This is a genomic window from Modestobacter excelsi (genome assembly GCF_005930495.1).
Lineage (GTDB): Bacteria > Actinomycetota > Actinomycetes > Mycobacteriales > Geodermatophilaceae > Modestobacter > Modestobacter excelsi.
This window is the reverse complement of the sequence record NZ_SJEX01000019.1, coordinates 1-56,009: the sequence shown is the minus strand read 5'-3', so window position 1 is coordinate 56,009 and position 56,009 is coordinate 1. Positions and strand designations below refer to the sequence as shown.

At 72.1% G+C, this 56,009-nt stretch carries 57 protein-coding genes, 1 tRNA gene and 1 pseudogene (1 of these 59 running past the window's edge); 14 read left to right on the top strand and 45 right to left on the bottom strand.

The window, feature by feature from the left end; translation table 11 throughout:
• The 10 genes from FHL80_RS09185 to hrcA form a co-directional block, all read right to left on the bottom strand.
• Positions 1 to 856, bottom strand: partial view of a sensor histidine kinase gene (locus FHL80_RS09185; protein ID WP_138733122.1) — the 5' portion only. The gene continues 176 nt to the left of window position 1, outside the view; the window shows 856 of its 1,032 coding nt (coding positions 1-856); the start codon lies at positions 854 to 856; its stop codon lies off the left edge, out of view.
• Positions 857 to 910: 54 nt separating this feature from the next.
• Positions 911 to 1,252, bottom strand: a complete 342-nt coding sequence (locus FHL80_RS09180; RefSeq protein WP_138733121.1) for a cytidine deaminase-like protein — start codon at positions 1,250 to 1,252, stop codon at positions 911 to 913.
• Between the two features lie 6 nt (positions 1,253 to 1,258).
• Positions 1,259 to 2,605 carry a hemolysin family protein gene (locus tag FHL80_RS09175; protein ID WP_138733120.1) on the bottom strand — a complete coding sequence of 449 codons (1,347 nt, stop codon included), beginning with the start codon at positions 2,603 to 2,605 and terminating at the stop codon, positions 1,259 to 1,261.
• The gene (gene ybeY / locus FHL80_RS09170; RefSeq protein ID WP_138733119.1) at positions 2,602 to 3,129 is read right to left on the bottom strand and encodes an rRNA maturation RNase YbeY; all 528 of its coding nucleotides are present in this window, start codon (positions 3,127 to 3,129) and stop codon (positions 2,602 to 2,604) included. The genes FHL80_RS09175 and ybeY overlap by 4 nt, the downstream gene beginning before the upstream one ends.
• Positions 3,130 to 3,134: 5 nt before the next feature.
• Positions 3,135 to 4,268 (bottom strand): PhoH family protein, encoded by a 1,134-nt coding sequence (locus FHL80_RS09165; protein ID WP_216870552.1) that lies wholly within the window; start codon positions 4,266 to 4,268, stop codon positions 3,135 to 3,137.
• A gap of 92 nt (positions 4,269 to 4,360) precedes the next feature.
• A complete protein-coding gene (locus FHL80_RS09160) occupies positions 4,361 to 5,800 on the bottom strand; it encodes a sensor domain-containing diguanylate cyclase (RefSeq protein ID WP_138733118.1) in 1,440 nt (479 codons plus the stop codon).
• 63 nt (positions 5,801 to 5,863) lie between these two features.
• Positions 5,864 to 6,235: a histidine triad nucleotide-binding protein gene (locus tag FHL80_RS09155; protein ID WP_138733117.1), complete on the bottom strand. Its 372-nt coding sequence runs from the start codon at positions 6,233 to 6,235 to the stop codon at positions 5,864 to 5,866.
• Between the two features lie 84 nt (positions 6,236 to 6,319).
• The gene (locus FHL80_RS09150; RefSeq protein ID WP_138733116.1) at positions 6,320 to 7,081 is read right to left on the bottom strand and encodes a 16S rRNA (uracil(1498)-N(3))-methyltransferase; all 762 of its coding nucleotides are present in this window, start codon (positions 7,079 to 7,081) and stop codon (positions 6,320 to 6,322) included.
• Complete coding sequence (gene dnaJ, locus FHL80_RS09145) at positions 7,078 to 8,217, bottom strand: molecular chaperone DnaJ (protein WP_138733115.1); 1,140 nt, start codon at positions 8,215 to 8,217, stop codon at positions 7,078 to 7,080. Before dnaJ ends, FHL80_RS09150 begins: the two co-directional genes overlap by 4 nt.
• Positions 8,218 to 8,232: 15 nt before the next feature.
• Entirely contained in the window at positions 8,233 to 9,255 is a 1,023-nt protein-coding gene (hrcA, locus tag FHL80_RS09140; RefSeq protein ID WP_138733114.1) for a heat-inducible transcriptional repressor HrcA, read from the bottom strand.
• A gap of 48 nt (positions 9,256 to 9,303) precedes the next feature.
• Here hrcA and FHL80_RS27205 point away from each other — a divergent pair, with 48 nt between their 5' ends.
• Positions 9,304 to 9,831, top strand: a complete 528-nt coding sequence (locus FHL80_RS27205; protein ID WP_439331088.1) for a type II toxin-antitoxin system VapB family antitoxin — start codon at positions 9,304 to 9,306, stop codon at positions 9,829 to 9,831.
• Positions 9,832 to 9,891: 60 nt separating this feature from the next.
• Here the strand turns inward: FHL80_RS27205 and FHL80_RS09130 are convergent, their stop codons facing one another.
• From FHL80_RS09130 to FHL80_RS09115, 4 genes are read right to left on the bottom strand one after another with little or no spacing between them, the layout of a single operon-like run.
• Complete coding sequence (locus FHL80_RS09130) at positions 9,892 to 10,500, bottom strand: response regulator transcription factor (RefSeq protein WP_138733112.1); 609 nt, start codon at positions 10,498 to 10,500, stop codon at positions 9,892 to 9,894.
• Positions 10,497 to 11,624: a sensor histidine kinase gene (locus FHL80_RS09125; RefSeq protein ID WP_138733111.1), complete on the bottom strand. Its 1,128-nt coding sequence runs from the start codon at positions 11,622 to 11,624 to the stop codon at positions 10,497 to 10,499. Before FHL80_RS09125 ends, FHL80_RS09130 begins: the two co-directional genes overlap by 4 nt.
• Before the next feature lie 36 nt (positions 11,625 to 11,660).
• The gene (locus tag FHL80_RS09120) at positions 11,661 to 12,407 is read right to left on the bottom strand and encodes an ABC transporter permease (RefSeq protein ID WP_138733110.1); all 747 of its coding nucleotides are present in this window, start codon (positions 12,405 to 12,407) and stop codon (positions 11,661 to 11,663) included.
• Positions 12,404 to 13,312 carry an ATP-binding cassette domain-containing protein gene (locus FHL80_RS09115; protein ID WP_138733109.1) on the bottom strand — a complete coding sequence of 303 codons (909 nt, stop codon included), beginning with the start codon at positions 13,310 to 13,312 and terminating at the stop codon, positions 12,404 to 12,406. The genes FHL80_RS09120 and FHL80_RS09115 overlap by 4 nt, the downstream gene beginning before the upstream one ends.
• 105 nt (positions 13,313 to 13,417) lie before the next feature.
• Between FHL80_RS09115 and recQ the strand changes: the two genes are divergently transcribed.
• Entirely contained in the window at positions 13,418 to 15,283 is a 1,866-nt protein-coding gene (recQ, locus tag FHL80_RS09110; protein WP_216870551.1) for a DNA helicase RecQ, read from the top strand.
• 57 nt (positions 15,284 to 15,340) lie between these two features.
• Here recQ and hemW read toward each other — a convergent pair whose 3' ends face one another.
• Positions 15,341 to 16,585: a radical SAM family heme chaperone HemW gene (gene hemW / locus FHL80_RS09105; RefSeq protein ID WP_138733108.1), complete on the bottom strand. Its 1,245-nt coding sequence runs from the start codon at positions 16,583 to 16,585 to the stop codon at positions 15,341 to 15,343.
• A gap of 50 nt (positions 16,586 to 16,635) precedes the next feature.
• Between hemW and FHL80_RS09100 the strand changes: the two genes are divergently transcribed.
• Together FHL80_RS09100 and FHL80_RS25350 are read left to right on the top strand one after the other, a co-directional pair.
• Positions 16,636 to 17,418 (top strand): enoyl-CoA hydratase-related protein, encoded by a 783-nt coding sequence (locus FHL80_RS09100; RefSeq protein ID WP_138733107.1) that lies wholly within the window; start codon positions 16,636 to 16,638, stop codon positions 17,416 to 17,418.
• 218 nt (positions 17,419 to 17,636) lie between these two features.
• The gene (locus tag FHL80_RS25350; RefSeq protein WP_216870550.1) at positions 17,637 to 17,801 is read left to right on the top strand and encodes a hypothetical protein; all 165 of its coding nucleotides are present in this window, start codon (positions 17,637 to 17,639) and stop codon (positions 17,799 to 17,801) included.
• A gap of 3 nt (positions 17,802 to 17,804) precedes the next feature.
• Here FHL80_RS25350 and selB read toward each other — a convergent pair whose 3' ends face one another.
• The 3 genes from selB to FHL80_RS25345 form a co-directional block, all read right to left on the bottom strand.
• Positions 17,805 to 19,550, bottom strand: a complete 1,746-nt coding sequence (selB, locus tag FHL80_RS09090) for a selenocysteine-specific translation elongation factor (protein WP_138733106.1) — start codon at positions 19,548 to 19,550, stop codon at positions 17,805 to 17,807.
• A gap of 20 nt (positions 19,551 to 19,570) precedes the next feature.
• A complete protein-coding gene (gene selA, locus FHL80_RS09085; protein WP_138733105.1) occupies positions 19,571 to 20,887 on the bottom strand; it encodes an L-seryl-tRNA(Sec) selenium transferase in 1,317 nt (438 codons plus the stop codon).
• Positions 20,888 to 20,948: 61 nt separating this feature from the next.
• A tRNA-OTHER gene (locus FHL80_RS25345) sits at positions 20,949 to 21,044 on the bottom strand.
• A gap of 55 nt (positions 21,045 to 21,099) precedes the next feature.
• On the opposite strand from FHL80_RS25345, the gene selD reads away from it, so the two are divergent.
• The 3 genes from selD to FHL80_RS09070 all read left to right on the top strand — a co-directional run bounded on the left by selD (position 21,100) and on the right by FHL80_RS09070 (position 23,062).
• Entirely contained in the window at positions 21,100 to 22,107 is a 1,008-nt protein-coding gene (gene selD / locus FHL80_RS09080) for a selenide, water dikinase SelD (protein WP_138733104.1), read from the top strand.
• 164 nt (positions 22,108 to 22,271) lie between these two features.
• A complete protein-coding gene (locus FHL80_RS09075; RefSeq protein ID WP_246078569.1) occupies positions 22,272 to 22,736 on the top strand; it encodes a zinc-binding dehydrogenase in 465 nt (154 codons plus the stop codon).
• A gap of 11 nt (positions 22,737 to 22,747) precedes the next feature.
• Complete coding sequence (locus FHL80_RS09070; RefSeq protein ID WP_138733103.1) at positions 22,748 to 23,062, top strand: hypothetical protein; 315 nt, start codon at positions 22,748 to 22,750, stop codon at positions 23,060 to 23,062.
• Positions 23,063 to 23,066: 4 nt separating this feature from the next.
• Here FHL80_RS09070 and FHL80_RS09065 read toward each other — a convergent pair whose 3' ends face one another.
• From FHL80_RS09065 to lepA, 3 genes are all read right to left on the bottom strand, one after another.
• Positions 23,067 to 23,375, bottom strand: coding sequence for a hypothetical protein (locus FHL80_RS09065; protein ID WP_138733102.1), 309 nt, complete (start codon positions 23,373 to 23,375; stop codon positions 23,067 to 23,069).
• Positions 23,376 to 23,475: 100 nt separating this feature from the next.
• The gene (locus FHL80_RS09060; protein WP_138733101.1) at positions 23,476 to 24,129 is read right to left on the bottom strand and encodes an MOSC domain-containing protein; all 654 of its coding nucleotides are present in this window, start codon (positions 24,127 to 24,129) and stop codon (positions 23,476 to 23,478) included.
• Positions 24,126 to 25,970, bottom strand: coding sequence for a translation elongation factor 4 (lepA, locus tag FHL80_RS09055; protein WP_138733100.1), 1,845 nt, complete (start codon positions 25,968 to 25,970; stop codon positions 24,126 to 24,128). Before lepA ends, FHL80_RS09060 begins: the two co-directional genes overlap by 4 nt.
• A 193-nt stretch (positions 25,971 to 26,163) precedes the next feature.
• On the opposite strand from lepA, the gene rpsT reads away from it, so the two are divergent.
• A complete protein-coding gene (gene rpsT, locus FHL80_RS09050; RefSeq protein ID WP_014739780.1) occupies positions 26,164 to 26,424 on the top strand; it encodes a 30S ribosomal protein S20 in 261 nt (86 codons plus the stop codon).
• A gap of 129 nt (positions 26,425 to 26,553) precedes the next feature.
• Here rpsT and holA read toward each other — a convergent pair whose 3' ends face one another.
• The 4 genes from holA to FHL80_RS09035 all read right to left on the bottom strand — a co-directional run bounded on the left by holA (position 26,554) and on the right by FHL80_RS09035 (position 30,882).
• The gene (gene holA / locus FHL80_RS26195) at positions 26,554 to 27,465 is read right to left on the bottom strand and encodes a DNA polymerase III subunit delta (protein WP_246078570.1); all 912 of its coding nucleotides are present in this window, start codon (positions 27,463 to 27,465) and stop codon (positions 26,554 to 26,556) included.
• On the bottom strand, positions 27,401 to 29,251 hold the full coding sequence (locus FHL80_RS09045) for a ComEC/Rec2 family competence protein (RefSeq protein WP_281283450.1): 1,851 nt from the start codon (positions 29,249 to 29,251) through the stop codon (positions 27,401 to 27,403). The genes holA and FHL80_RS09045 overlap by 65 nt, the downstream gene beginning before the upstream one ends.
• A gap of 64 nt (positions 29,252 to 29,315) precedes the next feature.
• A complete protein-coding gene (locus FHL80_RS09040; RefSeq protein ID WP_138733099.1) occupies positions 29,316 to 29,624 on the bottom strand; it encodes a hypothetical protein in 309 nt (102 codons plus the stop codon).
• 883 nt (positions 29,625 to 30,507) lie between these two features.
• A complete protein-coding gene (locus FHL80_RS09035) occupies positions 30,508 to 30,882 on the bottom strand; it encodes a hypothetical protein (protein WP_138733098.1) in 375 nt (124 codons plus the stop codon).
• Positions 30,883 to 31,600: 718 nt separating this feature from the next.
• On the opposite strand from FHL80_RS09035, the gene FHL80_RS09030 reads away from it, so the two are divergent.
• Positions 31,601 to 31,996, top strand: coding sequence for a type II secretion system F family protein (locus tag FHL80_RS09030; RefSeq protein WP_246078567.1), 396 nt, complete (start codon positions 31,601 to 31,603; stop codon positions 31,994 to 31,996).
• 298 nt (positions 31,997 to 32,294) lie between these two features.
• A complete protein-coding gene (locus FHL80_RS09025; protein ID WP_138733097.1) occupies positions 32,295 to 32,816 on the top strand; it encodes a hypothetical protein in 522 nt (173 codons plus the stop codon).
• A gap of 308 nt (positions 32,817 to 33,124) precedes the next feature.
• Here the strand turns inward: FHL80_RS09025 and FHL80_RS09020 are convergent, their stop codons facing one another.
• Both FHL80_RS09020 and FHL80_RS09015 read right to left on the bottom strand, forming a co-directional pair.
• Positions 33,125 to 33,646, bottom strand: coding sequence for a DUF4760 domain-containing protein (locus tag FHL80_RS09020; RefSeq protein ID WP_138733096.1), 522 nt, complete (start codon positions 33,644 to 33,646; stop codon positions 33,125 to 33,127).
• 64 nt (positions 33,647 to 33,710) lie between these two features.
• Positions 33,711 to 34,877: pseudogene (locus tag FHL80_RS09015) on the bottom strand (IS3 family transposase).
• A 492-nt stretch (positions 34,878 to 35,369) separates the two neighbouring features.
• Here FHL80_RS09015 and FHL80_RS09010 point away from each other — a divergent pair.
• Positions 35,370 to 35,921, top strand: coding sequence for a hypothetical protein (locus tag FHL80_RS09010; protein WP_138733095.1), 552 nt, complete (start codon positions 35,370 to 35,372; stop codon positions 35,919 to 35,921).
• Between the two features lie 64 nt (positions 35,922 to 35,985).
• On the opposite strand, the gene FHL80_RS09005 is transcribed toward FHL80_RS09010, so the two are convergent.
• Both FHL80_RS09005 and FHL80_RS09000 read right to left on the bottom strand, forming a co-directional pair.
• The gene (locus FHL80_RS09005) at positions 35,986 to 37,029 is read right to left on the bottom strand and encodes a hypothetical protein (RefSeq protein WP_138733094.1); all 1,044 of its coding nucleotides are present in this window, start codon (positions 37,027 to 37,029) and stop codon (positions 35,986 to 35,988) included.
• Complete coding sequence (locus FHL80_RS09000) at positions 37,013 to 37,564, bottom strand: DUF6932 family protein (RefSeq protein ID WP_439331087.1); 552 nt, start codon at positions 37,562 to 37,564, stop codon at positions 37,013 to 37,015. The genes FHL80_RS09005 and FHL80_RS09000 overlap by 17 nt, the downstream gene beginning before the upstream one ends.
• Before the next feature lie 938 nt (positions 37,565 to 38,502).
• Here FHL80_RS09000 and FHL80_RS08995 point away from each other — a divergent pair.
• Positions 38,503 to 39,153, top strand: coding sequence for a hypothetical protein (locus tag FHL80_RS08995; RefSeq protein ID WP_138733092.1), 651 nt, complete (start codon positions 38,503 to 38,505; stop codon positions 39,151 to 39,153).
• 455 nt (positions 39,154 to 39,608) lie between these two features.
• The gene (locus FHL80_RS08990) at positions 39,609 to 40,394 is read left to right on the top strand and encodes a PASTA domain-containing protein (RefSeq protein ID WP_138733091.1); all 786 of its coding nucleotides are present in this window, start codon (positions 39,609 to 39,611) and stop codon (positions 40,392 to 40,394) included.
• Between the two features lie 187 nt (positions 40,395 to 40,581).
• Here FHL80_RS08990 and FHL80_RS08985 read toward each other — a convergent pair whose 3' ends face one another.
• The 3 genes from FHL80_RS08985 to FHL80_RS08975 all read right to left on the bottom strand — a co-directional run bounded on the left by FHL80_RS08985 (position 40,582) and on the right by FHL80_RS08975 (position 43,531).
• Positions 40,582 to 41,469: an SRA domain-containing endonuclease gene (locus FHL80_RS08985; RefSeq protein ID WP_138733090.1), complete on the bottom strand. Its 888-nt coding sequence runs from the start codon at positions 41,467 to 41,469 to the stop codon at positions 40,582 to 40,584.
• 87 nt (positions 41,470 to 41,556) lie between these two features.
• Complete coding sequence (locus tag FHL80_RS08980) at positions 41,557 to 42,609, bottom strand: protein NO VEIN domain-containing protein (RefSeq protein WP_138733089.1); 1,053 nt, start codon at positions 42,607 to 42,609, stop codon at positions 41,557 to 41,559.
• Between the two features lie 670 nt (positions 42,610 to 43,279).
• Positions 43,280 to 43,531: a helix-turn-helix domain-containing protein gene (locus FHL80_RS08975; protein WP_138733088.1), complete on the bottom strand. Its 252-nt coding sequence runs from the start codon at positions 43,529 to 43,531 to the stop codon at positions 43,280 to 43,282.
• A 473-nt stretch (positions 43,532 to 44,004) separates the two neighbouring features.
• Here FHL80_RS08975 and FHL80_RS08970 point away from each other — a divergent pair, with 473 nt between their 5' ends.
• Positions 44,005 to 44,430: a DUF4190 domain-containing protein gene (locus FHL80_RS08970; RefSeq protein WP_138733087.1), complete on the top strand. Its 426-nt coding sequence runs from the start codon at positions 44,005 to 44,007 to the stop codon at positions 44,428 to 44,430.
• A 429-nt stretch (positions 44,431 to 44,859) separates the two neighbouring features.
• Here the strand turns inward: FHL80_RS08970 and FHL80_RS08965 are convergent, their stop codons facing one another.
• The 13 genes from FHL80_RS08965 to rsfS form a co-directional block, all read right to left on the bottom strand.
• The gene (locus tag FHL80_RS08965; RefSeq protein WP_138733086.1) at positions 44,860 to 45,138 is read right to left on the bottom strand and encodes a hypothetical protein; all 279 of its coding nucleotides are present in this window, start codon (positions 45,136 to 45,138) and stop codon (positions 44,860 to 44,862) included.
• A gap of 429 nt (positions 45,139 to 45,567) precedes the next feature.
• Positions 45,568 to 45,993, bottom strand: coding sequence for a hypothetical protein (locus FHL80_RS08960; RefSeq protein WP_138733085.1), 426 nt, complete (start codon positions 45,991 to 45,993; stop codon positions 45,568 to 45,570).
• A gap of 116 nt (positions 45,994 to 46,109) precedes the next feature.
• A complete protein-coding gene (locus tag FHL80_RS08955; protein ID WP_138733084.1) occupies positions 46,110 to 46,652 on the bottom strand; it encodes a phage terminase small subunit in 543 nt (180 codons plus the stop codon).
• A gap of 123 nt (positions 46,653 to 46,775) precedes the next feature.
• Positions 46,776 to 47,141, bottom strand: a complete 366-nt coding sequence (locus FHL80_RS08950) for a hypothetical protein (RefSeq protein WP_138733083.1) — start codon at positions 47,139 to 47,141, stop codon at positions 46,776 to 46,778.
• 315 nt (positions 47,142 to 47,456) lie between these two features.
• Complete coding sequence (locus tag FHL80_RS08945) at positions 47,457 to 49,259, bottom strand: hypothetical protein (protein WP_138733082.1); 1,803 nt, start codon at positions 49,257 to 49,259, stop codon at positions 47,457 to 47,459.
• A complete protein-coding gene (locus FHL80_RS08940) occupies positions 49,232 to 49,912 on the bottom strand; it encodes a hypothetical protein (RefSeq protein ID WP_138733081.1) in 681 nt (226 codons plus the stop codon). Before FHL80_RS08940 ends, FHL80_RS08945 begins: the two co-directional genes overlap by 28 nt.
• A gap of 124 nt (positions 49,913 to 50,036) precedes the next feature.
• Positions 50,037 to 50,201: a hypothetical protein gene (locus FHL80_RS25340; RefSeq protein WP_216870549.1), complete on the bottom strand. Its 165-nt coding sequence runs from the start codon at positions 50,199 to 50,201 to the stop codon at positions 50,037 to 50,039.
• A 249-nt stretch (positions 50,202 to 50,450) separates the two neighbouring features.
• Entirely contained in the window at positions 50,451 to 51,878 is a 1,428-nt protein-coding gene (locus FHL80_RS08935) for a recombinase family protein (protein WP_216870548.1), read from the bottom strand.
• A gap of 20 nt (positions 51,879 to 51,898) precedes the next feature.
• Positions 51,899 to 52,705: a ComEC/Rec2 family competence protein gene (locus FHL80_RS08930; protein ID WP_246078566.1), complete on the bottom strand. Its 807-nt coding sequence runs from the start codon at positions 52,703 to 52,705 to the stop codon at positions 51,899 to 51,901.
• Between the two features lies 1 nt (position 52,706).
• Positions 52,707 to 53,588, bottom strand: coding sequence for a ComEA family DNA-binding protein (locus FHL80_RS08925; protein WP_138733080.1), 882 nt, complete (start codon positions 53,586 to 53,588; stop codon positions 52,707 to 52,709).
• 137 nt (positions 53,589 to 53,725) lie between these two features.
• Complete coding sequence (locus FHL80_RS08920) at positions 53,726 to 54,682, bottom strand: DegV family protein (protein ID WP_138733079.1); 957 nt, start codon at positions 54,680 to 54,682, stop codon at positions 53,726 to 53,728.
• The gene (locus tag FHL80_RS08915; protein ID WP_138733078.1) at positions 54,669 to 55,448 is read right to left on the bottom strand and encodes a histidine phosphatase family protein; all 780 of its coding nucleotides are present in this window, start codon (positions 55,446 to 55,448) and stop codon (positions 54,669 to 54,671) included. The genes FHL80_RS08920 and FHL80_RS08915 overlap by 14 nt, the downstream gene beginning before the upstream one ends.
• The gene (gene rsfS / locus FHL80_RS26700) at positions 55,445 to 55,954 is read right to left on the bottom strand and encodes a ribosome silencing factor (protein WP_138733077.1); all 510 of its coding nucleotides are present in this window, start codon (positions 55,952 to 55,954) and stop codon (positions 55,445 to 55,447) included. The genes FHL80_RS08915 and rsfS overlap by 4 nt, the downstream gene beginning before the upstream one ends.
• Between the last annotated feature and the right edge of the window lie 55 nt (positions 55,955 to 56,009).

Genomic DNA, 56,009 nt, shown 5'->3' with positions numbered 1-56,009 from the left:
CCCGCAGCCGTCCCTCGGCCACCTCGACGTCCACCTCCAGCCGGGTGGCGCCGGCGGCGTGCAGCAGCGAGTTGCGGACCGCCTCCCGGATGATCAGGTAGCTCTCCTCCTTCACGTGGGCGGGCAGCGGGTGCGCGTGCTCGCCGGCGTCGGTGAACGAGACCTCGCGGCCGGCCGGGACGGCGAAGTCCAGGTACTCCTGCAGCGCCTGGCCCAGGCTGCGCGGCCCGACGACGTCGCGCAGCCGGGTGGCCATGCTGCGCACCTCGTTGAGCGTGTCCAGCAGCACCTGGCGGGTGGTGCGCAGCCGGTCGACGTCCGGGGTCCTGCCGCTGGCGAGCAGGTGCAGGGCCAGGTCGACGCCCTGCATCGCGGCGCCGATGCCGTGGCTGGTGGAGTCGTGCAGGTCGCGGGCGACCCGCCGGCGCTCGTCCCGGTTGGCGTCGCTGAGCCGGGCCAGCAGGACGTCGACGTAGGACACCGCAGCCGGCAGCACCAGGGTGTCGATGACCTCGTGCAGGACGACGGCGACCCGCTCGGCGGGCAGCTCCGGGTGGGCGGCGGCCAGCGGCGGCAGCGCCTCGCGGAACAGCAGGCCGGCCGCGCGCAGCGACTCGGCGGGGTGCACCCCGGTCCGGGCCCGGGCCCCGCCGACGTCCGGGCCGGCCGGGGTCGCCGGCATCGGCATCCCGCGCAGCCGGGCGTGCACGACCCGGAGGACGGCGGCCGCCCGCCCGCCGAGCTCGGCCCGGACGGCGTCGTCGCCGGCGAGCCGGGGGGCGACCTCGGCCACCCGGGCGACGAAGGCCGCGACCACGGCGGCGTCGACCTCCGCGTCCCGGTCGTCTGGGGTCATGCGCGCACGATAAGGGGGACGACCCCGTCCCGTTGCCTGGACGTGTCGGGTGGATCACACGGCGGTGGTGCGGACCGCCCCGTCCGGGCCGGCGAGCAGGACCGGCGCGGACGGGGTCAGGTCGTGCACGGCGGCCAGCCCGGCCGGCTCCACCGACTCGGCGCTGCTCACCACGGCGGCGGCCTCCAGGCCCTGCACCCCGCTGGACACCGCGGCCGCGACCGCGGCCTGCAGGGCCGACAGCTGCAGCGACGCGAGGGAGACCGTCGCCGCCAGGTAGGTGCGGCCGTCGGTGTCCCGCACCGCAGCACCCTCCGCGGCGCCGGTCCGGCCGCGGGCCGAGCGGGCCAGGGTGATCAGCTTGGCGTCCTCGGGGTCCAGCTCTGCGGCGGTCACGAGGCGTCAGCCTTCCACGGCGGCGTGCTCACGCTCCCGGGCGGGATGGTCGGGGGCGGCCTCGTCGTCGGTTCCTGCCTCGGGCACGCGGCAGACCAGGATCGTGTCGATCTGGTTGCGCCGACCGCCGGTGCTCTCGGCGACCAGCCGGAGCCCGCCGACCACCGCCTCGGACCCCTCGATCGGCACCAGGCCCAGCTCGCGGGCGAGCAGCCCGCCGACGGTCTCGACGCCGTCGTCCTCGGGCAGCTCGACCTTGAACAGGTCGGCGAGGTCCTCGACCGGCAGCCGCGCGGTGATCCGCACCGACCCGTCGGGCAGCTCCTCGACCGGGGGCCGCTGCACGGCGTCGTGCTCGTCGTCGATCTCGCCGACGATCTCCTCGAGGATGTCCTCGATCGTCACCAGGCCGGCGAAGCCGCCGTACTCGTCGACGACGACGGCCATGTGGGTGCGCGAGGCCTGCATCTCGCGGAGCAGCTCGTCGACCGGCTTGGACTCCGGCACGAAGGTGGCCGGGCGCATCAGGTCCTCGACCCGCGGCTCGCTGGCCCGGGAGTCCGAGGAGCCCTGCGAGCGCCGCACCAGGTCCTTCATGAACACCACGCCGGTGATGTCGTCGACGTTCTCGCCGATCACCGGCAGCCGGCTGAACCCGCTGCGCAGGCACAGCGCCAGCGCCTGGCGCAGCGTCTTGCCGCGCTCGATCCAGACCACGTCGGGCCGGGGCACCATGACCTCGCGGGCGATGGTGTCACCGAGCTCGAAGACCCCGTGGATCATGTTGCGCTCGCCGGCCTCGACGACGCCGCGCTCCTCGGCCATGTCGACCAGCTCGCGCAGCTCCACCTCGCTGCTGAACGGGCCGTCGCGGTAACCGCGCCCCGGGGTGATCGCGTTGCCGACCAGGATCAGCAGCGTCGCGATCGGCCCGAGCACGCGTCCCAGCAGCCGGATCAGCGGCGCCGCCGCCATCGCGACCGCGTAGGCGTGCTGCCGCCCGACGGTGCGGGGGCCGACGCCGATGAGCACGTAGCTGACCACGGTCATCACCGCGATCGCGGTGAGCGAGGCGACGGCCAACCCGTCGACGAGCCGGTAGACGACCAGCGCGACGAGCACGGTCGCCGCGGTCTCGCAGGCGATCCGGAGCAGGAGCAGCAGCGCGACGTGCCGCGCGCGCTCCTGCATCACCACGGACAGCGCCCCGGCGCGCTTGGCCCCGTCGCGGCGGAGCTCGTCGACGCGCGCCTTGCTCAGTCGTTGCAGCGCGGCGTCGAGCGCGGCGAAGACGCCGGCGACCAGCACCAGGGCGACGGCGATCACCAGCAGGACGATCGCGGTCGCGCTCATCGCGTCCCCGGCTCCACCGGTTCGGCGGCGAGCGGCGCGCTGGTCACCGGCTCGCCGGTGACCGCCTCCCGCGGGGTGGAGCGGAAGCCCTCGAGCAGCGAGGACTGCAGGCCGAACATCTCCTTCTCCTCGTCGGGCTCCATGTGGTCGTACCCGAGGAGGTGGAGCACGCCGTGGGTGGCGAGCAGGAGCAGCTCGTCGGCCATCGAGTGGCCGGCGGCGCGGGCCTGGCGGACCGCGACGGCCGGGCAGAGCACCACGTCACCGAGCAGCGCCGGACCGGGGTCCGGGTCGTCGGGGCGGGCGGTGTCCAGCTCGTCCATCGGGAAGGCCAGCACGTCGGTCGGGCCCTTCTCGCCCATCCACCGCTCGTGCAGGCTGGCCATGTAGTCGACGTCGACGCACAGCACCGACAGCTCGGCGAGCGGGCTGACGTCCAGGGAGTCGAGCACGTACCGGCAGACACCGGCCAGCGCCTGCTCGTCGACGGCGATCTCGGACTCGTTGGCGACCTCGACGGGCACGCCGCTCAGCTCCCCTGCTGCCGGGTGGGCCGGGCCGGCCGGGTGGCGCGGGCCGGGCCGGTGGCGGAGGGCTGCCGGGTGGCGTCGAAGCGCTCGTAGGCGTCGACGATGTCCCCGACCAGCCGGTGCCGGACGACGTCGGTGCTGGTCAACGTGCTGAAGTGCACGTCGTCGATGCCGTCGAGGATCTCCCGCACGATCCGCAGCCCGCTCTGCGCGCCACCGGGCAGGTCGACCTGGGTGACGTCGCCGGTGACGACCATCTTCGAGCCGAAGCCGAGCCGGGTGAGGAACATCTTCATCTGCTCGGCGGTGGTGTTCTGCGCCTCGTCGAGGATGACGAACGCGTCGTTGAGCGTGCGGCCGCGCATGTAGGCCAGCGGGGCGACCTCGATGGTGCCCGCCGCCATCAGCCGCGGGATCGACTCGGGGTCGACCATGTCGTGCAGCGCGTCGTACAGCGGCCGCAGGTACGGGTCGATCTTGTCCGACAGCGAGCCGGGCAGGAAGCCCAGCCGCTCGCCGGCCTCGACCGCCGGCCGGGTGAGGATGATCCGGTTGACCTGCTTGGTCTGCAGCGCCTGCACGGCCTTGGCCATCGCCAGGTAGGTCTTGCCGGTACCGGCCGGGCCGATGCCGAACACGACGCTGTTGTGGTCGATCGCGTCGACGTAGCGCTTCTGGTTCAGCGTCTTGGGCCGGATGGTGCGGCCACGCCGGCTGATGATGTCCAGGCTGAGGACGTCGGCCGGGCGCTCGGAGCCGCCGGCCTTGAGCATGCCGACCACCCGGCGCACCGAGTCCGGGCGCAGCGTCTGACCGGTGGCGAGCAGGGCGATGAGCTCGTCGAAGACCCGGACGGCGAAGGCGTTGTCGGCCGGCTGCCCGGTGATCGAGATCTCGTTGCCGCGGACGTGGACGTCGGCGTTGAGCTCGCTCTCGACCAGGCGGAGCAGCTCGTCGGCCTGGCCCAGGAGGGCGACCATGGAGACGCTGTCGGGGACGGTGATGGCGGTGCGGACGGCGGCCTGTGCGGCCTGCGGGTCCGGGACGCCGGCTCCCGCAGCGCGCGCGGAGAGCTCACGTTGGGTGGCCGCGCCGGGGGCGGCGGGGACGGCGTCTGGTGCGGTGTCGGGCAAGTACGCTCGACCCTGCCTTCCTGCGACGGGGCTGTGACCCGGACGAGTCTACTCGCGCCCGGGCCCGCTCGGCCCGCCTCGACCGGACCGGGTCAGCGGACCGCGGCGTGCCGCTCCCGCTTGACCCGGTACATCGCCTCGTCGGCCCGGGCCAGCACCGCGTCGGCGTCGTCGTCCCCGGTGGACAGCGTGACGCCCACGCTCACCCCGACCCGCACCTCGACGGGCCCGTCGGGGCCCTGCCCCACGACCACCGGGGTGCCGACCGCCGCGACGATGCGGGCGGCCAGCGCGGTCACCGCGGCCTCCCCCGGCACCCCCGGGCAGACCGCGACGAACTCGTCCCCGCCCAGCCGTCCGACGGTGTCGCCGGGACGCAGCACGCTCTGCAGCCGGCGGGCGGTCTCCCGCAGCACGAGGTCCCCGGCCAGGTGGCCGTGCTCGTCGTTGACCGCCTTGAACCCGTCGAGGTCGCAGAAGAGCACGGCCAGCGGCAGCCCGGTGCGAGCCGTCGTCACCAGCCCGTGCTCGACCCGGTCGACCAGCAGCCCGCGGTGGGGCAGCCCGGTCAGCGGGTCGTGCAGCGCCTCGGCGCGCAGCCGGTCCTCCAGCTCCCGCTGCCGGGTCACGTCGGCCAGCGCCACGACGGCGCCGAGCAGCCCGCCGTCGGTGTCGTGGATCGCCGCGCCGGTCACCGACAGCCGGCGCGCCGGTCCGGACGGCGGCGCGGCGACGATCTCCAGGTCCTGCACCCGCCCCTCGCCGAGCGCGCGGGCCGAGGGCATGTCCTGCGGTCGCAGCGGTGTCCGGCCGTCCGCGGCGAACAGGCTGCCGAAGACCTGGCCGGCCGGTGCGAGCCGGTCACCGAGCCGGACGGGGCCGTGCCAGTCGCGGCAGACCTGGTTGAACTGCTGCACCCGTCCCTGCTCGTCGACGGCGAGCACCCCGACCGGCAGCGCGTCCAGCAGCGCCCGGTCGAAGGCGTGCGCACGGGCCAGCTCGGCGGCGAGCACCTCGGCCCGCCGGGCCTGCCGGTCGCGCTCGAGGAGCGTGACGACGACGTCGGCGAGGTCGGCCAGCCGCTGCAGGTCCAGCGGGCTGAAGGCGTGCGGCTCCGGGTCGAAGACGCACAGCGTGCCGATGACGACCTGCTCGACCCGCAACGGCGCGCCGACGTAGCCGCGGACCCGGCCGTACCGACCGTCGACCCAGGGGTTGTCCCGGAACCGGTCGTCGACGCGCAGGTCCGCGCTGGCGAAGACGTCCTCGGTGAGCTGTCGGGTCTGCTCGCAGAGCGACTCCCCGCGGGGCGAGGGGCCGCCGACGAAACCGTGCGTGGCCAGCTGGCACTGCTGCGCGTCGTCCAGGACGTTGACCGTCGCGCACGGGGCCCCCAGCAGCGCCGCGGCGAGCCGGACGATCGTGCCGAGCTCGGCCTCCACGGCGAGGTCGGGCAGACCCAGGCCGGCGACGACCGCCGCCTGCCGGGCACGCAGGGACGCGGCGGCAGGGCCAGGACGGGGAGCGGTCACCCCGGGGACATCGGCGGGCGACGTCGTCGGGAGCAGCCCGTCTCCCCCGGGGGAGTGGGGCGCTCAGCCCGGCGGCCAGCCCAGCCCGCGCCCGCCGAGCACGTGCAGGTGCACGTGGTGCACCGTCTGCCCGGCCTGCGGGCCGGTGTTCGCGACCAGCCGGTAGCCCGGCTCCGCGCCCTCGGCGGTGACCAGCCCCTCCTGCACCGCGACGGCGTGCGCGGCGGCGACCAGCTCGGCGGTGAGCCCGGGGTCCGCTGCGGCCAGCGCGCCGAGCGTGGCGTGGTGCTCCCGCGGCACGACCAGCACGTGGGTGGGCGCCTGCGGGTTGATGTCGCGGAAGGCGAGCGTGCGGTCGGTCTCCCGGACGACGTCCGGCCGGATCTCCCCGGTGACCATGCGGCAGAACAGGCAGTCGCTCGGCGGCTCGCTCATGCCGCCGACTCTAGGACGCGCAGGTCGACGGAGGAGGGGTCCGCCGGCGAGGTCACCCGCGGCATCGTCGGGATGCCGGCCCGGTCACCGCCAGCGGGTACGGGCGTTCAGCGCGGCCAGCACCGCTGCGCCGGCGGTCGAGGTGCGGAGCACCTCCGCACCCAGCCGGACCGACTGCGCGCCGGCCGCGCGGAAGGCCACGACCTCGCCGTCGGTGAGCCCGCCCTCGGGCCCGACGATCACCGCGATGGTGCCGGCCGTCGGGACGTCGATCGCGGCGAACGGCTGGCGCGCCTGCTCGTGCAGGACCAGCGCCAGGTCGACGTCGGCGAGCATCCCGCACACCTGGCGGGTGCTCATCGGCTCGGTGACCTCGGGCACCCGCGGACGGCGCGCCTGCTTGCTGGCCGCGCGGGCGGCGGAGCGCCACTTGGCCAGCCCCCTGTCGATCCGGTCCTCGCGCCACCGGGTCACGCAGCGGGCCGCGGTCCACGGGACGACCCGGTCGACGCCGAGCTCGGTGGCCAGGTCGACCGCGAGCGGCCCGCGGTCGCCCTTCGGCAGCGCCTGGACCAGCACGAACGCCGGGGACGGCGCCGGGACGTCGTGCCGGGCCAGCACCTGGACCTGCAGCGTCGCCGACTCCGCGCCGAGCACCGAGCCCTCGACGACGACGCCGCGGCCGTCGGCGACCCGCACCCGCTCACCGACGGCCAGCCGCAGCACGTCCACGGCGTGCCGGCCCTCGGCGCCGCCCACGGTGAGCACGTCACCGGCCGGCAGCTCGTCGAGCAGGAACAGCGGCGCACCGTCGGCCTGCAGGATGCCGGACGGGGTGTCGCTCATCGGCCGTTGAACGCGTCGCGGACCCGGGAGAACAAGCCCCCGGTGTTGGCGCCGGTGCCCTCGGTGAGGTCCTCCCCGCGCAGACCGGCGAGCTCGCGGAGCAGTTCCTGCTGGCGCTCGTCGAGCCGGGTGGGCGTGGTGACGTCGAGGTGGACGAGCAGGTTGCCGCGGCCGGTGCCGCGCAGCCGCGGGGCGCCGTGCGCGCGGAGCGTGAGCACGTTGCCCGACTGGGTGCCCGGCTTGATGGTCAGGTCCTCGTGGCCCTCGAGCGTCTCCAGCTTGAGGGTGGTGCCCAGCGCGGCGGCGGTCATCGGCAGGGTGACCCGGCAGTGCAGGTCCTCGCCGTCCCGGGTGAAGACGTCGTGCGGCCGCTCGTGCACCTCGACGTACAGGTCGCCGGCGGGACCCCCGCCGGGGCCGACCTCGCCGTAGCCGGCCAGCCGGATCCGCATGCCGTCCTCGACCCCGGCCGGGATCTTGACCGGGATGGTGCGGCGGGCGCGCACCCGGCCGTCGCCGGCGCACTGCGGGCACGGGTTGGGGATGACCTGGCCGGTGGCCTGGCAGGTCGGGCAGGGCCGGCTGGCGATCACCTGGCCGAGGAAGGAGCGCTGCACGCTCTGCACCTCGCCGCGGCCGTTGCAGGTCGTGCAGGTGGTCGGGTGGGTGCCGGGCGCGGTGCCGGCCCCGGTGCAGACGTCGCAGAGCACCGCGGTGTCCACGGTGATCTCGGTCGTCGTCCCGAAGACCGTCTCGTCGAGGTCGAGGTCGACCCGGATGAGGGCGTCCTCACCCTCCCGGGTGCGGCTGCGGGGCCCACGGGCACCGGCGGCGCCGCCGAAGAAGGCGTCCATGATGTCGCCGAGACCACCGAAGCCCGCGCCGGCGCCGAAGGGGCTGCCGGCACCGCCGCGACCGGTCTCGTACGGGTCGCCGCCGAGGTCGATGATCCGGCGCTTCTCCGGGTCGGTCAGCGCCTCGTAGGCACGGCTGACCTGCTGGAACTGCTCCTTCGCCCCCTCGTCGGGGTTGACGTCGGGGTGCAGGTCGCGCGCCATCTTGCGATAGGCGCGCTTGATGTCGGCGTCACTGGCTCCGGGCTGGAGGCCCAGCACGCCGTAGTAGTCGGTTGCCATCGAGCGTTCTCGTCCTCAGCTCTCGGCCAGCAACTGGCCGACGTAGCGCGCCACGGCTCGTACCGCGGCGATGTTGCCTGCGTAGTCCATCCGGGTGGGGCCGACGACGCCGAGCCCGCCGAGCGCCTGGTCGCCCGACCCGTACCCGACGGAGACGAAGGAGGCACCGGTGAGCGCCTCGTGCTCGTTCTCCTCGCCGATGCTCACCGTCACGGTGCTCGGTCCCACCTCGGCCATCAACCGCAGGACCACGACCTGTTCTTCCAACGCCTCCAACAACGGCCGGACGGTGTGCGGGAAGTCCAGCGCGCTGCCGCGGGCGAGGTTCGCCGTCCCGCCGATCACCAGCCGGTCCTCCGAGGGCTCGACGAGGGTCTCCAGCAGGGTGGCGCTGACCCCGGCGACCAGCGCGCGCAGCTGCGGCGGTGCGCTGTCGACCAGGTCGCCGACCTTGTCGCTGGCCTCGGCGAGCTTCGCGCCGGCGAAGGCGGCGTTGAGCAGGGAGCGCAGCTCGGCGACGGTCTCGGCGTCGGTCTCGACCGGGACCTCGACGACCCGCTGCTCGACCCGGCCGGTGTCGGTGATCAGCACCATCAGCAGCCGGTGCGCGGCCAGCGGCACCAGTTCCAGGTGCCGGACGGCGCTGCGCGACAACGTCGGGTACTGCACGACGGCGACCTGGCGGGTCAGCTGGGCGAGCAACCGGACGCTGCGGCCCAGCACGTCGTGCAGGTCGACCGCACCGTCGAGGAAGCGCTCGATGGCCTTGCGCTCGGCGACCGAGAGCGGCTTGACCGCCGACAGCCGGTCGACGAAGAAGCGGTAGCCCTTGTCGGTGGGCACCCGGCCGGCGCTGGTGTGCGGCTGGGTGATGTACCCCTCCTCCTCCAGCACCGCCATGTCGTTGCGGATCGTCGCTGGTGAGACGCCCAGGTCGTAGCGCGCGGCCAGGGCCTTGCTGCCCACCGGGTCGTTGGTGGAGACGTAGTCCTGGACGATCGCCCGCAGCACCTGCAGGCGCCGGTCGTCGTGCGCCACGGCTGACACCTCCCGTACCGGTTCGACGAGCCCCTTCCTGGCACTCAGGTGGACCGAGTGCCAGCATACGACCGGCGGCCCGTGCCGTCCTCCGGCTCGCTGGACCGAGGTGGTCGGGTCGGCCCCCGGTGGGATCGACACCGGGCCCGCAGCCGTCGCAGGCCGTCGGGGAATGACACTAGGGTGGTTCGTGTCGACGGACCTCGGGCAGCTTGGTCCGGTGAACCGGGAGGACCAGCCCTGATCTTCAAGGCGGTGCGGGACGGTCGGCCGTACCCCGACCACGGCTTCTCCACCCGCGACTGGGCGATGATCCCGCCCCGGCAGATCCGGTTGGACACCCTCACGACCACCAAGCGCGAGCTGGCCCTGGACGCGCTGCTGGCCGACGACTCGACGTTCTACGGCGACCTCTTCCCGCACGCGGTGCAGTGGCACGGCGAGATGTACCTGGAGGACGGCGTGCACCGCGCGCTGCGCGCGGCCCTGCAGCAGCGCAACGTCATCCACGTGCGGGTCCTCGACCTCGACGCGCTGATGCTCGCCGACCAGGACGTTGCCGCCGACGTGCGCTGACGGCCCCCTTGCAGGGTCCCGCCCCGAGCGGAGCGAGGGGTGGGGGGCAAGGGGGTCCTTTCAGAGCCAGCCCTTGTCCTGGGCCACCCGCGCCGCCTCGACCCGGGTGCGCGCCCCGGTCTTGCCGATCGCCGAGGACAGGTAGTTCCGCACCGTCCCCTCCGAGAGGAACAGCCGGCCGGCGATGTCGGCGACGGTCGCCCCGTCCGCCGCCGCCCGCAGCACGTCGGCCTCCCGCGCCGACAGCGGAGTCGCGCCCAGCGCCAGCGCCGCGGCGGCGAGGTCCCGGTCGATCACCCGCTCCCCCGCCACCACCGCCCGGATGGCCCGGGCCAGCTCGGCGACCGGCGAGTCCTTGACCAGGAAGCCCGCCGCGCCCACCTCCATCGCCCGGCGGAGGAACCCCGGCCGGCCGAAGGTGGTCAGCACGACGGCCCGGACGCCGGGGAGCTCGGCCGCGAGCTCGCGGGCCGCCTCCAGCCCGTCCTTGCCGGGCATCTCGATGTCCAGCAGCGCGACGTCCGGCCGGTGCTCGCGGGCGGCGGCCAGCACCAGGTCGCCGCGGCCCACCTCGGCCACCACCTCGATGTCGCCCTCGAGGTCCAGCAGCGCCCGCAGCGCCCCCCGCACCAGGGTCTGGTCCTCGGCCAGCAGCACCCGGATCGTCACGTCGGCGCCCTCCCCACGGTCAGCCCAGCCGGCAGCAGCGGCACCTCGGCGCGCACCCGGTAGCCGCCGCCGTCGACCGGACCGGCCGCGAGCTCCCCGCCCAGCGCCGCCACCCGCTCCCGCAGCCCGGCGAGCCCGGCCCCGGAGCTGCCCAGCACGGTCAGCCGCTCCCCGGTGCCGGCGCCGTCGTCGGTGACCGTGAGCACCGCCCGGACGCCGTCCTCGGTCAGCTCGACGGTCACCCGCGCCGCGCCGCTGTGCCGCAGCACGTTCGTCGTCGCCTCCCGCACCACCCAGCCCAGCGCGGCGTCCACCCCGCCGGGGAGCACCGGCACCGCGTCCGGCAGCCGGACGGTGACGCCGGCCCCGCTGAGCGCGGCGCGGGCCTCGGCGAGCGCCTGGGCGAAGCTGACCTGGCGGTACCCGCTGACGGCGTCCCGCACCTCGGCCAGCGCCCGGCGGGCCGCCTCCTCGACGTCGGCCATCTCCTGCCGTGCGCGCGGCGGGTCGACCTCGGCCAGCCGGCGGGCCAGCTCGCTCTTCAGGGCGATCAGCGACAGCGAGTGGCCCAGCAGGTCGTGCAGGTCGCGGGCGAAGCGCATCCGCTCCTCGGCGACCGCGCTGCGGGCCAGCTCCTCGCGGGCCTCCTGCAGCTCCCGGTTCAACGAGATGAGGTGACCGGTGCCCTGGACGGCGAAGGCGGTGAGCAGGCAGATGGGCGGGAGGAACAGCAGCCCCGGCGCGTCGTCGACGACGATCACGGCGGCGCAGAAGACGGCCGCGGCGAGCACCGCCGGCCACACCCACCGGCGCGGCAGGGTGGCGGCGGTGGCCGCCGACACGTAGATCATCAGCCCGGCCCAGTCGGCGCCGAAGCCCACCGCCAGCGCGACGGCGAGGGCCACCATCAGGGCGAAGTCCGCTCGCAGCGCCCGGGGCCGGGGCCGGCCGAGCTGGCCCATCACGTTCAGGTAGACGACGGTGAAGGCGAGCAGGCCCGCGGCGGCGACCCAGCGCGCCGCGGCCGGGCGGTCGGTGGTGACGATGTCGGCGATCGGGAAGACCTGGAACAGCAGCCACGGCACCGCCCAGATCGCCTGTCCCCACCGGCTCGCCCTGTCCACCGGTCGGACGCTATCGCTCGGCACGGCGTCCGCGGCTCAGCCGGCGACCGCGTGCAGCGGGCGCCGCCGGGACACCACCAGGGCGGCGGCCGAGAAGACGGCAGCGAAGGCGAGGAGCACCAGCACCGTCGGGACAGAGGGGGCGTGGCCGGCGACGACGTCTCGGCCCAGCTGCGCGTACCAGTAGGAGGGCGTCGCGTGCGCCACCGTGACCAGCGCGCTCGGCAGGATGTCGACCGGCCACCACAGCCCACCGAGGGCCGCGAGGGCCGTGCCGAGGATGCCCGTGGCCGCGCCCGCCGCCTGCGAGTCCAGCGCCGTGCCCAGCGCGATGCCGAGCGCGACGAAGACGACCGAGCCGGCCCACAGCACCGCGACCAGCCCCAGCCAGCTGCCCAGGCCCAGGTCCACGCCGTTGACGAACCGGCCGACCAGCGCGACCACGACCAGGCTGGGCAGCACGAGCAGCGCGCCCACCGCCACGTCGACGGCGAGCGCCGTGCCCGGCGGTACGGGGACCACCCGCAGCTGGCGCAGCCAGCCGGTGGACCGGTCGAAGGCCAGCCGGATGGTCGCGCCCAGGGCCGCGCCGATGGCGCCGTAGGCCATCATCGAGACCACGTACAGCCGACCGTAGTCCTGCTGCCCACCGGCTGTGGTGGCCTGCGCCCCGAACACCTGGGTGAACAGGATGGTGAACAGCGCCGGCAGCACGATGGTGAAGAAGACGTACTGCCGGTTGCGGCCCACCCGGCGGAGCTGGAAGAGCAGCAGGTCGGTCACCGGGCACTCCGCTCGTCGGTGGGCCGGGTGGTCAGGTGCAGGAACGCCTGCTCGAGAGTGGCGCCGCGCACCTCGAGGCCGGGGAGCTCGGCCCGTTCGGCCAGCAGGGCCCGCAGCGTGCCCTCGGCGTCGGAGGTGGCCAGCTCGACCAGCTCACCCACCCCGCCCACCGCCGTCACCCCGGGCAGGGCGGTGAGACCCGCGCGCGGCCCAGGGCAGCGGAACCGGACCGTGCGGCCGGCGACGCGCGACTTGATCCCGGCGGCGGAGCCGTCAGCCACCACCCGCCCGGCGTCGACGACCACGACCCGGTCGGCGACCGCGTCGGCCTCGTCGAGGTGGTGGGTGGCGAAGACGACGGTGTGCCCGCGGGCGGCCAGGCCGCGCATCGTCGTCCAGAACACCTGCCGCCCCTCGACGTCCATCGCCGAGGTGGGCTCGTCCAGGACGAGCAGCGGCGGGGCCCCGGCCAGCGCGAGCGCCAGCAGCACCCGCTGCCGCTGGCCGCCGGACAGGGCGTCGACCTGCCGCCCGAGCAGCCCCTCGATGCCGGCGGTGGTGAGCAGGTCCTCGACCGGCCAGGGGTCGGCGTAGCGCCGGCGGACCAGGGTCAGCACCTCACCGACCCGGGTCTCACCGGGCAGGCCGCCGTGCTGCAGCATCGCGCCCACGCCGCCGGCCCGGATCGCCTCGCCCGGCTCCCGGCCGAGCAGCCGCACCCTCCCTGCCGCCGGCCGGAACAGGCCGAGGGCGGCGTTGAGGGTGGAGGACTTGCCGGCACCGTTGGCGCCGAGCAGGGCGACGGTCTCACCGCGCGGGATGCGCAGGTCGAGCGCGTCGACGGCCACGGTGTCGCCGTAGCGGACGGTCAGCCCCTCGACGTCGAGGGCGGGGGTGTCGGGCATGCGGCCAGCCTGTCGCCGGGCCGGTGACGGCGGGAGTGCCGGACGTCCTCCACAAGGTCTGACGGATGTCAGACGACGACACCCCGGCCCGCCTACGCTCGCGTTGTGGACGTGACCGAGGCCCCGGTGCTGCCGACCACCGCGCCGGCCGACCCCGCGCTCGAGGTGCTGGCGCGGGTGTTCGGCTACGACGCCTTCCGCGGACCGCAGCGCGAGGTGGTGGACCACGTCGTCGCCGGCGGTGACGCGCTGGTGCTCATGCCCACCGGCGGCGGCAAGTCGCTGTGCTACCAGGTGCCGGCGCTGCTGCGCGAGGGCGTGGGCGTGGTCGTCTCCCCGCTGATCGCGCTCATGCAGGACCAGGTCGACGCGCTGCGGGCCCTGGGCGTGCGGGCCGGGTTCCTCAACTCCAGCCAGGAACGCGACGAGCGCCAGGCGGTCGAGCAGGCGTTCCTGGCCGAGGAGCTCGACCTGCTCTACATCGCCCCGGAGTCACTCGGCGCCGGCTCCTCGCCCACCGCCCGGCTGTTGGAGCGCGGCCGGATCGCGCTGTTCGCCATCGACGAGGCGCACTGCGTCGCCCAGTGGGGCCACGACTTCCGGCCCGACTACCTGGCCCTGTCGATGCTGCACGAGCGCTGGCCCGACGTCCCCCGGATCGCCCTGACGGCCACGGCCACCCCGGCCACGCACACCGAGATCAGCACCCGGCTGCAGCTCGACGACGCCCTGCACGTGGTGGCCGGGTTCGACCGGCCGAACATCCAGTACCGGATCGCGCCGAAGGACTCGCCGCACAAGCAGCTGCTGGACCTGCTGCGCACCGAGCACCCCGGCGACGCCGGCATCGTCTACTGCCTGTCCCGGGCATCGGTCGAGAAGACCGCGGAGTTCCTGGTGGGCCAGGGCGTCCCCGCGCTGCCCTACCACGCGGGGCTCGACCAGCAGACCCGCGCGCGGAACCAGTCCCGGTTCCTGCGCGAGGACGGCCTGGTGATGGTGGCGACCATCGCCTTCGGCATGGGCATCGACAAGCCCGACGTCCGCTTCGTGGCCCACCTGGACCTGCCCAAGTCGGTCGAGGGCTACTACCAGGAGACCGGCCGGGCCGGCCGGGACGGCCTGCCCTCCACCGCGTGGCTGGCCTACGGGCTCGCCGACGTCGTCCAGCAGCGCAAGATGATCCAGACCTCCGACGGCGACGCGGCGCACCGCCGGGTGCTGTCCGCCCAGCTCGACGCGATGCTGGCGCTGTGCGAGACCGTCGACTGCCGGCGGGTGCGGCTGCTGGCCCACTTCGGGCAGGAGAGCTCGTCCTGCGGGAACTGCGACACGTGCCTGACCCCGCCGGAGTCCTGGGACGCCACCGTCCCGGCGCAGAAGCTGCTGTCCACGGTGCTGCGCCTGCAGCGGGAGCGAGGCCAGTCGTTCGGGGCCGGCCAGTCGATCGACATCCTGCTGGGCAGGCGCACCGACAAGGTCGTCCAGCACGCCCACGACCAGCTGACCGTCTTCGGCATCGGGACCGACCTGTCCGAGGGCCAGTGGCGCGGCGTCGCGCGGCAGCTGCTGGCCCAGGGCCTGCTGTCGGTGCAGGGCGAGTACGGCACCCTGGCGCTCAGCGAGGCCAGCGGGCCGGTGCTGCGCCGGGAGCGGACCGTGCTGATGCGCCGCGACCCCGACCGCCCGGCCCGCGCCGGCCGGTCCGCGCGGGCTGCGCGGGCCGACCGGGCGGCCGGCCCGGAGCTGCCCGCCTCGGCCGCCGGCGCCTTCGAGCGGCTGCGGGCCTGGCGGGCCGCGACGGCCACGGAGCAGGGCGTGCCCGCCTACGTGGTCTTCCACGACGCGACGCTGCGGCAGATCGCCACCGAGGAACCGGCCACCCTGGCGGCCCTGGGCACCGTCAGCGGCGTCGGCGCGGCCAAGCTGGAGCGCTACGGCGAGTCGCTCCTGGCCGCCCTGCACGCCTAGGCCCCGTCCCGAGGCTCGCCCCGAGCCTGCGAGGGGTGAGGGAGACGGGGTCCTTCCTCAGTCGGTGAGGTCGCGGATCACCGCGTCGGCGAGCAGCCGGCCGCGGTCGGTGAGGACGGCGCGGCCGGCGGCGTGCGGCCCGGCCTCCAGCAGCCCCCGGACGACGGACTCCGCGGCCCGCGCCCGCCCCGCGTCGCTGAGCGCGTCCAGCGGCAGACCGTCGCGCAGCCGCAGCCCGAGCATCACCCGCTCCAGCGCCTGGTCGGCCGGGGTGAGCAGCTCGGTGTCGGCGGCCGGGTGCGCCCCGGCCGCGAGGCGGTCGGCGTAGGCGGCCGGGTGCTTGACGTTCCACCAGCGCAGGCCACCGACGTGCGAGTGCGCGCCCGGCCCGATCCCCCACCAGTTCGCGTTGGCCCAGTACAGCTCGTTGTGCCGGCAGCGGGCGGCCCGGTCCCGCGCCCAGTTCGACACCTCGTACCAGCCGAGCCCGGCCCCGCCGAAGGCCCGGTCGGCCTGCTCGTACCGGTCGGCCAGCACGTCGTCGTCCGGCATCGGCAGCTCGCCGCGGGCGACCCGGCGGGCCAGCCGGGTGCCGTGCTCGACGATCAGCGCGTAGGCGCTGACGTGGTCGACGGGTGCGGCCAGGACCGCCTCGATCGAGGCCTGCCAGTCGGCGTCGGTCTCCCCCGGGGCTCCGTAGATCAGGTCCAGGTTGACGTGCTCGAAGCCGGCGGCGCGGGTTTCGTGCGCGGCCTGGACCGCCCGGCCCGGGGTGTGCCGGCGGTCCAGCACGGCGAGCACGTGCTCAGCGGCGGACTGCATGCCCAGGCTGATCCTGGTGAAGCCGCCGGCCCGCAGCACGGCCAGCGACTCCGGGGTGACCGACTCGGGGTTGGCCTCGGTGGTCACCTCCACGTCGGGCGCGACCGGGAACAGCTCGCGGACGGCGTCCAGCACGGCCACCAGGTCGTGCGCCGGCAGCAGGGTCGGGGTGCCGCCGCCGACGAACACGGTCTGCACCTCGGGCCGGTCGGGTCCGAGCACGTCGGCGGCCAGCCGCAGCTCGGCGATCGCGGTGCCGGCGTACTCGCTGCGGTTGGCGCCGGGGCCCAGCTCGTCGGAGGTGTAGGTGTTGAAGTCGCAGTAGCCGCAGCGGGTGGCGCAGAACGGCACGTGCACGTACAGGCCGAACGGCGTCGTCCGCAGGCCGTCCCGGGCCGACGCCGGCAGCATCGAGGGGCCGGCCGGGAGGGCCGGGGTCTGGCCGAGGAGAGGGAGGGTCTGGGTCGTCGTGGTCGTCATCGCTGCTCCCAGTGTGACCGCCCCCGGCAAGTGACCGGCACCATGTCGGGGTGACCTCTGCGACCACCGGTGACCGCGTCCTGCACGTCGAGGTGTCCTCGGGCGTGGCCCGGCTGACCCTGGACTCCCCGGCGAACCGCAACGCGCTCTCCCGGGCGATGCGGGCGCAGCTCCGGCAGGCGTTGACCGAGGCCTTCGCCGACGACGCCGTCCGGGTCGTGGTGCTCGACCACACCGGCCGGGTCTTCTGCTCCGGCATGGACCTCTCCGAGGCCGCCGGCGGAGGGGCCGCCGACCAGGGGGTCAACGAGCTCCCCGAGCTGCTGCAGCTGGTGTGGTCCGCGCCGAAGCCGGTGCTCGCCGCGGTGCGCGGGCCGGCCCGCGCCGGTGGCGTCGGCCTGGCCGCCGCGTGCGACGTCGTGGTCGCCGGTGCGAGCGCCACGTTCGCCTTCACCGAGGTCCGGATCGGCGTCGTCCCGGCCGTCATCTCGGCGGTGTGCCGGCCACGGATGCTGCCGCACGTCGTGCACCGGCTGATGCTCACCGGGGAGGTCTTCGACGCCGGCACCGCGGCGGCCGGCGGGCTGGTCGACCTGGCCGTCGCCGACGACGAGGTCGACGCCACCGTCGCCGCCCAGGTGACCGCACTCGCGGCCGGTGCGCCGGCCGCCCTCGCCGAGACCAAGCGGCTGCTGCGCTCCGGCACCGACCTGGGCGGTCAGTTCCCCGCGCTGCTCGAGCTGTCGGCCCGGTTCTTCGCCGGCGACGAGGGCCAGGAGGGCATCACGGCGTTCCGCGAGAAGCGCCCGGCCCGCTGGGTGCCGAGCACCTGAGCACAGTTGTGCTCTGCTCACCCTGGTGAGCAGAGCACAACTGTCGCCCCAGTGACCGTCAGAGGACGTAGGTGGCGATCATCTGGCCGAGCTGGCGGATGTCCGCGTTGCCCTTGAACTCCAGACGCACCTTGCCCAGCCCGCTGAACCACCCACCTGCGCGTCGGCACGGTCCGTGCGCTCTTGTCCCCCGGGTCCCGCGGGGTCATCCTCGGCCCATGAGCGAGGCCGAGCGGGACCCGCGCGCCAGGTTCCGGGAGCTGCCGGATCCGGTGCGGCCGGAGGAGCTGGTGGAGACCCGACCCGCCGACCCGCCGCTGCCGGTCGAGACACCCGCGGACGCCGAGCGACGTCAGCTCGCCGCCGGCGGTGGCCCCGTCTGAGGCTCAGCGCAACCGGCGGGTGTTGTCCGGCAGCCGGACGGTGATGCCACGGGCGTCGAGCCACTCGGCGAGCGGGACGGCGACCCGGCGGCTGGTCCCCCACGCCTGCCGCGCCTGGCTGAGCGTGAACGGCTGCGGCACCGTCGCGAGCCGGGCGCGCGCGACCTCGGCCACGCCGGGTGCCAGGTAGACGCCGTCGGTGATCCGCACCAGCTGCTCGGCGCGCACCGCGGCCGCCAGCTCGCGCGTCCCGAGCCCGGCGGCGACGAGGTCGCCCGCCTCCGGGGCAGCGAACGGCGCGTCGGCCAACCGGGCGCGGATCCCGTCCACGGCCCGCTGCACCTCCGCCGGCAGCCCGGGGTCGGCGGCGACCACCCGGCCCTCACGCAGCTCCAGCGGTGCGCGGACGACGGCGGGCACCAGCTCGACGTCGGGCAGCTCGAGCGCCGCGCGCAGCACCGCCACCGGCGGGCCGGGCTCCAGCGGACGCAGCTGCCGGTACCGGGCCACCACCTGCGGCACGCGGGCGGCGAGCTCGTCGGCGAGGCCCGGCGCGATGAGCCAGGGCCCGACGGTCGTGGCCGCGGCCGGCACCGGCCAGCCCATGGCGACGAAGTCGGCGCGCCGGACCCAGCGGCGCCGGGCCAGGTCGGCTGCCGCACCCTCGGCCCCGGGCGGCTGCTCGGCGAGCTCGGCGGCACGCGACCGGGCCGCCCCGCGCCGGCGCAGCTCCGGTGGGTCGACGTCCCGCACGTCCGCGCCCAGCACACGACGCGCCCCGGGGTCACGCAGCAGCAGCCGGTCGCCGACCCGCAGCGGCAGCTCGTGCGCGAGCCGGAGCCGCACCGCCGTCCCGTCCAGCGGCCGCACCCGCGCGGCCACCGTCGCCGACCCGATGTGGACCACGGCCTCGGCCGGGAGCGTCCCCTCGGCCGGCGCCACGAGGGTGACGTCGAGGTCGGCGGTGCGGCGGAACGCCTCGGGGGTGAGCAGCGCGTCGCCGCGGGAGATCTCCTCCACCGCGACGCCGCGCAGGTTCAGCGCCACCCGCGCGGTCGCCACCGCGGTCTCCACCGGCGCCCCCAGCGACTGCAGCCCGCGGACGGTCACGGTCCGGCCGCCCAGGTCCAGCCGGTCCCCCGCCGTCACGGTGCCGGCCGCCAGCGTGCCGGTGACCACCGTCCCGGCGCCGCGGATGGTGAACGCCCGGTCGACCCACAGCCGCACCGGCGCGGCCAGGTCGGGTGCCGGCAGCCCGGCCAGCACCTGTTCCAGCGCCGCGGACAGCTCGGGCAGCCCGGCGCCCGTCCGGGCGCTCACCGCGACGGCGGGGACCTGCCCCAGCGAGGTGCCGGCCAGCCGCTCCCGCGCGTCGGCGAGCACCGGGCCCGCGTCGGCGAGGTCGGCCTTGGTGACCGCGAGCAGCCCGGCCCGGACGCCCAGGGCGTCGAGCACCGCGACGTGCTCGGCGGTCTGCGCCGACCACCCGTCGTCGGCCGCGACGACGACCAGCGCGGCCGGCACCGAGCCGACACCGGCCAGCATGTTGCCGATGAACCGCTCGTGGCCGGGGACGTCGACGACGGCGACCCGCCGGCCGGAGGGCAACGTCGTCCAGGCGAAGCCGAGGTCGATGGTGAGGCCGCGGCGCCGCTCCTCCTCCCACCGGTCGGGCTCCATCCCGGTCAGCGCCCTGACCAGCGTGGACTTGCCGTGGTCGACGTGGCCGGCGGTCGCCAGGACGTCCATGCGTGGCGTCGCTGCTCCGGTCACGTCCACCGGCGGGCCACCTCCTCGACCGCGGCGACCAGCGCCTCGTCGTCGGCCGGGGCCAGGCTGCGCAGGTCGAGCAGCGTCCGGTCCTCCTCGACGTACCCGACCACCGGCCGGGTCCCGAGCCGCAGCGGCTCGGCGAAGCGGACGTCGAGGGCCACCGCGACGCTGGGCAGCTCGAACTCTGGTGCCCCGCCGCCACCGACCCGCGCGGTCGAGTCGACCACCACGGCGGGCACGCCGGCCGCCTGCAGTGCGGCGGCGACCGCAGCGGCGCGGGCACGCAAGCCCGCGGGGTCGGCGTCGAGCATCTGCCGGACCGGGGGCAGCGGCCCGCGCAGCGTCGCCTCGAGCGCGGCCAGGGTCGTCTTGTCCACCCGCAGCGCCCGGTACAGCGGATGCCGGCGGAGCCGCTGGACGAGGTCGGCCCGGCCCAGCACGATGCCTGCCTGCGGTCCGCCGAGCAGCTTGTCCCCGCTGCACAGCGCGAGGTCGGCGCCGGCGGCCAGGGTGCTCTGCAGGTCCGGCTCGTCGGGCAGCAGCGGGTGCGGGCGCAGCAGGCCGCTGCCCACGTCGGCGACCAGCGGCACCCCGGTCCCGGCCAGCGCCGGGGCGAGGTCGACGACCTCGACGGCCCGGGTGAAGCCGCGGACGACGAAGTTCGACGGGTGCACCTTGAGCACCACGCCGGTGTCCGGGCCGAGGGCGGCGGTGTAGTCGGCGGCCGAGACCCGGTTCGTCGTCCCCACCTCGCGCAGCCGCGCACCGGTGCTGGCCAGCAGGTCGGGGATGCGGAACCCGTCGCCGATCTCGACCAGCTCCCCGCGGGCCAGCACCAGCTCGCGGCCCTGCCCGAGCGCGGTGGCGACCAGCGCCAGCGCGGCGGCGCAGTTGTTGACCACCAGGGCAGCCTCGGCCGCCGGCACCGCCGCGAGCAGCGCGGTCAGCGCGCCTTCCCCGCGGGGGCCACGGCGTCCGCTGCCCAGGTCCAGCTCCACGTCGGTGGTGCCGCTGGCGGCGGCCACGGCCTCGACCGCGGCGGCGGAGAGCGGCGCACGGCCGAGGTTGGTGTGCACGAGCACGCCGGTGGCGTTGAGCACCGGCCGCAGGCTGCTCGCCGTGCCGGGCAGGGCGGCCAGCACCGCCGGGACGACGTCGGCGGCGGGCAGCTCTCCGTCCCGGACGCGTTGCTGGGCGGCCTGCACGGCGGTCTTCACCAGGTCCCGGCCCAGCCGGTCGACCGCGGCCGCCACCGGCGGCTCGGCCAGCACGGCGTCGGTGCGCGGAACCGAGCGGCGGGGGTCTCCGGTCATGACCGGGCCAGCGTAGGTCGCCGGTGCGGAGCCGGCCCGGGGGCCGGCCCCGCTCGGGCGGTGGCGGAGGCGGACGGGAATCGAACCCGCCTGACCGAGCTGCTCGGTCACGTCGGCTTTAGAGGCCGCGGGGGCCACCAGACACCCTGACGCCTCCGCCGCCGAGCCTAGGGCCGGACCGGACCGGGTGCCCGGCGGCCTAGATTCACTGCGTGACCGCTCTCGCCCCACCCGTCCGGCTCACCCAGTTCGCCCACGGCGGCGGGTGCGCCTGCAAGATCCCGCCCGGGGAGCTGGAGGCGGTCGTCGCCGGCCTGACGCACACCGGCCCGGTGGACCCGGCGGCCGAGCTCGTCGTCGGGCTCGACGACGGTGACGACGCCGCAGTGGTGCGCATCGCCGGCGGCCAGGGCCTGGTGCTCACCACCGACTTCTTCACCCCCGTCGTCGACGACGCGTTCACCTTCGGCCGGATCGCGGCGGCCAACGCCCTGTCCGACGTCTACGCCATGGGCGGCACCCCGGTGGTGGCGGTGAACCTGCTGGGCTGGCCGCGGGACGTGCTGCCGATGGAGCTGGCCGCCGAGGTGCTGCGCGGCGGGCTCGAGGTGGCCCAGGCCGCCGGCTGCCACGTCGGTGGCGGGCACTCGATCGACTCCCCGGAGCCCACCTACGGGATGGCCGTCACCGGGCTGGTCGACCCCGCGACGCTGATCCGCAACGACGCGGCGACCGCCGGCACCCCGATCTCGCTGACCAAGGCGCTCGGCGTCGGGACGCTGAACAACCGGATGAAGGCCACCGGCGAGGTGTCGGCCGAGGCGGTCGACTCGATGAGCCGGTTGAACGCGGCGGCGTCGGTCGCCGCCGTCGCGGCGGGGGTGCGGGCCGGAACCGACGTCACCGGGTTCGGCCTGCTCGGGCACCTGTACAAGATGGCCCGGGCCAGCGGGGTGACCGCAGTCGTCGAGGCCGCCGCGGTGCCCTACCTCTCCGGCGCCCGGCAGTCCGCCGCCGACGGCTACGTCTCCGGCGGCACCCGCCGGAACCTGGCCTGGGTCACACCGTTCACCGACCTGTCCGCGGTCGACGAGGTGGAGGCGCTGCTGCTGGCCGACGCGCAGACCTCGGGCGGGCTGCTGCTCGGTGGAGAGGTCTCCGGCGCCCCGGTGATCGGTGAGTTCGTCGCCGAGCAGGAGTTCGCCGTCGTCGTCCGGTGAGGTGACCGGCGTCGCACCGCGCCGCCGCCCAAGCCGGCCGAGCTCTTCTTCGCCGAGGTCGCCTGCCTGCCCACCGCGTGGCTGACCGCCTACCGGATGCTCTTCGCCCGGTCCGGGCTGCGACCGGGGTCGACGATCCTGGTGCAGGGCGCCAGCGGGGGGGGGTGGCGACCGCGCTGATCCGGCTGGGCAGCGCCGCCGGCTACCGGGTCTGGGTGACCGGGCGCAGCGAGGACGAGCGCGCCGCGGCCCTCGCGCTCGGCGCCGACCATGCCTTCGAGTCCGGCGCGCGGCTGCCCGAGCGGGTGGACGGCGTCATGGAGACCGTCGGTGAGGCCACCTGGAGCCACAGCATCACGTCGCTGAGGCCCGGCGGGGTCGTCGTCACCTGCGGCGCGACGACCGGCTTCAACCCCGGGGCGGAGCTGAACCGGGTCTTCTTCACCCAGCTGTCGGTGATCGGCTCGACGATGCGCACCCGCGAGGAGCTCGACGACCTGATACAGATGTGCCTGGTCACCGGCGTTCGCCCGCAGATCGACGTCCAGCTCCCGCTGGCGCAGGCCCGGGAGGGCTTCCAGCGGATGCTCGAGGACCGCACCGCCGGGAAGATCGTCTTCACGCTCTGAGAGGAGCTGGCATGCCGCAGGTCGCCCGCACCTGGCGCGGCTGGGTGCGCACACCCGACCGGGACGCCTACCTGGACTACATCGAGCGGACCGGGATGGCGCACTACCGGCAGACCCCGGGGAACCTGAGCGCCAGCATGCTCAGCCGCGACCTCGAGGACGGCCGCACCGAGATCGTGACGATCAGCTTCTGGACCTCGCTCGACGCCGTCCGCGGTTTCGCCGGGGACGACGTCACCGCGGCGGTCTTCTACCCCGAGGACGACCGCTACCTCGTCCAGCGCGAGGAGACGGTCTCGCACTACGAGGTCTATGAGGCGGGCTGAACCGTCAGACCCCGACGCGAGCTGCCGGGACGACCAGGCCCCGCGGCTCGAACTCCTCCACCGGCGGCTGCTGGGTGGGCGCGGCCCCACCGGTCAGCTCCGCGACCGCCGGCCCGACCACCTCGGCGGTGAAGCGGTCGTAGAGCTCCCGGGACTCCCAGACCTCCATGACCTGGAAGCCGTCGGCCGTCGCACGGCCGACGTGCAGCAGCATGCCGTCGACCTCGCCGGCACTGCGACGGAGGATCTCGGCGTGCAGTGCGTCGTAGAACTCGATCGGCGCGGCGACGTCGGACACGATGCCGAAGGTCATGCGGACCTCCTCACCACGGTGGGCCCTGCCGGACGTCGCTCGACGGTAGTCCGGCGGCTGCCCGCCCGGAAGGCGCAGCGGCGCGGGCGCCGCAGACCGGTCAGGCCCGGGCGGCGAGCCGCTCGATCTTCGCGGCCAGCTTCGGCTGGTCCTTGACCGGCAGGAACGGCAGCACCGGGACGAGCTCGGGCAGCCGGGACCGCTCGGTCATGGCGATCCGGAACGCCGTCTCGACGGTGATCCCGTGGTTCGGGCGCGAGAGGACGTCGATGTCGTCGCCGGCACCGACGTCCCCGGTCTCCAGCACCCGCAGGTAGGCGCCGGTGGCGCCGTGCGCGGCGAACCGCTTGACCAGGTCCGGGACGCCCCAGAACCGGGCGAAGTTAGCGCACGGGGTGCGCCAGGCGGTGACCTCGAACAGCGCCGACCCGACCAGCCAGCGCTCGCCGAGGACGGCGGTGCGCAGGTCCAGCCCGCTGGTGCGGAGGTTCTCACCGAACCGGCCCGGGGGCAGCTCCCGGTCCAGCTCGGCGACCCACCAGTCGGCGTCCTCCTGGGCGTAGGCGTAGACCGCCTGGCCCTCGCCGCCGTGGTGTCTCCTGTTGACCTGGACGTCGCCGTCCAGGCCCAGCGGCTCGACGGCGACCCGGCCGGCGACCGGCCGCTTGTCGATGCCCGACCGGTTCGGCCGCTTGCCCGGCAGCGGGAGCAGGGCCGCCCCGGAGACGCAGACCGCTTCGAGCCGGCCCCTCACTTCTTGGCGGCAGTCGACTCGTTGGTGGAGAGGGCGGCGACGAACGCCTCCTGGGGGACCTCGACGCGGCCGACCATCTTCATCCGCTTCTTGCCCTCCTTCTGCTTCTCCAGCAGCTTCCGCTTGCGGGTGATGTCACCGCCGTAGCACTTGGCGAGCACGTCCTTGCGGATGGCGCGGACCGTCTCGCGGGCGATCACCCGGGAGCCGACGGCGGCCTGGATCGGCACCTCGAACTGCTGACGCGGGATGAGCTCGCGGAGCTTGCCGGCCATGAGCACGCCGTAGCTGTAGGCCTTGTCGGTGTGCACGATCGCGGAGAAGGCGTCGACCGCCTCCCCCTGCAGCAGGATGTCGACCTTGACCAGCTTCGACTCCTGCTCACCGGCCTCGGAGTAGTCCAGGCTCGCGTAGCCGCGGGTGCGGGACTTCAGCGCGTCGAAGAAGTCGAAGATGATCTCGCCGAGCGGCAGCGTGTAGCGCAGCTCCACCCGGGTCTCGGACAGGTAGTCCATCCCGGTCAGCGAGCCGCGGCGGCTCTGGCAGAGCTCCATGATGGCGCCGGTGTAGTCGCTCGGCGCGATGATGGTGGCGTTCACGATCGGCTCGAAGACCTTGTCGATCTTACCGGCCGGCCAGTCGCTCGGGTTGGTGACGACGACCTCGGACCGGTCCTCCATCACCACCCGGTAGACGACGTTCGGGGCGGTGGAGATCAGGCTGAGCCCGCTCTCCCGCTCCAGCCGCTCCCGGACGATCTCCAGGTGCAGCAGGCCCAGGAAGCCGACCCGGAAGCCGAAGCCCAGCGCGGCCGAGGTCTCCGGCTCGTAGACCAGCGCCGCGTCGTTGAGCAGCAGCTTGTCCAGCGACTCGCGCAGCAGCTGGTACTCGCTGCCGTCGATCGGGTACAGGCCGGAGTAGACCATCGGCTTGGGGTCGCTGTAGCCGCCGATGGGTTCCCTCGCGGCATGGTGCTGCAGGGTGACGGTGTCGCCGACGCGGGACTGGCGGACGTCCTTGACGCCGGTGATGAAGTAGCCGACCTCGCCGACCCCGAGCCCCTCGACGGGCTTGGGCTCCGGGGAGATGACGCCGATCTCCAGCAGCTCGTGGACCGCACCGGTGGACATCATCTTGATCCGCTCACGGCCGCTGATCCGGCCGTCGACCACGCGGACGTAGGTGATGACGCCGCGGTAGATGTCGTAGACCGAGTCGAAGATCATCGCTCGGGCGGGGGCCTCGGCGTCGCCGACGGGCGCGGGGATCTTCTCGACGATCGCGTCGAGCAGCTCGGCGACGCCCTCGCCGGTCTTGCCGCTGACCCGCAGCACGTCGCCGGGGTCGCAGCCGATGATGTGCGCGATCTCGGCGGCGTACTTCTCCGGTTGCGCGGCCGGCAGGTCGATCTTGTTGAGCACCGGGATGATCGTGAGGTCGTTCTCGATCGCCAGGTACAGGTTGGCCAGCGTCTGGGCCTCGATGCCCTGCGCGGCGTCGACCAGCAGCACCGCACCCTCGCAGGCGGCCAGCGAGCGGCTCACCTCGTAGGTGAAGTCGACGTGACCGGGGGTGTCGATCATGTCCAGGACGTACTCGGTGCTGGTGTCCGCACCCGAGCGCGGGGTCCACGGCAGGCGGACGTTCTGCGCCTTGATGGTGATGCCGCGCTCGCGCTCGATGTCCATCCGGTCGAGGTACTGGGCGCGCATGTTGCGCCCCTCGACGATCCCGGTCACCTCGAGCATCCGGTCGGCCAGCGTCGACTTGCCGTGGTCGATGTGGGCGATGATGCAGAAGTTCCGGATCCGGGCGGGATCGGTGGATGCAGGTGTCGTCACAGTGCCGCCATCGTCCCACGCCGGGGGCCCGCGTCCAGCGATCGGCTGGGACGGGGCGCCCGGGCGGCGGTCCTCCCGGCGCGGGTTGGGCCGTCGGCGGGGTGCTGGTATCTTGTGAGACCGGTCCGCAGGCGCCTCGCTGTGCCGTGGACGCACTGTCAGACATCTTCCTCCGATCACCCGAGGCTCACGCGTGGCGAACATCAAGTCCCAGATCAAGCGGATCAAGACCAACGAGATCGCGCGTCAGCGCAACGTCGCGGTCAAGTCCGCCCTGAAGACGTCGGTCCGGCGTTTCCGCACGGCCGCCGACGCCGGGGACAAGGAGGCGGCGACGACCGCGCTCCAGGTCGCCAGCAAGGCGCTGGACAAGGCCGCCAGCAAGGGCGTCATCCACAAGAACCAGGCTGCGAACCGCAAGTCGGCGCTGGCCAAGAAGGTCGCCGGCCTCTGAGGCTGCGCCTCCGCTCTCCCGCCGAGCCCCTCTCCCGTCCGGGAGGGGGGCTCGTCGCTGTCCCGGCCTCCCGCCGCGGCCCGCTGCCGGGTTCCTCGGCCCCGGCACGCGCCTGACAGGTGCGGCTGGTCAGCGGCCGGGACGCAGCCGTTCCCCGCGACCGGCGACGCCGGCCGCGCGGATCGCCACGATCCGGCGGACGGCCCGCTCCAGCGCGTAGTCCGCACTGGCGGCGGCGCCCTTGACGTCGGCGTTGAGCTCGGCGGCCACCCCGATCGCCTGCTGCAGGGCGTCGATGGTCCAGCCGCGCGCCTGGCTCTGCGCCTTCTTCACCTTCCACGGGGGCAGCTTCAGCTGACGCGCCAGGTCGCCGGTGTTCGTGGTGTTCAGCGAGGCGACCCGGGCCGCGGTGCGGACCCCGTCGGCGAGCGCGTCGGCGATGAGCACGTGGGCCACGCCGCGGTCCAGCGCCCAGCGCAGCATCTCGACGGAGCCGGCCGAGTCCCCGACCAGCACGCGCTCGGCGACGGTGAAGCCGGTGACCTCGGCCTGCCCGCGGTGGAACCGGGCGACCGCGTCGGCGTCGACGACCCCGCCGAAGTCCGACACCAGCTGGCTGGCCGCGGCCGAGAGGTTGCGGAGGTCGTTGCCGACCGCCTCGAGCAGCGCGGTGGCCGCGTCGGGGGTGATCCTGCCTCCGGCGTGCCGGACCTCGTTGCGGAGGAAGGCGATCCGCTCACCCGCCGAGCTGATCCTCGGGCAGTCGTCGACCGCCGCCCCGGCGGCCTTGAACGCCTTGAGCAGCGCCTCGTTCCGCTTGCCGCCGTTGTGCACGACGACCAGCGTGAGCTCCGGGTCGGGGTCCCTGGTGTAGCTGACCAGCTGGTCGGCCAGGGCACCGGCGGCCTCGTGCACCCCGGTGACGACGACCAGCCGGTGACCGCCGAACAGCGAGGGAGCCAGCACCTCCGCCAGGTCACCGATCGGGAGGCCGGCCGCGGCCAGCTCGTGCTCCTCGCTGTCGGAGTGGGCGTCGCGCACCGCCGCGCGGACGGCGGAGACGGCGCGGGCGCGCAGCAGTTCCTCCTCGCCGACCACGATGCGCAGCCGCGATGTCGGTGCGGGCGGTGCTGCTGCGCTGGCTGCCACGAGGCCATGTTGCCACGCGGTGCCGACGGGCCCGGGCCACCGCGGGGTGGGCCGGCGTTCCTGCGGGAACGCCGGGCGCCCCGCCGGCGGTCGCCCGCTGGACGACGTCCGGCCCGCGCACGGCGACACCCCACCGACCGGCCCGGCCCACCACCGCCAGGTCGCCGTCGGAGTCGGTGCGGTAGGTGCGCATGCCGTCCGCGGTCAGCCAGTCCAGCAGCCGGTCGGCGGGGTGGCCGTAGCTGTTGTCCGCACCGACCGAGACCAGTGCGACGGCCGCCCCGCTGGCGGCGAGGAAACCGGGATCGGCGTCGGCGCTGCCGTGGTGCGGCACCTTCAGCACGTCGGCCGACAGGTCGGTGCCGTCGGCGACGAGGCGGGCCTCCGCCTCGGCCCCCAGGTCGCCGGTGAGCAGCACGCGGACGCCACGCACGGTCACCCGCGCGACCATGCTCAGGTCGTTGGGCTCGGCGCCGGCGACCGCGCGGCCCGGGTCCGGCGCCAGCACCTCGATCTCGGCGGCGCCCACGGCCCGCCGCACCCCGGGAGCGAGCACCACGTGCCGGGCACCGGCGGCCGCGACCACCTGCTCGAGCCGGGGCACCCGGTCGTCGGTCGGCGCCAGCGCACCGGTGGCCACCTCGTCCACCCGCCGGCCGGCCAGCGCGCCGGCCAGCCCGGCGACGTGGTCGGCGTCCAGGTGCGACAGCAGCACCAGCGGCAGCCGGTGCACGTCCAGCCGGTCGAGGCAGCCGGCCACGAGGGCGCCGTCGGGGCCGGCGTCGACGAGCACCGCCTCCCCCGGCCCGGTGGGCAGGACCAGCGCGTCCCCCTGCCCCACGTCGCAGGCGACGGCCACGGTGCCCGCGAGCGGCCAGCCCCGGTTCACCTGGCGCAGCGGCCAGCCCAGCACCAGCACGCCGACCAGGGCGGCCAGCGCGAGCAAGCGGAGCCGCGGCCAGTGCAGCAGCGCCCACGCGGCGCCGCCGATCAGCACGGCGAGCAGGACGGCCCCCGGGGCACCGGACGGCCAGCCGGTGGCTCCGTCGGGCACCGCCGCGGCCCGCTCGGCCACCAGCACCAGCCAGCGCACCGGCCAGCCGGCGAGCCAGCTCAGCGCGTCCGCGCCCGCCGGGACGACCGGCGACACCAGCGCCGCCAGCAACCCGAGCACGGTCGCGGGCGCCACCGCCGGGGCGGCCAGCAGGTTGGCCGGCAGCGAGACGACGCTGACCACGCCGGACAGCGCCGCGACCAGCGGTGCGGTGACGAGCCCGGCGGCGGCGCTGACCGCCAGGGCGTCGGCGACCGGCCGGGGGGACCCCTGCGCGCGCAGGGCCCGCGACCAGGACGGCGACACCAGCACGATGCCGGCAGTGGCGGCCACGGACAGCGCGAAACCGGCGTCGGAGGCCAGCTCCGGCGCCCCCAGGAGCAGCAGCACCACCGAGCCGGCCAGCGCCGGCACTGCCGCCCGCGAGCGTCCCGAGGCCAGCGCGAGGACCGCCACCCCGCCCATCACCGCCGCGCGCAGCACGCTGGCACCGGGGCGGGCCAGCACGACGAACCCGACGATGGCGAGCACGGCGACGGCGGCCTGGACCCGCCGATCCGCTCCGCGGGCCCGGAGCGGCCAGAGCACCAGGGCGACGACGATCGCGACGTTGGCACCGGAGATCGTCAGCTAGAGAGGTGACCCTTCGGAACTCGTCGTAGCCGACTGACCGGGCTGGCAGATGTCCTCAGGAGTCCCGCTTACAGCACCGCTCGACGCGCGCGAACATTACTTTCTCGTCGTCGCTTGCGGCCTTCGCCAGGTAGCCAAGGACACCTGTGGTGCCGAGGGAGCCCGCCGAGGCCACCAACGCCAAGAAGCCTCGCGCCTCCTCTTCATCCCTGAAGGCGATGAGCGCGTAGAGCGCCGCGACGACTAGCGCAGTCGCAAAGAAGAAGCTAAGAGCTCGATACGCCAGCTTTCCGCGATGTGCAGAGTTGAGGAGACTCTTCGCCAGCTCGCACAGGTCATTGTCGGACGAGGTGTCCAAAAGCATCGGAGCTATCTCCCTTCACGACACGCCAAGGACAGACAGGACTCTCTCACGGTCATCCGCGCATGTCCCCCCATGTCCGCCTGGCGCGATAGCGACTGCGACTGCCCCCTCACAGTCCCTGACCACGCGCTGCGGAGCAGGCACAGACGCAGACGTTCGGGTCGCCGCCAGTCCGCGAAGCTAACCCGCCACCACCCCCAGCGAGCCCGCTGCCTGGCGAGCGCAGGACCTCTGGTCGCCACTTCGGCAGCCTTGAGGACCCCGGATGGCGGCGACGATGTGTGCCGACTCGAGGCGTCAGCCGACCGTCTCGAACACCTGAGGGCAACGAAGCCGGAGAATGTCCGTGGGGGTGGTGGTATCACCACGAGAGGTCTCGGATTCGATTAGTGAACGGCCCCGCCACGTCTCGACCTCTTCCAGGTGCCAGGGGCGCAGCGGAACCCTGAAGCTCTACGCGGCCGGGCCAGGGCTGCTCGACCAGCCAGATGCGCCGGGCGTCGAGGCCCTGGTAGATGCTGCCGGTGGCCAGCTTTTCGTATGCGTTCATGGCCGCAGACGGTAGGCACAGACGCCTCTGTATGAATAGTTTAGTGTGTATTGCAATTTCTGCTTGTCGGGGGTCCACCCGCGCGCCTTCCGCACGGTGAACAGGGGCTGTCCGGCGCGGCGGACGACACAGCGCGTACCCGGCCGGTTGAACATGAGGGTCCGGCGGGCCTGCTCGCGAACCTCGGCCTCGGTCAGAGACTCGGCGTGCCAGTAAACGTCGGGGACGCCGGGGATGTGCAAGTCGAACACGTAGACGTCGGTGGGCGGCGCGGCGCTGTTTGTAGCGGTCCTGGCACCGGTCTACTCCTTACAGGCCCTCAGGGTGCGCCTATCAAATACCGCAGCGTTGGACGAACATTTGCTGGCTCAGCTCGCGGTCCGCGAGCGCGGCCATCGTTGGGCCGTCGCAACGGTGCCCAGCGCCGTTGACCGTCACGGACAAGGCCACCAGGGATTCCGGCCGCGCATTTGCGAGCGCCTCTGGTCCCCAGAAGACCGGCGCGAGGTCGGTCGCCAGGCCGTAGGCCACCTCGGGGAGCAGCCGCTCGGTGCTGATGGTCGACGCCACAGAGAGGACGACTGTGCGGGTGGGCTCGTCGAAGCGGAACTCCTCCTGTGCTTCGACCAAGCTGTTCGACTTGACCAGCTGCGTCGACAGGGTTTCCTCGTTCTGAGCGAACACGTTGGCCGTCACCGTCGCGACCAACTGCGCCTCCTGCTCCGGTGACAGCGTCGGCGTCGGCGTCGGCGTTGGCGCTGTGCTGGTCGAAGGAGCCGAGGAGGACGGGACAGAGCTGGTAGACCGCGCCGTCGAGGAAGCGGCGGTTGCTTCACTGTCCCCACCGCCACAGCCGGACAGGGCAACGACAGCAAGGCCAGCTACAAGAAGTGAAGTGGTGCGCACGACCAGTGAACCTAGTGCGCGAGCCCTCCAGCACTCGGACCTGAGTGCTGGAGGGCTCGCATGTCCTGGCGTCCGGCGCTGGTGAGCCGACCCCAAAGGGATTAGGGACGGCAGAGCTTCCATCCTTCCGGCGTGCGACCCGCCACGCTCGGTCGGCAGGCCCGGTGACGTTGACGCCACGCCAGGTGGTCGGTCAGCTCACGGCTAGGCGGATGCGGACCAGCGCGGCGGTGTGCGGAAAGCCGAAGCTGACCCGGGAGGTGGCCCGCACGGCGACCCGGTCGCTGGTGAAAAGACCGACCGGGAGGCCTTGACCTCCGCGTCGCGCCGAACGGCGGTGACCACCCGGTCGGCGGGCAGCCCCCAGACCGGGGCTTCTGGGCTGGCTGGTGAGCAGCGGCACCCCGAAACCCACCGCCCGGTCGGCTGGGTCGGCCTCCGGCGAGCTGTCTTCGGTGGGCTCGCTGGTGATGACGCTGAGCCCGGCCACCTTAGCCGGGGAGACGAGCAGCTCTGGCCCGTGAGCCCGACGCCACCATGGGCCGCGCTCGGGCCGGGGGTGCCGCCGATCGAGGCGCTGCAGCAACTGGCCGACCGCACCTCCCCCCTGGACGTGCTGGCCCGCTTCGTCGACGGCCTGGTCGTCGCCATTGAGCGTGGCACCCCGCTGGCCGAGGTGCGGCGCGCCCAGGCCGCCGACGTCCGGGAGGCCGGGAAGCGGCAGCTGCTGGAGGCCGGCGGCCGCAAGGAGATCCAGATGATGGTGCCGGTCGTGTTCCTGGTGCTGCCGATCTCAAACAAGCGTCTTAGTGAGGGCCGTACGGACCTGTCCCGCTGGACGGTCAAGCCGACTCCTGCCGTCCCCGGCAACGTTCGCCCAGACTCGCCGCAGTGCCGTCGGACAAAGGGTAGGTGACGCTCCTTTCCGTGCGACGCAGTCGCTGGCAGACGGCGCAAGTTCCCGCCAGACTGTCGCCGCATGGCCCAGGCCCGCGGGCGGACGTGCCTGGTGTGTCGATGGCTGGGTTGGGCTGGGGGAGGTAATGATGCCTGCGCTGAGTACTACGGTGAGTGTTGCGTTGGTGGTTATCGGCCTACTCTCGATATTTCTATCCATTTTCGTGGATTTGGACCTAACGGTCGGGAATGTCGGGGTCAGATGGGCGCGCAAGCCTGACTCCCTACAGCGAAAAGCCCTGGCCATAGTTGGAGTGGTGACACTGCTCGCTGGGGCATTTTTCGCGCTATACAAGCCGACCTCAAATGTGTCCATTGCCGGGCTCTACAGAGACCCCTCCGGTGACGGCTGTTTCTCCGGGGGCGAGCCGGGGTCCAATTTGGTTCTCGAAGGCAAGATTGTCGCAATTGAAGACTTGGTAATGTGCAACTACACGGATCCCTCCAGGGAGGCAACTCGAACCTACCTGTTCGATATACCTGGCCGATACGCCAACCAGCGGATCGCCGGGCTTTCGGGAATGTTTGGTATTGATGAGGCGGATGACGTTCAGCATCCGGGGGCTCGGGCTGTCTGGACGGTAAACCAAGGCGGGCGTCAAATCTGTGCCGTTGAAGCGTCCTGGAAAGTGCCCGGTAAATGCGTGGTGGATGAGAAACAAGTGCTGCAACCAGATGAACCACTGGAGATTAGAGAAACGCTGGTTAGCCGTGGCGGTGGCTCGGAGGGTAACCTTTACCTCGGCATCGGAAAGCCTCGTCTACGACTACAGCCGTAGTCTCCGCCAGAACTTCTCGTCCCTGTCCCATTGAGCGGGCCACTGTCAAGGCTCGTCTCGCCTGTTACGTCGCCACCCTAGTTGGCTCAGTTAGCTCACCTGATTTGGTTGAGCCGACTGAGCTCCAAGCTAACTGCGCGGGGTCGCGGCAATTCAATCGCCAGCGTTCTGACGATGTCTCGGCCTTGGAGTAGCACTTCTTCGAGCAGCGCCTGCCGTACCCCGTCCTTGCGGTCACCGACTTCGTTGGCGCGAGCCGATCGCCGTTGCGGTTGCGGCTGGCTGCTCGCCAGCCTGAAAGGTCAGGTTCACGCAAGCAGTCGACGCCACCAAGGCCGACCTGTCACCAGTCCTAGTTTCTTGTGTACTTGCTTAGGCGTCCTGGCCATGGCCCGAGCAGCCAAGTGTTGAAAGTAAATGAAGTACTCGGTTTGATTCTTCTCTCGCTGAGCCAATATGAATCGCTCAAGTGGGGTCCAAGCCCATACCACGCTGTGGCCCAGGGCGCCAATTATGAGATCCTCATCGACAATTCCATGGGCGACCAGCTTTCCCAGGTCCTCATAGAAGGCCATGACAAGTTTCGCCTTGTTGCGTAGGCCGTCTGGAAGCCCCTCGATCCCCACGTTGGTGTTGAGGGGATACGGTATGGCCCGCACGGCATTTAGCGCCTCAACGAAGTCGGGCCGACCTCTTTGCCCGAATATGTCCTTGACCACGGACAGCGCCTGAGAAGCGCGAGCAACCTTGACAGACCGCTGATTTGATCGCATCGCGACCAGAAGCGCCAAGACCGATACGGCTAGGGTAGCGACCTCGCTCAACTTCATGACCAGACATCATGCCAAGCCATCGGGACTGCCCCGACTTCAGTTGACTCGTCGGGTGGGGTCGTCAGGCCGCGGTAGCGGCGAGGTTGAGTGTCTCGTATTCGACTGGGGTGAGCCGGCCGAGGCGGCGTTGGCGGCGCCGGCGGTGGTAGGTCCGCTCGATCCAGGTGATGATCGCCAGCCGTAGCTCTTCGCGAGTTGCCCAGCGCTGGCGGTCGAGGACGTTCTTCTGCAGCAGGGCGAAGAACGACTCCATGGCAGCGTTGTCTCCGCAGGCGCCGACTCGGCCCATCGAGCCGACCAGGCCGTTGTTCTTGATCGTGCGGACGAAGGCGTTCGAGCGGAACTGACTGCCGCGGTCGGAGTGGACCACGGTGCCGACCGGATCCCGCCGGATGATGGCGTTGCGCAGGGCGGCGACCGCCAGCGACGCCTTCATCCTCGAGTCGATGGAGTAGCCGACGATCCGGCCGGAGTAGACGTCTTTGATCGCGCAGAGGTAGAGCTTGCCTTCGGCGGTGTTGTGCTCGGTGATGTCGGTCAGCCACACGACATTGGGCGCGGTGGCGGTGAACTTCCGGTCGACCAGGTCGTCGTGCACCGGCGGGCCGGCCTTGCGGTTCAGGCCTCGCTTTTTGGCGAAGATCGACCAGATGCGCTGTTGGGAGCATAACCGGGCGACCCGGTTCTCACCTGCGGCGATGCCCTGCTCGCGGAGTTCGTCGGCGATGAACCGGTAGCCGAAGGCGGGGTCGTCGGCGTGGATGTCATAGGCGGCGTTGATCAGGTGGGCGTCGTCCCAGTCGCGCTGGCTGCCCGGGTTGGCGACCCACTTGTAGAACGCCTCGCTTGGTGAAGCCCAGCACCCGGCAGGTCACCGCGACGGGGATCTTCTCGGCGGCGAGCTCTTGGACCAGCGGGTAGATCATTTTGGGAGGACGTCGCGGGCGAAGTACGCGGTCGCCCGGCGGAGGATCTCGTTCTCCTGTTCCAGCAGCTTGTTGCGTCGGCGCAGCTCCCGCAGCTCGGCGGACTCGTCCTTGCCTCCGCCGCCCCGGTCACTCGAGGCCGGCGGGGCCAGGCCGTCGTCTCGGTCGGCGATCTTCAGCCAGCGCTGCAGACAGGACTCCGAGATCCCGAAGTCCCGGGCGACCTGGGAGATCGACGCCTCGCCCTTGCGGGCCACGGCGATCACGTCACGCCGGAACTCCGGCGGGAACGGCTTGGGCACGGTGCTGATCCTTCCAGCGAGGCCGCAGCCTCACAGGCATGGAGTCAACCGAAGCGGGGGCAGTCCCATCAGCGCACGGCACCATCCGGTGCCGCCTCCGTCACGAGACGTTCTAGCGCCTGCGGGGTCCGTCCACCTGCTGACCAGCATGGGTTCCCCATCTTCCATCTTCCATAGGCGGGATCAAGACACCGGTCGACGTTTAGTGCCGGGCGGGCACCTTGCCTTTGAGAACGGGGCAGCCGTGACTGTGGCGACCTCAGTCGTCTTCGTGGTGCTGCCGGTCACCGTCCTGTTCCCGAAAGGTTCCCACCGGGGGGCTCAGCTCCGCGCAGGGTGCTGATCACACGCAATGTGCCTCGACCGGGGAGAGACCTCGACTCGGAGGACGACCGGAGGCAGCGTCGACCAACGCGGCAGTGACACCGCCTGGCGAACGCTGGGGAACTAGGCAGGTGAGTCGGACGAAGCCCGCCTGGTTCACTTTGCCCTGTGTGCGAGGTTGATTGGGATGCGCTGGGTACGTGGGTCGGCTCCATCGGCACCGTCTTGGCGTTCGTGGTGGCGTTCTGGATCGGCATCCGAGACGGACGGCAACGGGACAAGGCGCAGCGAGACAACGAGGCCGCCCAAGCTCGCACACTGATCGTCGAGGCGACCAAGGGCGCTAAAGAGAGTGTGTGGCACACCGCCACTGTGCAGGTCACCAACTACGGGACAGTGCCGTTCTTGGCCGTCGAAATCGAGCGTCTCGTCGTCCAGTGGTTGGATGGCCAGGGCCCCTGGAAGCAGACCGTCATTGCTGGTCGCCGCGCCGTTCTTCCCGCCGGAGGGTCAATCCGGGCGGGCGTCAAGGTGTATGGGCCAGACGGCGATCAGATCGAGTTGACCGAGAACCATCACGTCTCGGCGGTCGTGAGCTACAGGGACCAGGCGGGTCGCAAGTGGACACGCTGGGGGAACGTCGAGCCCGAGCGGGTTGTAGTGCCGGAAATCCCGCAGCCGCAGCCCCCCGTCCAGGGGCACAAGATCACGCACGTCTAACCCGAGCGGCGACGTGGTGCTTTACCGCAGTCACCCCTACAGGCAACTTAGGGGAATCCCTTTATCAGGCTTCGTCTGACGGTGCCGGACCGATGGCCTTGGGCTCCTCAGTTTTACGGGCACGTGCTTCAAGGAGGCGTGGGGAAGGGGGAGGCGGCAGTTCGTCCAGCGACGTCACCTCGATTGCCGTGTACTCGGGCCTCTCAATGCCGCCGGGTGACACGTGCATCGCTAGCTCCGCATCGACGCGAACGCGCTGGCCGATCCACAGGCTTGAAGTGACAGCGTCGGGGATATCGCCCCGCTTGATGCGCACGGTTTCTTCCGCATCGGTGCGGAGTTCCCACGCGCTGTGATCCGAGATCGTGCGCAACGTACCGACGAGCTGCACTGGCTCGACGTCAAGACTCTGACCAGCGACCAACTCTCCTAGCCATCTGGCAGTGCCCATCGATAGGCGAGCAGTACGGCGATTCTGGTTGGGCACAGCCCACGACCACTCAAGCTCAATGCCCGAATCCAGGACGGCGCTAGCGAGGCCTTTGATACCGGCTGCCACTCGGGCTCCGTAGTCATCGATCTCACGACCGAGGGCAACACTGTCGGCCGCCGGACTTGACGCCTCGCTCAGCACGTCGATCAGTGCGTCCGCACTGCGGTCCACCAAGGGGCGCTGGTCATCGACAAGGGGGACTTCCCCAGTCGGGTACAGCTCCTCAGCCGGTGCCGCTTCGGGAACTACAAACAGCATCACCGAGCCCGGTGCTGTGCCCGCCAGCAGGCGGAGTTGGGTCGCGGAGCGGAAGCGCTCCGCCAACGAGCCCACCTGCGACTTGGACCCTTCCATGGATGCGCCAAGTGCGGTCACCAGCTTCTGAAGCTTAGTGAGCAGTTCCCCTGCACCGTCCATTCGCGCACTGTTCGCATCGACTGCCGGGCCAGTGAGACGGACAACCCCGTGCGAACGCAGAACACGGCCGAGCGTCTGCTCTGCGGCCATGGATTCGACGCCCATGCGGGTCAGGTCGCTGGCTGTAGACCAGTCAGGGGCCTCGACGCCTTCGTAGCGCGCGAAGAAGGCGGCGGCATCCTTATTCAGGGAAGCCATCGAGCACCACCTCTACGTAGCCCCGCCGAGGCAGCGTCTCCGCCCTCGTCCTGGGCGCGCCCTCCGGGCCGTTGCGTACACGCTGCCAGAAGTCATCCCAGTATCCGCGCCACATCGCGTAGTCCTGGTCTCGTGCGTCCTCCATCTCGATGCCTGGCCTGGGCCGCCAGTGCATGATCCGGCAGTCGACCCGCATGTCGTCCCTACGGATAAGACCGTTGGCGAAGAGTGAGATGTACTGACGCGCGTCGGGGTCTTGGCGGACCTCGTCCAGCAGCCCCTCGTCCACGATCCACACACAGTCAATGTCCTTGGGCTCCATCTCTTGCGAGAGGAAGGAACCGCCCACCCAGGCCGCGCAGACCGGCACGACAGCTCTCAACGCGGCGGCGGCCTCATGCCACTGGGCCCAGATGGACTGACGGCTGGCTGAGGCGGACCACTTCGGATCGTTCACCCAGACGGTTGCGATCTGGTCCTGGGTCATGCGGAATCGTCCCGGAGGAAGGCTGCCGCAAGCAAGGTCGAGTAGCACCGCCCTGCCACCCCCTGATCCCGACGCGCCCTTGTGCGCGTACCGCAGGGCTCACCGTAGCGATGGGGTCGGACAGTCACCCAACCGAGACACCACCAACGGGTGGCCCTCCGAGCTGGCGAAATGCGCCCACCGGCAGCACTGAGCCCCCGCCGGACTGCCAACGGGGGGGGGCAGTGCAAGGAGCGCCTTATCGATTGGTGACAGCGGTTCGCGTTCAAGCCCGCGGCGAGGCGGATGCGGACCAACGCGGCGGTAAGCAGCCGAAGCTGATCCGGCAGGTGGCCCGGACGGCGACCCAATCCGAGGCGAGATGACCGACCGGTCGGCCCTCACCTCGGCGTCGCGCCGGACCACGAAGCTGGGAACGCGCCGAGTGGCACTCCAATTACGGGGCACCCCCCGCGGGTCAAATCCGACTGACCGCCCGGCAGCGCGGACTTGATGTAAGTGCCGGCGACACTGGTTTGCTCGTCGTAAGGCGCTTCTGGACGGCCTTGACGGGTCGAGGCACTCCTCCCGCCGCACCTCGCCCACTACCAGCCGGAGGGCCGCGTCCGCAGCGCCTCCTTGACCAGCGGTAGAGCGGAATCTCGCCGGACCACTGGAGGAGGCCGGCGGTTTGCATGGCGGCGACCTCCGGCAGCGGCACGCGCAGCGGGCTGACGCTTGCCGGACGTGTTCCGTGGGCGGGTTGGTTGAACAGCGCCTGCGAGTGCCCACGTGCCCCCGGTCCGCGGTGCCAAGCTGACCAGGGCGTGTGCGCTGAAATCGCGTGGCCCTCAGGCATGTTCATGAGCGTCTCCGGACGGCTGGCCCATACCTTCTAGGCGGGGTAGCCAGACCGCTCGGGTGCTGGCCAAGCGGTCCGATTGAGGGTGATACGTGTGATGTCAGACCCAAGTGCAAATTTGTCTCGCCCACAGCGAGGGAGGCGCGTGTGGGCGCTGTGGGGGGCCGGCGGTCTCCTGGCAGCCAGCGTGCTGTCGCTGTTCTGGACGGTCAACGTCGAACGATCCGGAGCGACCGACAGAACGACGGTCCTGCTGGCATCTGATCTTGTGACAGCAACGGTTGGAGGCTCGAAAATTAACGAGCGAGGAGTCCTCTACTCCCTCGACACCCGAGAGGCGACTATCCGCCAGGATGGCTGCTTCGACCAGGTCGAGTTGGACGACGACGAGTTTCCATTGCGGCACAACGTTCTGGTGTTGGACATCGACCACGTGATCGTGTGCGTGGAAGCAGGAACAATCAAGCGAGTCGATAACCTGCGACTAGCCGCTGGCAACCTGGACGTCCAGCCTAACAATGGTGCAGGCGCGATAGGCATTGTGGATCCACAAGACCCCACCAAGGGTTCGGGTATTGTACGGTTCCGTGAGCTCCAGTACTGGACCGTGCCCAGCGAGTTCGAGATCGGCAAGACGGTCGCGGCTAGCCTCATGGGAGGCTTTGCAGGGGGGTTTTTGACCAATGCAGCATACGGCGCATGGACTGCTCGGCGAAGTCAGGGAGCAATAAAAGACGAAGAGACCTCAGCTGATACATCGACCTCGAAGAGCACCGACACCCGCACGGTTTCCTAGGGCGGTTAACACCGTACGACTTGAGGCTAGGACACAGGCAAGCAGTGCTTGTCGACTCCCAGTCTTAACAGTTCCGGCCCCTTAAGCCGCGACACGGCCCAGGATGAGGAACAGGTCCCCGCCTATCGTCGGGTAGCTAATAGGCGCTGGTCCCCATCAGCAGTCGCGCGCAAGCAAGCGGACCTGCGTACGTGCCCTTGCAACGGCAGCGCGCTCAACTACTCGAGCCGGCTACTCGAAACTACGACCACGGCCATGAGAAGCGCCTGCGTCACGCAAGGTACGCGAGGTACGCGTGTGAGCGGTGGAGCGGTGGAGCGGTGTCGGGGTCGCGGTCATCGGCGTCGCGGGGGGCAGATGCAATCGTGACAGCCGTGACCCTCAAGTCCCGTAACGGCCGGGCGGGCCGGTAGGTGGCCGCGCGGAACCAGGACGGGCCCGGCAACGGCGTCTATGTGCTGCTCGTGGTGACGCTCATGGCTCTACACCACTTTTTCGGCTCGGACGGCCCCTCGTCCGAAGAGCCAGAGCCGGTCGCGGTGATCGTGCCTGACCTTGCCGGTGTGCAGCTGGATCTAGCTGACGCGCAGCTGCGCGAACTGGGCCACCGCAACTACGTCGACGACGGGGAGCCACGGGCACACGACTTGTCCCCGCGGGAGAGGTACCCGTCGCCGGACCCGGAATGGACGGTGGTCACCACCCGGCCAGCGGCCGGACAGTCGTGGGAGGTGGGTAAGCCCATCTACCTGTTTGCGCTGCAGACGACCGAGTACGTGTGGTTCACGGCTCACCCGTCAATGCCGACAATGCCGTCCACCGTTGCCGTCGCCGACCTGACCGCGCAGGGACAGATTCTGTACGAGGTAGAGGAGCTGGTCGACTTCGCTCACGCCCCCGGGCATGAGCCGGAGATCGCGTCCACCCCACTAATGGTCGACCGGCCGATCGCTGGGCTGGCCGACGACCCGTCGTTGGAGCCGCCTGGCGAGCAGGCAGCGCGCGCGAACCTGGCGCGGGCGTCGCAGTACTCCGACGCGCCGTTGATCGGGTCGGTCCCACCGACTGGGACTCCGCTGCGGGCGGGCCAACTGCTCACTGTCACCGTCGGCGACGAGCCACCGTCGGAGTACTCCAGCGGTCACACCAGTGAGGGCGGATACGGATACGGATACGGCGGCGGTGACGACGACGACGACTTCAATGTCCCCGGCTGGGCCTGTCCGACGCGCTTCTGCTGACCAGCCAAGGGGTGTTGTCCCACCCCAACCGGACCTCCTGAGCGACGAGCCGGTCGACCACGGGGTGAGTCGAAGCAGCGAGCGCTACCAGGTGGTCGTCGCGCGGCCTACCCGACGACTGCGGATCCGGAGCCATAACTGCCGCCGTGCTCCGCCCCCGTCAGACAACGTCCGGCTGTCTCCCGCTCTACCCGAGGACAGCTTCGGAGGTGGTGATCGGCCGGCCCAGCTCCTCCTGTCGCTCCCTTATCTTGCTGCGGAGCTGCACCGCGGTGGTCGCCCGGTCGGTGGCATGATGCATCCGGTCGTGGCAGGTTCCGCAGAGGGCGGAGATCCAGTCCACCAGGTCGATGTCAGGGTTGATGTGGTGGGCCTGGAAATGCGGCCGACCGTCATCGCCGACCCAACCGGGTTCGACACCACAGAGTTCGCAGGTTCCGCCAAAGTCGATTGCCCGCTGGACGACGTAGGCAGTCTTCAGCGGGTCAGAGAGCCGCTTGTCCCGGTGAGTCCGTGTCCCACGCCGACGCCGGCCTCCGCTGCCCGCGGCCCTGTCCTTCTCCAAAGCCGCCCATAGCGCGGCCTCGGTCGGCGGGACCGGGGGTGCTGCCCGCGGCAGGGTTGGGACTTTCGTCGTCACGTCGTGTGCTGGCTGCTCAAGGGCGGCGAAGGTAAACCGAAGGTCCCGTCGCCAGTTGCCTTCGTCGTCCTTGCTGGTTCCCCACTCGTGACCGGTCACCTGGTACTCGCCCATGTGGAGCCACCGCGACCCGCTCCGCGCTACCTTGACGAACAGCAGCACGGGAGCCCCGGCTTCCCCGTGTTGCATCAACCGGAGGTTCCCGCCCTTCTCCACCTGGTGCCCGAGCGTGCCCTCGCCGGAGTAGGTGAACTCACGGGGCATGTCGATCCAGGCGTTCGCGTAGAGCTTCTTGAACGGGTTCCAAAAGATGCACAGGTCTTCGCCAACGACGGTGATTCCGCGGTAGGCGATACCCGGGTCTAACCCAGCCGCCTTCGCCGCCGCGTGCAGCACAGTGCGGTCGTACTCCTGGCCGACGACGTACTTGCTCACGAGTGGCTGCCTCCGGGATGCATGGCCGGAACGTAGCCGCCCCAGCTGGCAGGAAGTCGACCCGACACCTGCCGAGTACTCATGCGGTCACGCCTGCGGGAGATCCTCTGGATCACCCTTACGCCCGGCATCCGGGAGCTGGTAGGCGAACTTGCGGGCTTTAAGGGCATCCTCGGCGGGTGACCAGTCGGACCATATGCGGGGCCGGCCCCCAGTCGCGTGGATCTCTCCGGTTGCCTTATCTCGTGACACCGTGATGCCATCCACGACGATCAGGTCGGCGTAGGCGCAGGCTCTCCCGTGGTCGACCTCGTTGATCGTGAGCTCGACCGTGTCGATGACCATCGAGCTGCCCTTGACCTCACAGTGACGTTCAATGCCATCAACGGTGACGGCAATGTCGTACGGCTTGCCGAGCTCCTTCCAATCGGTGGCCCCGAGACCCTGGTAGTAGGCCACTGCCACGTCTAAGGAGCGGCGCTCGATCGCGGCGCGGAGCTTGGGGTCCTGAGCGCGCGTGGTACGCCCGCAGGGGGCTGCCTTGCTGGCGGGCTGGAAGTCCTCCGGGACGTCGGCGTCCTCAACCTCGGCCTCCGCGCTACGCCTCGCCGACTCAATGCCTGGGATGAGGTCGAACAGTTCGACGGGGAACTTGACGAAGTAGGCTTGCTGGGTTCTGACCCGCGTCCCGCCGTAGCGGTAGAAGGGGAAGTAGGTCGGCTCGCCGTGTCTCGCCGCCAGCGCTGCGCTCAGCTCCAGAAGGTTGTCGAGCAGCGGCAGCAACGCCTCCAGGGTGGGTGGCCTGGAGAACATCGTCAGTCCGCCCAAAGGGGCCACCCAGCCCTCGGAGGTTCGCGGGCCGCGCTGGGATCGGCCGACGGTGCCGCGTGGCTGCCAGGTGTACTGCGGGACCGTCGTCGCGGGACCCGTTACCTGCGACCAGCCCAACATCGCGCGGGTCGGTCCTGACTTCCAATGGAGTATCCGGTCGCCGGGCTGCACCTGGCTGACCAGGTCGTAAGACCAGACCCCGGCGTTCAGCTTCGGGGCGTGCAGGTTCGCGCCGAGATCCTCCCGATGCGTGATCTCCATCCAGTACCGCTGGGCCGGGTCCGAAGTCCACCAGGTGTTGAGAGCCACAGGCTTCAGCCTGCTACACGTCGATTCCGTTGCGTCACCAGGACACGGCCTGCTATCGCCGGGAAATGATCCCGTCGTACCAACCCGGTAGCGGTGTGGTCGTGGAGAAGAAGCAGTGCGCGGCGTGCGGGGACGGATGCACGTCGTTCACTTCTACTGGGACAACACGCACCAGCGGCGTCTAAGGATCACTCGACCAGGGAGCGAGCCAGTGCCATCGTGACGCTCGGCTCAGCAGTCTCGTCAGTTGAGCGTGCGCAGGTTTACGGCCCGGTGCCACCCAAGTTTAGCGCCCTCGAAGAACTGCCCCGGAAGATGAACGCCAAGCCGAGCCAAGCCCCTCGGGTGTGTGCAGCCGGCTCCACGGCCACCCGGTGGCCTCCTCTGGGTGATGAGCGCGACCGGCCGGGGGTGGACTGACCCACAACGCCCCGTGCCGAGCCAGCGCGGCCTGCAGGTCAATCGCAAGGGCTTCGTCAGGGGTGGGCGTACACACGGCGACGACGCCAAAGGACTGACGCCTCCGCTCAGCAGGCCATGCCGCGCACTCCTGTCCGAACGCCGACCACGCGGCTGGAACATGGTCCAGGCGGCCCGCGCGCGTAGTCCCTCGACCTGATTGAAATGGTCGGCAAGCGTCACTGCTCCATGGCCAGCGGCAGGGCGGGGCTCAATCATTGGTCGGGTCGATGCGGGCGGCACCCACCGCGCGCCGGTGCACCCCGTGCTTGTCGAGGATCTTGCGGACGGCGGAAAACGACCGGTCGGTCAGCTCGGCGATCTCTCGGAGCGATCGGCCGGTGGCGTACTGCTCGAGCACGAACCGCTCCACCCGCGCTTGCACCGCGGGGTCAGGGCGGGACACTGCGGTGCCAGCGAAGTCCGACAGCGGGCTCAGCTGCGGTCGGGGCGGGTACGGCATGGGAAGACGCTAGGGCTTCCACATTTCTCCCCGCGTCCCCCGCCCGGGGGCGCGCGTGCCCTTCGGCACTCTCAGCCCTTCACCCAAGAGTGTCGGTACAGCGACGGCGCAGCGCAGCCCGCCGCTCGGGCGACATCGGCCGTGGTACGGCCGACAGCGACCGCACAATGGATGAGCTGCGCCCAGCGACCGGTCGCCCGGCGTACGCGTCCTTCGCGGGACGACGTGCCGGGGAACGGACGCCGTGCGCGGCGGTGAAGTCGGCGAGCCAACGGCGCGCGGCGCGACGTTCGACGGCCGCAGCCCGCAGGCGCTCGAGCACCTCGTCGCGCGGATTCTTTACCCATAGGCCCCAGGGGTGCCTCGATCGCGGCTGCCAACAAAGAGTGACCGAGCCTCCTATCTCATGGACTGGCGACCCCGAAATGACCACGCTATGGGCACTCACGACGACCCACGGGGACGGATGTCACATGGCTCAGACGCAGGATGGCGCGCCACTTCAGGATCAGCCGCGCCCGACCGATTCACAAGAACAGCCGTACTTTGTTCCGCCGCAGCCTGGCTATTACTACGTGCCGGTGCCAATGCCGACCGCAGCCCGAGTGCCACCGCGGTCGACAAGCCTAGGCATTTGGGGGTTGGCGTGCGGCATCGCCGCCTTCCTGCTGCCGATTTTCGGTATCATCCTTATCGAGACGACATGGCGATACGAGGACTTCGGCAGGGTTCTCGCCTTTCTCGCACCTCTGGCCGCGATCGTGGGCATCGTTCTGTCGTCGGTTGCGATGTCCCGCCGCTACACCCGCCGAGGATTTGCAATCGCTGGCCTAGTGGTCGGCATCCTGGGGGTCCTCGGCGTGCTCAGCATCCTCGTTGGAGCACTGGCCTACGCATGACCTCCCCACAAGAGGCGAAGTCCCCGACGCCCGCAAGCCGCGCATGACTGCCAACACCGCCTGATCCACGAGTAGGCGGAAGGCCCCTGCAGTTCGGGACTCAAGCGCCTCGGACGGAATCGCGGTTCATAGGGTCGGGCCGTCGAGGCGGCCAGCCGGCGTGGCGCGCCACGTATCCGTAGATGCGTTCGACGAACCGGCCGTCGCTGCTTCGGCGAAGTAGACGAACACCGCCCGTGGACGCAGCCGGTAGTAGCCAGCCCGACGACCCACCCGCCAAGTTCACGTCCTAGGCACTACTCGCCTCGCCCGATGGGGATACGCCGACCGTCGCGTAGAGCGGACGGCCCTACCGAGACGTCGGACTGCGGCACCTACCGAGGGCTGCCCTGGACGCTCACGATGCCGTCCTGGCGGAAGATCCGCGGCCTACGTCGGCATCAGGATCGCAGCAACGCCCTGACTGTCGGGAAGCCGCTGGCCCGGCGGGAGCCTGCCGATCCCGGCGTCGACCAGCTGTTTGGCCTCGGTCAGCGTGATTGGTTTGCCGCCGAGGTCGCCACCGAACCCGAGAAACCAGATCATCATGGGCCAGTAGATGAGCCCTTGGCCCTCGACGTAGCGCCGGATGTGGTGGTCCGGGCCCCAATAAACCAGAGCCCACGGTTCAGGGTCCCCAGGCTCTTGTATCTTGAACCAGCTATCCATTCCGGGGCCACACCTCTCTCCACTGTATTCAACGCGTTAGCAGCGCCACTTCATTCCGCGTGTAGGCAATGGCGCGCCAGCCGAAGCGTCGCTCGGCCTCATTTGCGCCGGGGATTGTCGGGCGATGGTTACCTCGCCGCTGCTCGGCGGCAGGCTGGCCGGTCGGCGAGCCTGCCGCCGGGCAGCAGCTAGTTCACCGGTGCCAGACCGGAGCACCGGCCTGGACGGCCTCCCAGGCGGCCTGCCGCCACTCGACTAGTACTGCGCGCGCCGACAGGTCACCGGCACGAGCGGCGGCCTCACAGGCACCCACCCCGCCCTGAGTGTCGGCGAGCCGCCGCACCGTCCACTCCCCGGGCCGGACCGAACTGCCGCCCGGCTGCTGGCCGAAACGTCGGCGGGCTTCATCGAGCCCACCCTGTCCGGCCCTCACCCACCGACCCCGTTCCGCATCTCCTGCACGCCATCCACGCTGACGTTGAGCAGGCCCGCCCAGGCGTCGGCGTGGTGGCGCGCCCGCTGCCGCTGCCGCAACGCATCACTGCTCACGACGACGCGGCCACGATCCTCCATGGCGGCGTCACGTGCGAGCCGCTCGTGGTCCGCAGACAGGCGGCGGCTCTCCGTGCCGTACCAAGCGCCCAGCTCGGCCCCCAGGGCCTCGCGGACCCGGGCCGGAGCCGTTCCGACCTGCGCAGCCTGGTCGAAGGTCAGGGTCGAGGGGTGCGGCCACCGGCCGGGGTCGGGGTCGAGCGTGAGCGGCCGGTCAGGGCCGGTGAGCGGCCCAGGCTGGGCCTCGCGGTAGTCGACCGTCAGCGGGTGCTTCTGCTCGTTGCCGTAGCGAATTTCGGTCATGCTCTCTCGTTCTCCTTCTCGGTTGCCCTCGCCTCGTTCGCAAGGGAGATGGGGGTGTGGGTCAAGACGCCCAGCACCAGCGGGCGGGGCGGGCCAGGACGACGCGGGCACCAACCTCAACTCGCCCCGTCGCCGGTCGGCAGCGACCGGAGGATGGCGCGCGGATCGACCGGCCGATCGGTACGAGGACTGGCCTGCACCGCGGTCGGCTCAGGGGCCCTCTCGAGCCGATGCCTTCGGCGCTCGTCACTCTTGGCCTGGGCCTCGTCGGCCCGCTCGATGTCCCACTGGAGACGGCGGCGGTCCATCGGCGAGAGGCCGTATCGCTGTGCCTGAAGCCGGATCTCCTGGGCTGCCTCGCGGCGCTCCCTCGCATCGTTGGTCGACCAGAAGTCGTTGACGATCATGGCGAGCGCGAACAGGCCGTGCCGGTCGCTGTTGTCGTACTCGGGGGCCATCGGCGACCCCCACACGTCGCGCCACCACGCCGTCGTCTGCGGGTGCCACTCAGCCGTCTCGGGCGCGCGGCGAGGCAGCGCCGGCTCTCGGATCTCGCCAGGCTCCGGCGTGTGCAGCACGGCCGCCGTGGCCTTCGGCTTCGCCCAGCGATGCCGGGCGGCAGAACCGTAGGGCTTCGGCGGCGGTCCCATCCCAGCCATCAGTCCTCCTTCACCATCAAGATCACGAGTTCCCCCAGAGGTGTGCGGAGGAAAAAGAGCAGTGCGTTCCGGTGTCCGCGGCGGACCGGGGGGAGGGGGCCCCGCCTGGGTCGTTCAGGGTGGTCATGCGGCGACCTCGCGTCGCGAGCACGTGGGGCAGAGCCCGAGCAGCACCAGCAATGAGCCGGACGGGTCGAGAGACGTCATTCCCGGATGGATCTGCCCTGCCTCGACGATGTCGCCGCAGCGGTCACATGTGCGGTCCTCGTCGCCGGCGACGGCCAACATCGGGAGGCACGCGGTGCAGACCATCCGGCCGGGTGCCCACAGCGCGGTGACGACGACCATGCCGGGGCGCAGGTGCGGGCAGAGCCTGAAGGCTGCGGCCATGATGCTGGCCCGCAGGTCGCTGATCGTCTCCCTGAGCCAGAGGGATGGTTCGTGGTCGGGCTGGAACCCGAGGCCTGCGGCGTCGGCGAGCACCTTCATGCGATGCGCACTGGGCGACGGCCGGACGCGGCGACGATTGCTCATTGTGATTTCTCCTGGAGGTGTCGTGCTGGCGGAGGAGGGGTGGGGTTGGCGTCCCTGCGTACGAGGGCTACTGCTCCCGGGTGAGGAGATTTCCTCGGGTCACCGGGGGGACAAAGGGACAGGTGTCCCCCCGTGGCGGGGACCGTCCATGTGAGGCCACCGGCAAACGTGCAGGTGAAGAAGAAGTACTGACTGCCCATGAAGGCCTCTGGCCGGAGGGACGGGGGGACACCTGTCCCTGCGTCCCCCCGTCCCTGCGGCGGTGGCCGTTCACGACCGCACCCGGTAGCGCCATCCCGGCTGGCCGTTGTGGTCGAACTGCTCCACGTCCACCGAGCCAGCACGGACCAGGACGTCCAGCGCGTCGGCCAAGTGCGGCTTCACCCGGCCAGCCACGGCGGCCCGAATCTCCCGGGTGGACCTCCACTCGCCGGCCTGCTTGCGGAGAGCGGTCAGGACGGCCCGGCCGGCCTTCTGCACCCCGGCGTCGGCGACGGTGTCGGCCCTGACGATGTCCCGGACGGCCTCGGCCTCCGCGCGGGCCTTGTTGGCCTGGGCCGACGTCCGGCGAAGCTCGGCCTGCACCTTGGCGCGGGTGTCGTCGGAGATGGCCATCAGCACCCCGGCGAGCTGCCAGTCCTCGTCTGTGACGCCTTTGCTGCCGAGGTGGCCATCGAGCACCGCGAGGGCGGCGGCGACCTTCAACCGTGTGTAGAGCGAGTGGCCGTCGAGGGCGTCACCTTCTCCTCGGCTGCGCCGCCAGTGCGCCTCGGTGATCTCCCCGGTGGCCTCGGTGCAGACCGCGATCTCTTTCTGGCCGACCACCGGTGGGGGCAGCTCGACCGTCCACGGCTTCGGCTGGGCCGGGCGCTCGCGCGGCATGGTCGGGTCGGTGACCGGCAGCCAGAGGAAGCGCTGCGGGGTGCCACCGTCGGCGTCATCGAGCAGCGCGGCGGCCCGGCCGGGCTGGACCCCGGCTACCAGTGCCATCCGGTAGGCGTGCGCCCGAAGGTGCAGCCGCTTGGTCGGGTCGGCGTAGGCGAAGGACAGGGCCTCCCCGGAGTAGGCCTTGCGCAGGACCGCCATCAGCGTGGAGCCCTGCCGGGAGCTGACGGCGGTGGCCTGGTCGATCTCCGGGACGTTGAACAGCACCGACTGCCGGTACTGCCTCACTCCGTCCTTGCCCTCGTAGCGGGCGTACTGGTGGACGACGCCCTCACCGGAGCCGACGTCGGAGGTGTGCAGCACCGGCGAGCCATCCAGAGCGTCGCGGAAGCCGGACAGGTCCAGGACGTCGTCGCCTGCCGCGAGCGCGGCCCCCTTGCCACCCCCGGAGGGGCCGACCAGGGCGATGAACTGGTTCAGGGTGCCGTGCCCGCCGATCGTGGGAGGCAGCACGTAGCCCGGCGGGACCGCGGCGACGGCGCGGGCCATCGCCACCCCCAGCACGGCCAGCGGTGCCACCATCCGGGCTCGGGCGAAGTCGTGCACGCGCCGCAGGACCGGCCGGTCGTCCCAGAGGGGATCAGAGGGGGAATCGGCCTGCACGGGGCGGCTGGGAGGTTTCTGCAGGCGGCTGAGGGCGTCGGCGACGACTTCGGTACCGACCAGGTCGGCCGCACCGTGGCTGTGGTGGCCCAGCTCGGCCTCGATGTCGTCGTCGGACTTCCGGGCGGCCTTCGCCACCCCCCACGCCAACGCCTCGGCGACCTCTCCCGGTGCCAGCTTGCGTACTGGCTCGAGGGTGACCAACTCAGCCATCCGGGCACTGAGGACCGCGACGACCGTGGCGTAGTCGGCCTCGGCCAGGCAGCGCCGTCGTCGCATGGCGGCGATCCGGACGGCCTGCCGCATCAGGTACTGATGACGGCCGCCGGTGACCTCCTCGATGGCCCAGCCCTTGACGGTGGCCCAGACGTAGGCGTCGGTCGAGGCGGCCCAGCCCCAGTCGTGCGGGTCGGAGACGACGTCGCCGAGCAACTCGTTATCCCCGGTGTGCTCAGGTACCCCGTAGGCGTCCAAGGTCTCGGTGAGCTGGTCCAGGGTCAGCACGGCGAGCCGCCGTTGCGCCACTCGATGGTCACCGGCACCGGCTCTGCCTTCCGGTTGACCGTGCCCGGCACCCGCAGCACCCGCGCCAGGTCGAAGACGGCGTCGACTTGGCCGCCGTGACGCTCGGCGACATTGCCCACGAGGCGGCCGAACCGGCGCAAGAGGGCGACCGCAGCCGCCCGCCGGTCACCGGTGAGGTCCCCGTCGTCGGGGTCGATGGCCCACACCGGCTGGAGCCCGTGGCCTGACCCGATGACGGCCACCGGCTCGGCCCCCAGCATCGTGGCCAGGTCGGCGACGACGGCCCAGGCGGCAGTGATCGTCGGCAGCCCGCCCGGCTTGACGTCCAGGTCGGCGTAGATGGCGGCCAGGCGGGTCACCTCGGCAACCGAGCCTCGGCCGCTGGTCGTCGGGCTGACGGGGTTGACGCCCCACCACACGTCGGCGACGTCGCGCCACCGGTCGACCGCGGCATCAGCCTCTGCCGGGGCCAGCACGCGCGGGGAGAAGCCGCCGTCGGGCAGGGCATGGCAGATGCTCAGCCGCTCGTCCGGCGTGTAGCTCAAGGCGTCGAGCAGACGGGCCAGGTCGGTACCCTCGGGGTCGACCAGCTTGGCGGCAGGGTCAGCGGGCGGCGTGTTCCCCTTCGGGAGCACGCCGTTCGTCTCGGTCACCGCGAGGACCCCCGCAGGAGCAGGCGCAGGCGGGCACGCTGGTCGTCGGTCAGCTCGGCGGACGACGGCCCACGGGCAGCGATCCGCCGAGCCACCTCGCTCATGTGTTCGTACTCGGCGGGAGTCACTGGACGATCCATGCGGCGAGGGCGCGACGCTGCTCCGGCGTGGCCCAGCCGGACTCCAGCCACTTGTCGACTCGCGTCAGCAGCGCTCCGTACACGCGGTGGCTGGTCGCCTTCATGTGCGCCGGTGAGTCGTTCTCGATCCGCGTCGGGACGGCAGGCATGGCGGGTTGCTCCTTGGTGCAGTTCGACGGCGCGTGTTCGTGTCTCCATGTGGTCTACGGACCCAAGGTCACGGAAAGGTAACGGCGACTTCCGTGTCGCACGCCCCCCTGACCTGCGCGTTCGCGTCAAGAAGTCCTGACCCAAGGACTGGTAGCGACATACGAAGAAGGCCCCCCAGGGGCATCCTGGGGGGCCTTCTCGACAGACGATGGGGGACTATTCCGGCGCGGCCGGGTGAGGAAGTTTCCTCAACGCCAGTCGACCGCTATCGACTCCTCGTCGAACTTGCGTGCACCTCGTACAGCGGGATTGATCCGCACCGTCATGAGCGTGGAGATGATCTCCCGGCGCTGGGGAAGCAGCAGGCCCTCCCAGCGGTCCTCCGCGCCTGGGCCAGCCATCTCGGCGATCAGCGGAGAAGACCATGTTGGCCGCGCTCGACGCTCGGCCGCTTCGATCTCTGGGAGCAGTCGGGCCTCGATCCGGGACAGGGCCTGTGGGCTCAGGTCCCCGGCGGCGGCGGCGTCGTAGAACCCGTCCAGTCGAGCCCGCTTCTCCTCAGCCTCGGCCAGCGCGGCGGCTTGTTCAGAGTTCTCGGTGTCGACGTGCAGGTCTGCGACATCTGGCCGCTTCAACCACTCCACGATCACCTTGGTGACGAACTTGTCTACGTCCTGCTCGTTGCGGGAGACGTGGAAGCCGTCCACGCACAGGTAGGCCAGCGACCCCCTATTCTTCTGCACGCGGACCCGGCCGCCGCAGACTCCGCAGACCGCGATGCCCGACAGCAGGTGCTTCACCGCAGAGTCGCGCTGGGAGCGCCGGGCCGGGTCGTTGAGCTTGGCCACCAGGGCCAGGTGCGTGCCCTCGTCCAACAACGGCGGCCACCCCGCGTCGCCGACCACCTTGCCCCGGTGGACCCGCTTGCCCGCGTAGCCGGGGTTCACGCACAACCGCTTGACTTGGGTCAAATCCCAGCCCTTCCCGCCACGGGGAGTCGGGATGCCGCGCCGGTCGAAGTCCTGGGCGATGGCGTAGGGCGTCTCCCCATTCAGGACCCGCTGGGCGGCCTCGCGGACGACGGCCGACGTCGTCTCGTCGGGCACCTGCTCCACCAGCTCGCCGGACGCCTCGTCGTACACGCGCCGGTAGCCGTAGAGCAGCTTTCCGTGGGGACGGCCCTTTTCGGCGTTGGCCTGCACCGCGCGCAGCACCCGCTTCCTCGTCTCGTCGGACTCCCGCTCGGCCAGCAGGGCGTCGAGGCCGGTCTGGAACCGGTCAGCCGACTCCCGCATGTCGTAGACGCGGCCGGAGTAGGACCAGAGGATGCCGCGCCCCTCGCACAGTGCCCGCAGCCGGGTGTAGGCGTCCAGGTCGCGCTGGGCGCGCGAGGACTCCCAGGTGACCAGGACGTCGACCGCACCGGACTCGATGAAGTCGATCAGCCGGACGTGCTCGGCCCGGACCTTGGTGGCGTACCGGCTGGCGCTGCGGTCGTTGTCCGTGAAGACCTTGACCACCTCCCAGTCGTTGCGCGCGCAGACGGCCCGGCAGTCGACCTCTTGCTCGGAGACGGAGCGTCCCCGCTCGTTGGGGTCGGATGACACGCGCGTGTAGATCACCGCGCGCAGAGGCGCGGCACTGAGCGGGGTCTCCAGGGTCAGGGTGGCGGTCACATGATCCACTCTACACCTGTCTAACCGACGTTGAACCCGGAGACCGCGGTGAGGTGGGACAACCCGGCCCGCCGGAACTCGGCGGTCAACGCCGGGTCCATGCCGGTGGTGTCCCCGACCACCAGCGCGGGCAGCAGCCCGGCCGGCCGGTCGGGCAGCGTGCGGGCGGCCGACCGGGCGAGGCCGGACCGCAGTGCACCGGCGGCCGTCTGCACCGGGCCGGGCCCGGCCAGCGGGGTCGGTGCCGACCGCGCCGACAGGACGGCCAGCACGTCGTCCCCGGGCTCCGCGGTGCGGACGGCGACCCGCAGCCGCACCGACTGGCCGGGCAGCAGCCCGGTCCACTGGTCCGCCGGACCGAAGACCAGCACCGGGTTCCCCCGGGTGCGGCGGCCGTCGACCTCGGTGGCGGTGGCCGGCACCAGCACCCGGGGCTCGCCGGCGCCGGCGAGGGGCCGCGGGTCCTCGTCGAGCTCGACGACGACCGGCACCACCGCCTCCCGGGCCGCGAGCCCGGGCAGCGGTGAGGCGGTCCGCCCCTGCGCCCGGACGGCGGCGACCGCGCCGACCACGGTGAGCGCCGCCAGGCAGCCGACGACGACGGCAGCGGCAGCGCCGGACCGGTTCCGGGACGTCCGGAGCAGCAGGACGGCCGCCGCCGCTGCGCCACCCGCGACGCCGAGCAACGGCCCGGCCGGCAGCCCGCGCGCGGCGAGCGTGCCCACCCAGACCGTCACCGCCGGGGGCACCAGCCGCAGGTCGACCCAGGACCACCGCTGCTGCGTCCGGACCCGCTGCACCCGGGGCCGGGCCCGCCGGTCGGGCACCTCAGACCCGCACCCGGTCGACCAGGTCGGCGAAGACCGCCGGCCCGATGCCGCTCACGTCGTCCAGCTGGTCGACGCTGGTGAACGGGCCGTTCGCGGTGCGGTGGTCGACGATCCGCTGGGCGAGGACCGGCCCGATGCCCGGAAGGGCGTCCAGGTCGGCGGCCGTGGCGGTGTTGAGGTCCACCGGCCCGGCGGCACTGGACGCAACTGGCACGGCGGCGCCCGGTGCGCCGCCCGCCGGTGCCGCGGCTCCCGGGACCCCGACCGCGATCTGCTGACCGTCACCGAGCACGGCGGCCGCGTTGACCGCGGCCGGATCGGCCTCGGGCAGCAGCCCGCCGGCCGCGGCCAGGGCGTCGGCCACCCGTGCGCCCGCCGGCAGCGTCACCAGACCAGGCGTGCCGACCTGCCCGACCACGGAGACGACGACGGTGCCGGCCGGTGTCGCCGGGGGGCTGGACTCCGGCGCCGGAGACGGCGTCGCCGACGCATGGGTCGCCGACGCGGGGGTCGTCGACGAGGGGGTCGGGACCTGGTCCACCGCCGGCCGGTCCAGCCACGTCCAGCCGACCACGGCGAGTGCGGCGAGGACGGCGGCGGCCCACAGCGCCCACGCACCCGGTCGGCCGGGGTCCAGCCGTGCCGTCCGCCCCGGAGCGCGGTGCCGGCCCAGGGAGGCCGGCAGCGCGACGTCCGGTGCGTCCGCCGGCCCGTCGACCCGGTCCGCACCGTCGTCGGCCCACTCGACGGCGGGCGGCGGCTCCCCGGTCAGGTCATCGTCGGGCACCCAGCCACGGGCCCGCTCCCCCTCGGCCAGCAGCGCACGCAGCCGAGCGCGGATCACGTCACCGTCGTCACGACTGCGGGCCTGGTTCAGCACCCGGCGGACGTTAGGAGCGGCTCCCACCGGTCGGCCAGCTGTCCGGCGGGGTTGTGGACGGCCGCACCTGCTGTGGACAGCCGGCAGCCGCGGCGGTCGGTACAGGTCAGGGTGGCGGCATGGCCACCCTCTGCGCGTCAGTCCTCGCCGGGACCGCGTCCGCCGTCGTCGGCTGGCTGGGGAGTCGGCTGTGGCCGGGGCGTCGGGTCGATGACGACCCCGACCGCTCCGGGCCCCACGTGCGCGCCCACGGCCGCGCCGAGCTCGCTGACGTGGAGCTCCTGCAGCCCGGGCAACCGGGCGGTGAGCTGCTCGGCGAGCCGGTGGGCGCGCTCAGCAGCGGCGAGGTGGTGCACCGCCGCGGAGACCGGCCGGTCACCGGCCACGTCGACGGCGCGCTGCACGAGCCGGTTCAGCGCCCGCCCGGACGTCCGCACCCGCTCCAGCGGCACGACCTGGCCCTCCGAGACGTGCAGCACCGGCTTCACGGCCAGGGCGCTGCCCAGGAGGGCGGCAGCCGCGCCGATCCGGCCGCCCCGGCGCAGGTGCTCGAGGGTGTCGACGACGAAGAACGTGCGGGTCGCGGCTGCGGTGTCCCGGGCGGCGTCGGCGGCCTCTCCCGCGCTGCCGCCGGCGGCGGCCGCGCGGGCGGCAGCGAGGACCGCGAAGCCCGTGCCCATCGCCGCCGAGCGGGAGTCCAGCACGGTGACCAGGTGCTCCCCCACCTGGCCTGCCGCCACCCGTGCGGCGTCCCAGGTCCCGGACAGCTCCCGGGACAGGTGCACCGAGACCACCCGGGGGGCGCCGCCGTCGAGCAGGCGGCGGTAGACGGCGACGAAGTCACCCGGCGTCGGCCGGGAGGTCGAGACGTGCCCGCCCCGGACGCTCAACGACCGCGCCACCTCCGCGGAGCTGACCTCGCTGCCCTCGCGACCGGACCGGCCGGCGAGGACGACGTACAGCGGCACGACCTCGATGCCGTACCGGTGCACCACGTCCGGCGGGAGGTATGCGGTCGAGTCGGTGACCACGGCGACGGCCGGGTGCGCCGGCCCGTCGGTCCGGTCGAGCGAGCCCAGCTCAACCGGCGGCATCGGCGTCCTCGACGGGAGCCGGCGGCGCCTCCTCGGGCGTGGCCCCGGACCGGGGCGCGTCCGGCACGTCGGTGGCCGACGGACCCGGGAACGAGCCCCGGTCGCTGGCCGGACGGCGGCCGCCCTCCAGCTGCCCCGCGGCGGGGACGTACAGGTTGTGCCGCATCAGCCGCCACCCGGACGCCTGGAAGGCCAGCTCGCTCCAGTGGCAGTTCCCCAGCGGCCCGAAGATGCGCTTGTGCTCCAGCCCGAGTCCGAGCAGCGCCTCCACCAGCCGGCCCGCCGTGCCACCGTGCGTCACCAGCACCGCCGTGGCCGCGGGCCGCAGGTCGGCGACGACGGCCAGGGCCCGCGCCGCCACGTCGGCCTGCGCCTCGCCGCCGCGTCCGGGCACCGGGCGACCGGCCAGCCAGTCCTCGTACTGCCCCGGGTGGCGTTCGGCGACCTCGTCGCGGGTCAGGCCCTCCCAGGTGCCCAGACCGTGCTCCCGCAGCCGCTCGTCGACGTGCACCGGGACGCCCAGCAGCGGCGCCAGCGCGCCGGCGGTGTCCACCGCCCGCTGCAGGTCGCTGGAGACCAGCACGACGTCCTGGTCGCGCAGGACGGCGGCCAGGTGCGGAGCGGTCCGGGCCGCCTGCGCCCGGCCCTCGTCGTCCAGCGGCGGGTCGAGCTGGCCCTGGAAGCGCCCGTGGGCGTTCCACTCGGTGCGCCCGTGCCGCCACACGAGCAGCCGGCGGACCGGCGGGGCCAGGGGACCCGCGGTCACCGGTCGGTCTCGCCCGGCCCCGCGTCCACCACGGCGCCGGCAGCGGTGTCGTCACCCGGGGCGTCGGCGTCCGGGATGTCGGCGTCCGGGGTGTCGGCGTCCGGGGTGTCGGCGTCCGGGGTGGAGCCGGGAGCGGCGGGCGGTGCGTCCCGGTCGGTGAACGGGATGACCGGGCAGTCCTTCCACAACCGCTCGAGGGCGTAGTAGGCGCGCTCCTCCGCGTGCTGGACGTGCACCACGACGTCGACGAAGTCCAGCAGCACCCAGCGGCCCTCGGCGACGCCCTCACGGCGCACCGGCTTCACGCCGTGCTCCCGCAGGCGCTCCTCGACGGCGTCGACGATGGACTGGACCTGACGCTCGTTGGGCGCCGCGGTCAGGACGAAGGCGTCGGTGATTGCCAGCCGGTCGCTGACGTCGACGATCGACACGTCGGTGGCGAGCTTGTCGGCTGCGGCCTGCGCTGCGATCAGCGCGGTCTCACGGGCCTCGGCCGAGGCGGTCATCGGGGCATCTCCTGCAGGTCGGGGGACGTGGTGTCCCCGGGGGCTGGGTCGTCGG

Bases quoted from the DNA above. Each gene is read 5' to 3' on its own strand.
- FHL80_RS08955 (WP_138733084.1), bottom strand. From the start codon at position 46,652: ATGGCTGGGATGGGACCGCCGCCGAAGCCCTACGGTTCTGCCGCCCGG.
- FHL80_RS09005 (WP_138733094.1), bottom strand. From the start codon at position 37,029: ATGGCTTCCCTGAATAAGGATGCCGCCGCCTTCTTCGCGCGCTACGAA.
- dnaJ (WP_138733115.1), bottom strand. From the start codon at position 8,217: ATGGCAACCGACTACTACGGCGTGCTGGGCCTCCAGCCCGGAGCCAGT.
- FHL80_RS09040 (WP_138733099.1), bottom strand. From the start codon at position 29,624: ATGCTTTTGGACACCTCGTCCGACAATGACCTGTGCGAGCTGGCGAAG.
- selA (WP_138733105.1), bottom strand. From the start codon at position 20,887: ATGACCGGAGACCCCCGCCGCTCGGTTCCGCGCACCGACGCCGTGCTG.
- FHL80_RS25350 (WP_216870550.1), top strand. From the start codon at position 17,637: ATGAGCGAGGCCGAGCGGGACCCGCGCGCCAGGTTCCGGGAGCTGCCG.
- selB (WP_138733106.1), bottom strand. From the start codon at position 19,550: ATGGACGTCCTGGCGACCGCCGGCCACGTCGACCACGGCAAGTCCACG.
- FHL80_RS08975 (WP_138733088.1), bottom strand. From the start codon at position 43,531: ATGCCGTACCCGCCCCGACCGCAGCTGAGCCCGCTGTCGGACTTCGCT.
- FHL80_RS08960 (WP_138733085.1), bottom strand. From the start codon at position 45,993: ATGACCGAAATTCGCTACGGCAACGAGCAGAAGCACCCGCTGACGGTC.
- hemW (WP_138733108.1), bottom strand. From the start codon at position 16,585: ATGACGACCACGACGACCCAGACCCTCCCTCTCCTCGGCCAGACCCCG.
- FHL80_RS09115 (WP_138733109.1), bottom strand. From the start codon at position 13,312: ATGCCCGACACCCCCGCCCTCGACGTCGAGGGGCTGACCGTCCGCTAC.
- FHL80_RS08965 (WP_138733086.1), bottom strand. From the start codon at position 45,138: ATGGATAGCTGGTTCAAGATACAAGAGCCTGGGGACCCTGAACCGTGG.
- FHL80_RS09065 (WP_138733102.1), bottom strand. From the start codon at position 23,375: ATGACCTTCGGCATCGTGTCCGACGTCGCCGCGCCGATCGAGTTCTAC.
- FHL80_RS08970 (WP_138733087.1), top strand. From the start codon at position 44,005: ATGGCTCAGACGCAGGATGGCGCGCCACTTCAGGATCAGCCGCGCCCG.
- FHL80_RS09150 (WP_138733116.1), bottom strand. From the start codon at position 7,081: ATGAGCGACACCCCGTCCGGCATCCTGCAGGCCGACGGTGCGCCGCTG.
- FHL80_RS08920 (WP_138733079.1), bottom strand. From the start codon at position 54,682: ATGCCGCCGGTTGAGCTGGGCTCGCTCGACCGGACCGACGGGCCGGCG.
- FHL80_RS09070 (WP_138733103.1), top strand. From the start codon at position 22,748: ATGCCGCAGGTCGCCCGCACCTGGCGCGGCTGGGTGCGCACACCCGAC.
- FHL80_RS09155 (WP_138733117.1), bottom strand. From the start codon at position 6,235: ATGAGCGAGCCGCCGAGCGACTGCCTGTTCTGCCGCATGGTCACCGGG.
- FHL80_RS09175 (WP_138733120.1), bottom strand. From the start codon at position 2,605: ATGAGCGCGACCGCGATCGTCCTGCTGGTGATCGCCGTCGCCCTGGTG.
- rsfS (WP_138733077.1), bottom strand. From the start codon at position 55,954: ATGACCGCCTCGGCCGAGGCCCGTGAGACCGCGCTGATCGCAGCGCAG.
- FHL80_RS25340 (WP_216870549.1), bottom strand. From the start codon at position 50,201: ATGCCTGCCGTCCCGACGCGGATCGAGAACGACTCACCGGCGCACATG.
- FHL80_RS08950 (WP_138733083.1), bottom strand. From the start codon at position 47,141: ATGAAGGTGCTCGCCGACGCCGCAGGCCTCGGGTTCCAGCCCGACCAC.
- FHL80_RS09020 (WP_138733096.1), bottom strand. From the start codon at position 33,646: ATGAAGTTGAGCGAGGTCGCTACCCTAGCCGTATCGGTCTTGGCGCTT.